We start from the raw sequence: 53,786 nt of genomic DNA, 5'->3' as shown, positions 1-53,786 counted from the left end.
CGATCGGGCGCATCCCGGCATCGGGATGGATCCGGCTGATGGCGCAGGCCGCGTAGTAGCCGACGCCGAAGGGCGGGGCGAACAGGCCGATTCCCATCGCGAGGATCACCACCATCGCGTAGTGGACCTCGTGGACGCCGACCGCCCGCGCGATCGGGAACAGGAGCGGCCCGAACAGCACGATCGCCGGGATGCCCTCCAGCACCGAGCCCAGGATGATGAAGGCGAAGGCCGAGACGAACAGGAAGCCGAGCGCGCCGCCCGGCAGGCTCTTCATTACCTCGGCGAGCGTCTGAGAGAAGCCCGACTGCGTCAGCGCCCACGCCATCCCGGTGGCCGCGCCGATGATCAGGAGGATCGCGCCGGACAGGGTCGCTGTGGTCACCAGCATCGGGTAGAGCCGCCGCCACTCGAACTGGCGGTAGATCAGCAGACCTGCCAGAGCCGCGTAGACGATGCCGATGGTCGAGACCTCGGTGGCGGTGGCGATTCCCTCGACGACAGCGAAGCGGATCACGAAGGGCAGGGCGAGCGCCGGGATCGCGACCAGGAAGGCGCGGCCGATGACGCGGCCCGACGGACGGGCCACGTGGCTCAGGTCCTCGCGGCGGTAGCGCCACCAGACCAGCGCGCACAGCGTCGCGGCCAGAACGAGGCCCGGGAGCAGGCCGCCGGTGAACAGGGCGGTGATCGAGACGCCGGTGACCGAGCCGATCGTGATCAGCACGATCGAGGGCGGGATTGTTTCGGTTTGCGCACCGGTGGTGGCGAGCAGAGCGACGAGATCGCCCTCCTTGGCGCCCCGGGCCTTCATCTCGGGGAACAGCACCGGCGCCACGGCCGCCATGTCGGCGGCCTTCGAGCCGGAGATGCCCGAGACGAGGTACATCGCCCCGACCAGAACGTAGTGCAGGCCGCCGCGCACGTGGCCCAGCAACGAGGCCAGGAACCCGACCATGGCGCGGGCCATGCCGGTCATCTCGATCAGCAGGCCGAGGAACACGAAGAGCGGCACAGCGAGCAGGATGAGGTGGCTCATGCCCTCGTCCATGCGGCCGACCACCACCATGGAGGGCGCGTCGGTGGTGAGCGCGATGTAGGCGAAGGTCGAGAGGCCGAACGCGAAGGCGATCGGCACACCGGAGAAGACCAGCGCGCCGACGCCGACGACGAAGAACAGCAGCAGGTTGAGATTGCCGAGGTTGGCGAGCCACGGCTGCAGCGCCAGCAGGCCCGCGGCAACGCCGCCGCCGAGGACCAGCGCCCCCGCGGTCAGCTTCCAGTCGGCGGTCTCGAGGAGGCGGATGAGGGCCACGATCAGCATGAGGCCGAGGCCGATCGGCAGGGCGGCGGCGCGCCAGGCGTTGTTGAGCTCCAGAGCCGGCGTCTGGACGAAGGTCTCCTCGCTGGCGAACTCGAAGGCCGGCTCCAGCAGCAGGGCCACGAAGATCAGGCCGGCGACCAGAGCAACGGTCTCCAGGAAGGCGCGCAGACGCGGGCCGCTCATGGCCACGAAGGCGGTCATGCGCATGTGCTCGGCGCGCCGGAAGGCGACCACGGCGCCCAGCATGGCGAGCCACAGGAACAGGATCGAGGCGAGTTCGTCCGACCAGATGATGGGGTCACGGAACACGTAACGGCTGACGACACCGCCGAGCAGCACCGCGATCTCGGCCAGGACGAGCAGCGCCGCCGGGATCTCCACGAGGTAGCCGAGCCCGGCATCCAGCCGGCGCAGCCAGCCCCGGGCGCGCAGTGGCGGTCCCGACAACCCAATCCCAGCCGTCGACTCGACGGCCGCAACATCGATCTGCATGGCGCCCCTCCGTCGGAGCCGCTCCCGACGCCGCTGGCGGCGGGATCGGCCCACATGCGTCTTCGCGTGTTTCTCGTGGTGCGTCTCGGCGCGCCTTCGCTCTCCGATACCGTTATCCGGTCCGCCGGCAAACACTTCCGGTCGGTCCGCGCGATCCGTCCTCAGGATGCGGGCGTGCCGCGCCGCCGTACTTCCTTCTCCAGTCCCTACGTGTGGCCGCCCCGGCGCCGCTCGGGATCGCGCCAGCGGTTCGGTGTCCGAGCCCTGCCCATGGGCGGGTCACGGCTCCGTCTCCCGGAAGCCGTCGGTCTCCTCGCGAAACGTGTCGAGCGCCGCGAGCGACCGTAAGGTCGGGTCCGGTGCGGCGCCGGGCGAAGATGCGCAGGCCGACAGGGCGAGCGCCGGCGGTAGCAGACGCTGGAGGCCGAGGCGCGTCTCGGGCGTCGGACGGCGCGTCAGGGCTTCGGTCCGCGCGAGTTCCGCCGTCGACTTCCGGCGGATCCGGGCCCGTCGTCGCATGGCCCGTGCCGCGTCAGGCCCCCGCGCCGTTGAGCAGGCGGTAGGCGCGGATCACCTGGCTGTCGTCGGCGGCGCCGTCGCCGCGCCCCGCGCTCGAGACGAAGAGCTGGTGGGCGAGCGCCGCGAGCGGCAGCGCCGCCCCGACGCCGCGGCCGGCTTCGAGCACGATGCCGAGGTCCTTGACGAAGATGTCGACCGCGCTCGTGACCCGGGGCGCGTCCTCCAGCATCCGGGGACCGCGGTCACGCAGCATCCAGCTGGCGGCCGAGGAACCCGAGAGGATCTCCAGACACACGCCGAGGTCGACGCCGACCTGCCCGGCGAGCGCCAGCGCCTCGGCGGCCGCGGCGATGTGCACGCCGCACAGGAGCTGGTTGACGGCCTTCACGGTGGCGCCCTGTCCGGGTCGCTCGCCGACGTGGAAGATCCGGTCGCCCAAGGCGTCGAGAACCGGCCTCAGCGCGGCGAGGGTCCCCGCGGGCGCCGCCGCCATGACGGTGAGGGTGCCGGCCTGCGCGCCGACGACCCCGCCCGAGACCGGCGCGTCGACGAAGCGGCGGCCGGACGCCGCGACGCGCTCGGCGAGGTGCTCCACCGATCGCGGCGGGCAGGTCGCCATCAGGACCGCGATGCCGTCCGGCGCGAGGGCTTCGAGGGCGCCCTGCGCGAACAGCACGTCCTCGGCCTGCGCGGCGTTCACCACCATGAGGAGGAGCGCGTCGGCGCCCGCGGCGGCTGCGGCCGGCGTGTCGGCCGCGGCCCCGCCGGCCGCCGCGAAGGCGCCCCGGCTCTCGGGCCGCAGGTCGTAGCCGCGGACGGCGAATCCCGCCGCGACCAGGTTGGTCGCCATCGGCAGGCCCATGGCGCCGAGGCCGACGAGGGCGATCTGGCTCAGAGCCATGCGCGGATGCTCCGTGCCATCGCGGTGGCCGAGATACCGTAGCGGTCGTGGAGCGTCGGCAGGGCGCCGGCGTCGAGGAACTCGTCCGGCAGCCCGATCTGGCGGAAGCCGCGGCCCGGTCCGACGCCCGCGCGCATGAGGAGACCGGCCACCGCCTCGCCGAGCCCGCCGATCACGCTGTGATTCTCGGCGACCACCACGAGCCGGCCGCCGCGCCCGGCCTCGTGGAGGATCGTCGCCGCGTCGAGGGGCTTGATCGTCGGCACGTGCAGCACCGCCACGTCGACCCGGTCGTCGCGCAGGGCCTCGGCGACCTCCAGGGCGCGCATGGTCATGAGGCCCGAAGAGATCACGAGGACGTCGCGGCCGTCGCGGATCGTCTTGGCCTTGCCGAGCTCGAACCGGTAGCCGTACGCGTCGAGCACGAGGGGGACGTTGCCGCGCAGGAGCCGCAGGTAGACCGGCCCCCTGTGGGCCGCCATGGCGGGGACGACCTGCTCGATCTCGTGGGCGTCGCAGGGGTCGATGATCGTGAGGTTCGGCATCCCGCGGAAGATCGCGAGATCCTCCGTCGCCTGGTGGCTCGGGCCGTAGCCCGTGGTCAGGCCGGGCAGGGCGCAGGCGATCTTGACGTCGAGATTCTCCTCCGCGATCGCGAGGCAGATGAAGTCGTAGGCGCGCCGCGCCGCGAACACCGCGTAGGTGGTGGCGAAGGGCGTGAATCCCTCCCGGGCGAGGCCCGCGGCCGCGCTCATCAGCAGCTGCTCGGCCATCCCCATCTGGTAGAAGCGCTCGGGATGGGCCTGCGCGAAGATGTGCAGGTCCGTGTATTTCGACAGGTCGGCCGAGAGGCCGACGATGTCGGGGCGCGTCTCGGCGAGTGCGACCAGGGCGTGGCCGAAGGGCGCGGCCTTCGTGCGCTGCCCGGGCGCAGCGAGTGAGGCGATCATCGCCGAGGTCGTGGCGCCGCCGGCCGCGCGGAGGGAGGGCCTCTCGTACTTGGAGCGTCTCACCGCGCTCTCCCCTCGTCCAGGATCGCCAGGGCCCGCTGCCACTCGTCCGGCTCGACCCGCAGGAAGTGGTTGCGCTCGCGCGTCTCCAGGAACGGCACGCCCTTCGCCATGCGGGTGTCGCAGATGATGATCCGGGGCCGCGGGCCGGGGTGGTCGCGGGCGGCGTCGAAGGCCCGGACCAGCGCGTCGATGTCGTTGCCGTCGACCCGCTGCACGAACCAGTTAAAGGCCTCGAATTTCGGTGCGAGCGGCTCGAAGTCGAGCACCCCGGTCGAGGCGCCGTCCGCCTGCATGCCGTTCACGTCGACGAGGCCGATCAGGTTGTCGAGCCTGAACGAGCCGGCCGACATCGCGGCCTCCCAGGTCGAGCCCTCGTTCAGCTCGCCGTCGGAGAACAGGTTGTAGACGAAGCTCCGGGAGCGCTTCCGCTTCAGCCCGAGCGCCATGCCGACCGCGATGCCGAGCCCGTGGCCCAGCGAGCCGCCGGTGATCTCCATGCCGGGCGTGTAGGCGGCCATGCCGGACATCGGCAGGCGGCTGTCGTCGCCGCCGTAGCTCGCCAGCTCGTCCTCGGGGAGGATCTCGGCCTCGATCAGGGCCGCGTAGAGGGCGATGGCGTAGTGGCCGATCGACAGCAGGAAGCGGTCGCGACCCTCCCATTCGGGATCCGCGGGCCGGTAGGTGAGGGCGTGGAAGTAGCTCACCGCCAGCACGTCGGCGATGCCGAGCGCCTGGGCGATATAGCCCTGGCCCTGAACCTCGCCCATGCGCAGGGCGTGGCGGCGGATGCGATAGGCGCGCTCGGCGAGCGGCACGTTGGAGCCGGCGCGCGGCCGCTCGGTCGGGACGTCGATCGCCACGTCGGCCTCCTCAGTGGATCAGCATGCCGCCGTTCACGTCGATCACCGCGCCGGTGATGTACGTGGACAGGTCGGAGGCGAGGAACAGGCAGGCGTTGGCGACGTCGTCCGCCACACCGAGGCGCCCGAGCGGGATGCCGCTGGCGATCTCGGCTGTCAGCTCGGGCGTGAGCTTGCCGCCCGTGATGTCGGTCTGGATCAGGCCAGGGGTCACGGAATTCACCCGCACCCCGTCGGGCCCCAACTCCCGGGCCATCGCTTTCGCCAAGCCGAGGACGCCACCTTTGGCGGCGCTGTAATGGGGCCCGCCGAAGATGCCGCCGCCCCGCTGGGCCGAGACCGACGACATGCACACGATCGCGCCTGAGCCCCGGCCGCGCATCGTCGGGATCACCGCCTGGCTCATGTAGAGCGTGCCGCGCAGATTCACGTCGGTGACCGCGTCGTAGTCCTCCGGCTCGATCTCCATGATCCTGAGAGGCTGGGTGATGCCGGCGTTGTTGACGAGCACGTCGATGCGCCCGAGGCGGCCGACGATCTCATCCGCCGCCGCAGAGCAGGCCGCCCGGTCGGTGACGTCGCAGGCCAAGCCGACATGGCCCGGCCCGATGTCGCGGGCGGCGGCCTCGGCCTGGCCGACGTCGAGATCGAGGACGGCGACGCGGGCGCCGTGGCGCGCGAAGAGCCGCGCGGTGGCCTTGCCGATGCCGCGGGCGGAGGCTGCGCCGGTGATCACGCACACCCGGTCGTTCAACAGCATGGAAGAGTCCTCCCGCCGATCCGCGACTGCGCGGGATCGAACCTGTCGTCGCGACGGGAGACACCGGGCCGTCAGCCGCGCGTCGAGTCCTGAGGCCGCGGATCGAGCACTCTGCGGCGTCGTCTTCTCGCGCCTGTCTTGTCGGGAGGAGAGTGTCGGCGCGGCGCGCCCGCGACAAACGCGGAATTTGCACCCGCAGGTGAATCCCGGTCATCTTTGTCCGCGTTCAGGCGAGGTCGGGACCCAGCGGTACCCCGAGCTCCTCGGTCAGCCATCGCGCGAAGACCCGGAGCGGCGCCCGCCGGCGCGCGTCGGCCGGACAGACGAAGTGGTGGCCGACGTAGCTGAGGTCCTGCGAGCGCCCGGACAACGGGGCGACGAGGCGCCCGGTCGCCAGTTCCCGCTCGGCGAGGCGGGTGGATTCCAGGGCGACGCCGAGGCCGTCCGCGGCGGCCGCCAGGGCCAGGAAGCTCCGGTCGAAGCGGATGCCCGCGCTCGGCTGCGTCGCGAGTCGGTTCCGCTCGAACCAGTGTGTCCAGCGCACCTGCTTGTTGTCGCTCTGGATCAGGGTCTGCGCCAGCAGATCGGACGGCTCGCGGATCCGGGCCGCCCGCGCCGGGTCGCAGAGCGGCGTGACGGTCTCCGGGCCCAGCGGCAGCCGCACCAGACCTTCGCCGCGGGGCGGTCCGTACACGATGTCGGCATCGAACTCGTCGGTGATGAACCGGGCGTAGTCCATGCCCGCGGCGAGCCGCACTTCGACGCCCGGATGGGCGCTCAGGAACCGGGCCAGCCGCGGCGCCAGCCACTGCGCGGCGAAGCTCGGCGCGCAGTGCAGCCTGAGCAATTGCGGCCCGCGATTGGCCACGAGATCGAAGCCGCGGTCCAGTTCCGCGAAGGCGCGGCCGACATGGTCGCGGAGCGCCTCCCCGGCCGGTGTCGGCGCGATGCCCTGGCCCACCCGCTCGAACAGCGCGACGCCCAGGGTCTCTTCCATCTTGCGCAGGGCATGGCTGACCGCGCTCGGGGACAGGTTGAGTTCACCGGCCGCGGCCTTGAACGACCGCCGCCGCGCGGCAGCCTCGAAGATCCGGACGGCGGAGAGGGGTACGGGCGGCCTCATCGCGGGTAGAATGGGCCGCGACCGGCGCTGCTGGCAACGGGGCCGGCCGCAACACCGGTATTGCGGCCGGCGTGCGGCGGGATCAGGCCGACCGGGGACCGCGGACCCGGACCGGTGCGGCGACCGGGACGATCTTGCCCTGTTGCGCGACTTCGCAGAGGACGGCCACCATCGCGTCGGCCTGCGCCTCGAGATCGGGCGGCCCGACATCGTCGCGGGTGTTGCGCCACGCGATGAAGATGCAGGCGAGGATGGCGGACGCGCTAGCCGCGAGGGGCGCGATGATCATTGCCGCCAGGGCGCTCACCGGCGCCAGGATCGCGGCTGTCGCGAGGCCGCTGACGATGGCTGCGGCAATCAAGACGATCATCGGAACCTCGCCCGATCTGCGTGCCGGGTCCTGCGCCCGATCACTGTCCCAGGATCACGTCACAAAAGTTTACGCTTCGTTAACGGGAAGCTTCCGGTCGATAATCTTTCGTCGAACGCCCCCCCGATTGCTGCACAATCAGCGATTCCGAGGCCGCGTGAACAGCTCGGCGGCCAGGTTTGTCCCGCCGCCGTCGGTCTTTCGGGTCGTGCGGCGCGTACCGGCCAGGCGTTGACATCCTGATCGACGCCGCGGGCGGCATCCGGATCGACAGGCGATGGTGATCCAGCAGGTCCGGTCGATCGCGGTGACTGATCCGACGCGGCTCACTGCCAGACCCGGGCGGTCGCGGGCCGCGACTACGCCGGTCGTGACGGGACCTTACCGCCCCTGATCACGTCTTCGGCTTTTGCAGAGGCGCACCCGTCGCGGTCGACGTGGAGACCACATACCCCGATCTGTTCGAACTGATACGTTCGGATCAGGTCTGGTACAGACCGATCCCTTGATGCCCCGGGTTCGGCGATGGTAGCCCGAGCGCGAGTGTCGTGTGGGAATTCCGTCTCCGATGGCCATCGATGTTCGAGCAGTCGCGCGCCTGCGCGAGATCGCAGCCGTCGTTGGCTGTCCGGTCGAGGCCTTCTACGCACCGGACGGCGACGCCTGCGAGCTGTGCATGACCTCCGAGCTGTTCCGCCTCTGGCAGGCGATACAGGAGCCCCAAGCCCGGCAGCGCATTCTGAACAGCGCGCGGCGCGAGGCTCTCGGTGAGGCCATCCACGCGGAGGCCGCGGAATAGAGGTCTTGCCGTCGCCGCTCGCTCGGCCGCGCCGAGGGGCGGGAAACGGCTCCCTGTGCCGTCAGCGCCCCTGCGCGATCCAGCCCAGAACCGTCGCGCAGCGCTCAGCCTGCTCGCGGGTCAATCCCGACGCGACGGCCGCGCCGTTGCGGTAGACCACGAAGGTCCCGTCGTCGGTCGCGCGGATCTTCACGGACGCCATCATTCGGCTCCCGACGTCAGAGCCTGAAGCTGCGAGAGGCCGGCCGCGGTGATCTGCCAGACTGCCACGGATCCATCCGGGCCATCGTGCAGGTCGATCCGCTGGAGATGCCCCGTGCTCTCGAGCGCCGTCAGCCGGCTGTGATCGCTGGGCCAGGAGGCGTCGGCTTTCTGGCGGATCGAGATCTGGTAATCCCGTGCCTCTGCAGCCTTGTTGAGAAGGCGGCGCTCGTGATTCACTCGCATCGGCACTCCGGCTCAGCTCGGATCGGTACGCAGTAACTACGGACAGGCTGGCCGATACGGTTAAGCTTTGCAACCCCGGGGCCGGAACGGCCTTTGGATCGTCCCGGCCGCGCACGCCGCCATGAGCGGATGGGAGCTCGCGCCAAGACGCCTTGCCGGGTCGGCCCTGCGCCGTGCTCCTCGCGTTCGTGCGAGCGCGACCAAAGAGAAGGGCCGACCGGGGAGACCCGGCCGGCCCGTCTCTTCGACGTGCGTGGCGCTTACCGCAGGAGCTGGAGGACGCCCTGCTGGGCGGAGTTGGCCAGCGACAGGGCCGAGATGCCCATCGACTGACGGGTCGACAGCGCCTGCGAGTTCGCCGCCTCCTGGTTCAGGTCGGCGTTCGTCAGGTTGGCCGAACCCGTCTGCAGCACGTTGATCAGCTGCTTGGAGAAGTCCTGGCGGTTCTGAACGACCGACAGGTTCGAGCCCAGGGAGCTCGCCGCGGAGGTCAGCGTGTTGCCGGCGCTGGTCAGGGTCGCCAGGGTCTTGTTGACGTCCGAGTTCAGCAGGAAGTTGCCGAGACCGTTCTGGCTCGACGAGTTGTTCGAGCTGGTGATCGACGACAGACCGAGACCGCTCGCCGTGGCGTCGACCGAGGCGACGTTGAGGGTCGAGCTGCCGGTATCGTTGAACTTGATGTTCAAGTCATTGCCCTTGCCGGCAATGAGGTTGACGCCGTTGTAGCTGGCGTCGCCGGCGAGCTGCGTGATCTGGTTGAGCAGGTTGTTGTACTGGTTCGCCAGCGAGGCGCGCTGCGTCACGCCCGAGATCGACAGGTCGCTGGAGACGACGGTGCTGGCGGCGGTGCCGTAGGTCGAGGCGGTGGTCGCCGAGGCGGTGAAGCCGAGCGCCGTCTGGCTGCCGGAGTTCTGGAATTCGACGTCCGCCTGGGCGTTCAGGACGATCTTGGTGCCGGTGCTGTCGACCGAGAAGATCGCGCCGGCGCCGAACGAGCCGCTCGACGCGGTCGAGGCCGAGCTGACCGCAGAGTTCAGGGCCGCAACGGTGGCGCTGATGCTCGAGGAGGCGGCGACCGTTGCGGAGACCGAGGTGCCGTTGATCGTCAGCAGGACCGTCTGGGAGGCGGTGCTGGCGCTGTAGGCGTTGGCGGCGGTGCCGGTGGTGGAGAGCTGGGTCGAGAGCGCCTGGTTGGCGATCGACTTGGCCTGGTCCACGAGCTTCTGGATCGAGGTGATGCCCTGGTTGGCGGCCTGGATCGACTGGATGCCGTTGGAGACGCCGTCGAGGAGCGAGTTCAGGCTCGAGGAGCGGCCGTCGAGGGCCTGAGAGGTGAAGAAGTTGGTCGGGTTGTCGAGGGCGGAGTTGACCGTCTTGCCGGTGGCGAGGCGGTTCTGCGTGGTCGCCATCAGCTGGGCGGTGTCCTGCAGCGAGAGCAGGTTCTGACGCGTGGCGGCCGACAGGGTGATCGAGGACATGGGTCTTATCTTTCTGATTTGATGCACCCGTTTCTCGGGTACGGCAGTAATCGTCCGCCAAACGTTTCGCAGGGGTTAAATCAATTGCCGACTCCAGGTGCGTCCGAAGTGATCGTTAATGAATCGATCCTTGAGAGGCTCAGTATTTATGCATCTCGGGCCGTCTTCAAGATCCATTAACCATCCGCAGCCATAAGCTGTGACGCAGACCAATTCTGTCGCGCCTGCCCGACCGGGGCCGATCCGGTTCGGCCGGCGCGGAGAGGACGGGGCGAACCTTGCAGGGAGCTCAGATGTGATCGCTCAAGCGTCCAGTGATGTTGGCGCCGCGACCCCTTCCGCGTCGCCGAAGTTACCCCATGTGGCGATCGCGATCCCCTGTGGGACCATGGTCCACGCGGACTTCGCCGTGAGCCTCGGATCGATGATGCACTCGCTCGGCGAGATGCCGATGTCGATCGTCGTCGGGAAGTCGTCGATCGTCGCCGACGCCCGCAACCTCGGCCTCGAATACGCGCAGAAGTACGGGGCGGAGTACGTCCTGTTCATCGACAGCGACATGACGTTTCCGAAGGACGCGCTACTCAAGCTCCTCGTGCGGCAAGTCGACATCATCGGCGCGACCTATTCGCGCCGCACCGCCCCGTTCCACTTCCTGGGCGACATTCTGCCGGAGCAGCCGGCCGACGCGCCGAAGGGTCTGCTGGAGATGTCCCGGATCCCGACCGGCTTTCTGCTGATCAAGGCCACGGTCTTCGACAAGCTGAGGAAGCCCTATTTCCGCTTCCGCGTCGACGAGGAAGCCGGCGTGAACATCGGCGAGGACTTCGACTTCAGCGATCGGGTCCGCGCCGCCGGCTTCCGGATCTGGTGTGATCCGTATCTCAGCAAGGAGCTCGGCCACATCGGCGAGCAGTCCTTCAAGCTCTGACAGCGACGCGTGCCGAGGCGCGCGTCGCCCGACACGGTGAGGCCTGGGAATGAGGATCGCGATCATCACGCCGTCGAGGCTCAAGCCCTCGACCCTGGCCGGAAAGGCCGGTCAGTACTTCCTGGAACACGCGATCGAGAGCGCCAACGCCCAGGAGCTCGACCGGCCGGCGACGATCCACTTCTTCGTCGGGACCGATCCGGAGACCGAGATCCCGGCGCGGCTCGCCGCGCACCCGCAGGTCACCTTCGCGCGCGGCGCGCGCAAGGGGCAGATCCCCGCGCTGAACGCGGCCATCGGCGCCGTCGACGACAGCTGGGACCTCGTCGGCTTCCTCGAGGACGACGATCACTGGCTGCCGCCCTATCTGGGCTTCGCGTTGAGGGCTCTCGAGAGCTTCGATTTCGTGTCCTCCACGCAACTGGAGACCGACGAGGCCGGCGAGGTGGTCCGGATCAACGACTTCGCGACGCCGTCGGGCTGGCTGATGCGGCGGGCCACCTTCGCGCAGGTCGGCGCGATCAGCCCGGCCTCGAAGTGGCACTACGACAACGAGTGGCTCGGCCGCCTCGCCGAGACCGGCCTGCGCCGCGCCCACCTCGTCGAGGCGACGGCGCCGGTCACGCTGCAGGACGCGATCCAAGTCCGTCCGTGGCTCGCCAACGTCCTGCGCAACGGCGGCCCCAACGTGCGGCTCGTGCGCCACAGCTTCGTCCTGCCGCTGGTGTGCCGCCTCGTGCATCCGGGCTCCGGGACCTCGGATGTCGGCCAGGGCGGCACGTCCAAGGCCGAGAGCAACGCCGAGTACCAGCGGCTGGTCGACCGCTTCGGCCGCATCCCCTGGTGAGGCGCCGGGCGGATCACTTGGCGCCGGCACCCTGATGCCCCGGAGGCGCGCGCCCTAGGCGGCCCGCCCGCGAGCGCGCCCGCGCAAGGCGTCCTGGAACGCCGCGAAGACCCGGCGCATCTGCGGCGCCTTGTAGGGAAACAGGTCCACCGGATCCATGTCGTGGACGACCATTCCGGTATCCGCCTCGAAGATCAGCAGCCGGCCGTCCGCGCTCTCGGCGCAGTCGATGACCAGGTAATCGAGACCGATCCTGCGGTGGATCTCGGCGAACGCGGCGCGGTGGCGCTCGGCGAAGTCGGTGTCGAACGCGGCCATGGCCGCGGCCTCGACCTGCCGCTTCACCGGATCCTCCAGCATGCCGGCGTTGAGGTAGTGGATCATCCAGTGATCGCGGATGGCCATGTGGCAGAGGTAAGGCACACCGTCGATCAGGACGACGCGGAGCTTCCGGAAGAGGCCGTCGGGACCGCGATAGTCGCAGTACTGCGTGACGTAGAACGCCTCGGCGGCCGTGTGCGCGAGGTAGAGTTGCAGGTCCTCCGCCCGATCGACCTTCTGGAGCTCGTTGCCGGCATGCGTGTCGAGGGGGCGCACCAGCAGCGGGTAGGTCGGGCCCTCCGTCTGGCGGGACGCGGCCGCGCTCAGAACGGACCGGCTCACGCGGACGACGTCGGGTGCCAGGATCCCCTCCGCACCGCGCAGCGCGTCCGCGATGCCGTGCCGAGAGGTCTTGAGCACGTGGCGCGGGTGATTGACGATCGGCCGCGTCCAGTGGTCGGCCGCCGCCGCGAGGGCTTCCAGCAGCGGCTCGGCGGTCCGCGCGTAGGCGATGCCGGTGACGATCACGTCGTGCGCGGGCAGATCGCGCGGCACCGGCTCACCGGGCCGAAGATAGAGGTAGGTGAGGCCGAAATCGCCGTCGTTGAGCAGGAAGTCGATCGGCGTGTTGGCCATCAGATCGCCGGCGGTCACCAGGACGAGGACGCGGACCCGCGCCTGATCCGGGTTCGAGCGCAGCGAGAAGAGCCGCTGCCCGTCCAAGACCTCGTTCTGGAGCGCGAGGCCTTCCGTGAAGCGGTGCTTCAGCAGCAGGATCGTCGCCATGTCCAGCGCCGTTCCCGCGTCGAGAGCGGAGTCGCCGCCTTCCGCGAGGATCTCGGCGGCCAGGGCGGCCATGTCGGCCCCCTCGAAGGCGGCCCGGATGAGGCGTGCCGGGCCGATCATCGGGTTCGGGTTGTCGATCCCCGCAACGTGCGCTTGCATCAGAGCCTCCGAGCCGTGGGGCCGCCGCGGCGATCCCGGAATCGCGATCAGGTGTTTGGAATCGCGCACCGCGGCACGACGCCCACACTCTGACGGCACGGAGGTTTACGAAGCGCTAACCATGTTCCCGGTCCGCGGGGCGGTCGCCGCTCAGTCGCGCCGCGGCGCCGCGCCCGCGCGCCGGAGCGCCTCGGCCAGCGCCCCGCCCGGAGCGGGATCCGGCACCGGGCTCGGTCGGCTCCGCGGCGCGTCCTGCTTCGGCTCGCCCGTCCGCCGCGCCGGCTGGCCCGGCTCGACGGGATCGTCGAGCCGCATCGACAGCGCGATGCGCTTGCGCGGGACGTCGACGTTGAGGACCAGCACCCGGACGACCTCACCGATCCGGACCACCTCGGTGGGCGAGGCGATCCGTCGCCGGGCCATCGCCGAGATGTGGACGAGGCCGTCCTGATGGACGCCGATATCCACGAAAGCCCCGAAGGCGGCGACGTTGGTGACGACACCCTCCAGCTGCATGCCGGGCTTGAGGTCGCCGATCGTCTCGACGCCTTCTTGGAAGCGCGCCGTCTTGAACTCCGGCCGCGGGTCCCGCCCCGGCTTCTCGAGCTCGGCGATGATGTCGCGCACGGTCGGCAGGCCGAAGCGCGCGTCGACGAACGGCTCCGGCACGAGGCGGCCGAGCAGGGCGGCGTTGCCGAGCAGGACGTGGATGTCGCTCTTCAACGCCTGGAGGATGCGGCGGACCACCGGATAGGCTTCCGGGTGGACTCCCGACCCGTCGAGCGGGTCGTCGCCGCCCTGGATGCGGAGGAAGCCCGCGGCCAGCTCGAAAGTCTTCGGGCCGAGCCCCGGGACCTTCTTGAGCGCCGCGCGCGTCCGGAACGGGCCCTGGGCGTCGCGATGGGCGACGATCCGCGCCGCCATCGCGCCGCCGAGACCCGAGACCTGCGCGAGGAGGGCCGGGGAGGCCGTGTTGACGTCCACCCCCACGGCGTTGACCGCGTCCTCCACCACCGCCGCGAGCGACCGCGACAGCTTCGCCTCGCTCACGTCGTGCTGGTACTGCCCGACGCCGATCGACTTGGGGTCGATCTTGACCAGTTCCGCCAGGGGATCCTGGAGACGGCGGGCGATCGACGCCGCGCCGCGATGGGACACGTCGAGGTCGGGCAATTCCTTGGCGGCGATCTCAGAGGCCGAGTAGACCGAGGCGCCGGCCTCGGAGACCATCACCTTCGCGAGCGGCAGGTCCGGGTTGGCCGCGATGATCTCCGCGGCGAGGCGCTCGGTCTCGCGGGAAGCGGTGCCGTTGCCGACGGCGAGAAGCTCCACGCCGTGCAGCCGGCACAGCCGGCCGAGCGTCGCGACGGCCTCGCGCCAGCGCCGTTGCGGCTCGTGCGGGTAGGTCGTCTCCACCGCGACGACCCGCCCGGTTCGATCCGCCACGGCGACCTTCACGCCGTTCCGGTAGCCCGGATCGAGCCCCATCGTCGCCCGCCCGCCCGCCGGGGCAGCGAGCAGCAGGTCCTTCAGGTTCCCGGCGAAGACTGTCACGGCCTCGTCCTCGGCCCGCTCGAACAGACGGCCGCGCAGGTCCTGCTTGATTCCGGTCCGGATCTTCATCCGCCACGCCGTGCGGACCGTGTCGAGGAGCCAGGCATCGCCGGGGCGCCCCCGCGACGCGATCTCGAAGCGGCGGCAGATCGCCGTCTCGAACGGCCCGGGTAGACCCGGCGGCGAATCCTCGCCCTCCGCGTCGAAGCCGACGTCGAGCACCTCTTCCCGCTCACCGCGAAAGATTGCCAGGATCCGGTGCGAGGGCATCCGCTCCAGCCGCTCGCTCCAGTCGAAGTAGTCCGAGAACTTCGCCCCCTCGCTCGCCTTGCCCTTGCGCACCCGCGAGACAAGCTGCCCGGACCGCCAGTAATCCGCCCGCAATCGTCCCACGAGGTCGGCGTCCTCAGCGAAGCGTTCGATCAGGATGGCGCGGGCGCCGTCGAGCGCGGCCTCGACGTCCGGCACGCCGCGCGCGTCCGACACGTAATCGGCCGCGACCGACGCGGGCGCGCGGTCGGGCCGGCTCAGCAGGGTCTGGGCGAGCGGTTCGAGGCCGGCTTCGCGGGCGGATTGCGCCTTCGAGCGCCGCTTGGGCCGGAAGGGCAGGTACAGGTCTTCCAGCCGCGCCTTGGTGTCGGCGGCGTCGAGGGCCGCCGCCAGGGATGGGGACATCTTGCCCTGCGCCGTGATGCTCGCGACGATCGCGGCGCGCCGCTCGTTGAGATCGCGCAGGTAGGACAGCCGCTCCTCCAGCCTGCGCAGCTGCGTGTCGTCGAGGCCGCCAGTATTCTCCTTCCGGTAGCGCGCGATGAACGGCACGGTCGAGCCGCCGTCGAGGAGCGCGACGGTGGCGGCAACCTGCGCCTCCCCGACACCGAGCTCCTCGGCGATCAGAGCGTTCACGGCTTTCATGGCTTCTCCGACTGGGGTCGCGGCGACGGACGGGCTGCCTGCGTGGAGCGCCAAGCCGCCGGAAACAAGGCACCGGTCAGGCGTGCGGCTGAGCCTCCGCCTTCTGGGCCCGGGCACAGTCCAGGATGCGGTGCCGGGCTGCTGGATCCTCGATGGAGAACCACAGGTTCAGCAGCTCTTCGGTCATCGACAAGTCGTCGTTCTGGCTCGGATCGAAGAAGACGTCGACCGAACATCCGAGTGTCTCGGCCAGATCGCCGAGGATGCGGCGCGACCGCGCGTTCGGGACTCTGCTGTGATCTGTCATCACGTCGATCCGCGTCGCAGCGCCACCGGGTGCTGGCGCCAGAATGCCCTCGACCCCGCCCGCAACGGGCCAGAGCATCGAGATCCAGACAATCCAGTCAAGTCCGCGCGCCGCAATCCTGTTGCAGTCCCGATGCAGCTTGGGGTCGGCGGAGCTGAGCCGGACCCAGCGGGACCAGCACAGATTCTCGGGATAGCTGGCCGGCCGCTGGGTTATCCTGGCACGGGATTCGCAGATGCCTGGGTCGATCAGATCACGATGGATAGCTGGCGCGATGCCGAACTATCGATGTCCCGGCGATCCGTTCACGGAAACAGAAGTCTTCGCACGGATTCCTGGACGGTCGGCACGTCTCGATGATCGAGACGCACCGTCATCGGGATGTCACCCGTCGATGCAAAACTTCCGCTTCGCATGTCCCGCAAAGGGAGGCGCTCGTGCAATTCGAGATCCGAGAGCGTAGCCGGTCGCTCTGGTCCTGGGTCCTCGTCAACGAGACTGACGAGCCCGTTGTCGAGTCGCGGCGCAGCTTCCCGTCCCGCGCCCAGGCCACGGCGGCGGCCCTGGCCTTCTCCCAGCTCGTCGCCCGCGCCGGGCGAAGCCTCGGCGGCGGCCCGCGACAGGTCGGGTTTCTCTGACGCCGCTCGCCGCGCCGGCGTCAGGTCGTCCGGATCCGGTGGCGCACGAGGCTGACCACGCTCGTGGCGGCGATAACGCAGCCCACACCCATCGCGCCGAGGCAGCTGATGGTGCGGATCGGCTCGCCGCGGGCGAGCACGATGGCGACCGCGAGCGGCAGGAGCAGGAACACGAACAGCAGGGTCATGACCGGATCCGAGTGACGATGATCGAGACTAGGATCCGAATGGTTAATCACTTGTCACGATCCAACCCTGTCCGCGGCCTCGGTGCGCCCTCCTGTCGGACCGGGACGGCACGTCTCCGTGAGCCGCTCGGAGCGATCCCGAGCTCGGCGCCCGGCGCGGGCGCGCCGTCACCCGGCAGGCTGCCGGACCGCGATCACCGTCCGCTCGCGTCGAGGCGGACGAGGCGATCGACGAGCGCGCGATCGTGCAGGAGCGCCATGCGCTCCTTCGGCGACAGCCAAGCCTGGGCCTCCGCGACGGTCTCGGCCTCGCAGATCTTGGCGGTCGCCAGCGTGTGGTCCGGGTCGATCGCGCCCCTTGGGCGGCGATGTCCCGGGGGGAGCATCTGGCCGTGGGCGCGCGCGAGGTCGGGGTCGGCGTGGACGGCCGCGAGGGCTTCCGCATCGTCGAACCCGCGCTCCGCGTTGCGCGCCGCGAGGGCGGCGGCGCGGACGGCGATCTCAGGCGGCGCCGCCTCTTCGGGAGTGGCGAGGAGCAGGCGGCGCTTGAGCGCCAGGCCGAGCCCGAGGTGGCCGCTCGCCCAGGAGATCGGGATCGCGAGCACCAGAGCCAAGATCGTCGGGCTCATCCAGAGGAACAGCGAGGTGGCGATCGCGAAGGCGGCGACGCCCGCCACCAGCCCCAGCAGCGTGTGCCACCGATGGCGGACGACGATGTCGCGCAGCGGTATCGAGCCGTCGTCCCGCCGCTGCGGATTCCAACCCGTGTCCCGTCCGAGCAGGATGCCCATCACGGAGCCCGACTGGATCACCATCGCCACCGGCGCCACGAGGGCGGACAGCAGGATCTCGACGAGGCTGGACAGGACCAGCCGCCCGGCGCCCCCGCAGGCGCGCCGCACCGGGCCGTCCAGCAGGGCCAGGATCAGGCCGAGGAGCTTGGGTGCCAGCAGGACCGCCATGGTGAGGCCGAACAGCTGGAGCGCGCGGACCGGATCGAAGCGCGGGAAGACCGGCGAGAAGCCGGCGCCGCCGAAATAGTCCGGCCGCTCCGTGGCCGTCTGCAGAACCAGCAGGATACCGACCATCAGCTGCAGCAGCCAGAGCGGCGAGGCCAGGTAGCCGGCGATGCCGGTGGCGAAGTGCTGCCGGGTGGCCGGATGCAGCCCCGCGGCGCCGATGACGCGCGCGTGCTGGAGATTGCCCTGCGCCCAGCGCCGGTCGCGCACCGCCACGTCGATCAGCGACGGCGGGCTCTCCTCGTACGAGCCCGGCAGGCGATGGAGCATGTACACCGCCCAGCCGGCGCGACGGATCAGGGCCGCCTCGACGAAGTCGTGGGACAGGATGTGTCCACCGAAGGGCGGCTTCCCGGGCAGGTCGGGCAGGCCGCAGGAATCCGCGAAGGCGCGGGTCCGGATGATCGCGTTGTGCCCCCAGTAGTTGCCGTCCCGACCGGACCACGCGGCGAGGCCGGCCGCGATCACCGGACCGTAGATCCGGGCGGCGAATTGCTGGAGGCGGGCGAACAGGGTGTTGCGGTTGATGATCAGCGGCAGCGTCTGGATGATGCCGGCATCCGGGTCCGCCTCCATGGCGGCGGCGAGCGCCACGACCGCCGATCCGCTCATCAGACTGTCGGCGTCCAGGACGAGCATGTGGTCGTAGCGGCCGCCCCAGCGGGTGACGAAATCGCCGATGTTGCCTGCTTTGCGGTGATGATTCTTCGGCCGGTGCCGGTAGTAGAGCCGGGCCTCGGGACCGAGCCGGCCGCGCAGGTCGAGATAGGCGCGCTCCTCGGCGATCCAGGCGTCGGGCTGGGTCGAATCCGACAGCACGAACCAGTCGAAATGGTCTCCGAGCCCGGTGGCCTCGACCGCCTCGCGCATGGCCTCGATCCCCGCGAAGGTGCGGGCCGTGGCCTCGTTGTAGACCGGCATCAGGACCGCGGTCCGCGTGCGCAGCGCCGTCGGGTCCGGCGTCGGCCGCGGTCGGCGCAGGAGCGTCCCGAAACCCAGCACCGCGCTGGTGAAGGCGAGCGCGATCCACGAGAAGGTCAGGCAGAACAGGACGACCAAGACGAGCTGGAGCGCGGTCGGGCTGCCGGAGACCGACACGGTCTCGACCATCTGCCAGCCGCCGTAGGCCGTCAGGGCCACGGCGCCACCGAACACCAGGAGCCGCTCCGGCCAGGGCGTCCGGGCCTGGCGCACCCATCGGTGCCCGAGCCCCGGATCCCAGCGCGCCAGGTCCTGAACCGGCATGGACAGGGGCGCCTCGGGCGGCAGGTGGCGGCCGCCGTCGGTCGCGGTGTCGCGCCCGGACCCGGCGTCCGTCGCTGGCGGCAGGGTCATCGTCTCGTCCAATCGCACGGGGTAGGCCGGTCCTCAGCTGTCGTGATGACGGGTCAAGGCGTCCAGCGAAACAGCCATGTCTCGCTCGCCCGGGCCTGACCGCGCCGGAGCGCGAGGCGCAACTCGCTCGCGCGCTCGCTCCCCGGATCGAGTTCGAACAGGATCCGCAGGGTCTTACGATCGGAATACCGAAACCGTTCCTGGCGCGTGATCGTCCCGGCCGAGGCCGCGAGGTCGACGTCGATGTCGCCGGGCTGGAACAGCGCGTCGCCCTCGAAATCCACCGCGAAGAGCCGGCGATTGCCCGAGCTGCCGCGGCCGCAGCGGCTGTCGCGCACCCGGGCGATCTCCGGCGGCAGCGGGTCCGGCCAGCCCTTCGACCAGTGCTGACGGCACTGGAATCGCATCTCCGCGCCCTTCGCCAGCTTCGCCTTGGGCCGCCAATAGGCGAAGACATTCTCGTTCAACTCGGAATCGCTCGGGATCTCCAGCAAGGTGACCGCGCCCTCGTTCCAGTCGTCGAGCGGCTCCAGCCAGAGGGACGGGCGCTGCTCCCAGTGGCGGCGGTCGTCCTCGAAATCGTCGTAGGCGCGGGCCCGCTGCATGAGGCCGAAGCCCTTGGGCCCGCGATCCACGAAGGCCGAGACCTGCAGCGCCTCGGGATTGTGAACGGGGCGCCAGATCGGCTCGCCGTAGCCGTTGTGGATCGCCAAGCCCTCCACCGAGAAGGCCGCAGCGCGCAGGTCGTCCACGCGGTTCCGGTCGAGGGCGCCGAACAGGTAGCTGCCCTGCATGCCGCCGAGCCCGATATGGTCCAGCTCGGTGCGGGCGAAGACCGTTCCGTCGATCTGCGCCGTGGAGACGTCGCGGCCCGGCGTCAGCGTGATCCTGAACGCCGCGGTCGCGGATTCCGATTCCGCGAGGGCGTGGACGACGACCGGCTGACCCGCGCGCGGCGTCTCGATGAACAGGGCCCGGAACAGCGGGAACTCCTCGCCGCGGGAATCGGCCGGACGCAGGGCGAGGGCCCGGGCGTTGATGCCGAAATCCTGGCCCTCGGCGACGAGGCGGAAGAACGAGCCGCCCTGGAACAGGGCGAAGTTCGAGAGCCCGTCGGCGCCGTCGAACCGGGCGCGCAGGCGGAAGCCCGAGAAGGCCGTGTCGGCGGCCAGGTCGGGCAGGTCGAGGCCAGGCGCCGCGATGGCGGACTTGTCGTACCCGACCGGCTGAACGAGGCCGTTCTCCACGACGAACAGCGAGACCGGCGTCTCGAAGATCGAGCCCCGCAGCAGCGGCTCCAGGACGTAGCCGGCGTTCCGGTCGGCCCAGACCGCGCGGCCCTCCGCGGGCCGGATGGCCTCGTAGGCCTCGCGGGAGAGGTTCTTGAGAACGGCCGGCACGTCGCCGGTCTTCGGCGCCGCGTAGGGGGCGGCGGCGCGGGCGCGAGCGAGGTCGGTCAGCGTGTTCGCCTCGAACGCCTCACCGCTTCCGGGCAGAGCCGGGACCTTCTCCGGGTCGGCTGCCCGCGCGGCCGCCGGGAGCAGTCCCGCGGCAGCACCGAGTGCGCCGCCCAGGACGGCGCGGCGTGTCGCGGTGGCGGAGAATCCGGAGTCGATCGTCATGCAGGCGGTGGTCTCACGTCGCGGGCTGGGGTTCGGGCGGCCCCGTCTATACGGACACGCCGGCTGAACCCAGGGTTAAGCAACTGCTTGAACCGCAAGGGGCTCCGTTGACTTAACCCGAGCCGGCTCTCTAATTCGGCCGACTGCATCAGAACGGGGGAGGCAGCATGGGATCGTTGCGGGTGACTGGCCACGGCGTGGATCTCGGCGAGAGTCTGCGCGGCCGCGTCGAGGAGCGGATGTCCGCGATCCAGGCCAAGTATCTCGACTCGCACATGCACGATTCCTGCAACGGCCACGTCACGCTCCGGCGCGACGGCACCGCCTTCCGGACGGATTGCGTGCTGCATCTCGTCTCCGGTCTGACCATCGAGGCGAACGGCTTCGCGCACGACGCGCGCTCGAGCTTCGAGCAGACCGCCGAGCGCCTGGAGACCCGACTGCGGCGCTACAAGCACAAGCTGAAGCAGCACGCGACCGGCCCGGGCGACGCCGCGGCCATCGAGGCTGCCTACGCGGTGTTCGCCGCCCCGGAGGTGGAGGAGGACGACGCCGCCGAGGGCGACGCCCACCCGCCGATCGTCGCCGAGAGCACCAAGACCCTCCAGCGCCGCACCATCGGCGAGGCGGTGACCGCCCTCGATATGACGGGATCCCCAGTGGTTGTGTTCGTCCACGCTGGCACCGGCCGCGTCAACGTCGTATACCGGCGGAGCGACGGAGCGATCGGCTGGGTGGACCCGCCGAACGCCACCGAGTGACGCTGCGGGTCGGGTGGAACGGAGCCGGAACCGGCTGGTTTCCCCGCCCATTGAATCCAGCGGGGGCGCGGCCGGAACGGTCGTCGACGCCCCTGCGACGAGGCCCGCTTCCTCGCGAGCGGGCGACGGGGCAACGGTCGTTCGATGCCAGTTCTGGAATTCCTCGACCCCGAGTCGGTCGTGCCGGCCCTGCGCGCCCGCGCCAAGAAGCAGGTGCTGCAGGATCTCGCCGCGCAGGCGGCGCGGCGCCTGCCCGCCCTCGGCGAGCGCCCCGTCTTCGACACCCTTCTCCAGCGCGAGCGGCTCGGCTCGACCGGCATCGGCGACGGGGTGGCGATCCCGCACGGCAAGCTGCCCGGCCTGGACCGTCTCTTCGGGCTGTTCGCGCGCTTCGACCGCCCGGTGGATTTCGAGGCCCTGGATGGCCAGCCCGTGGACATCGCCTTCCTGCTGCTCGCGCCCGAGGGTGCCGGCGCCGACCACCTGAAGGCCCTGGCGCAGGTGGCCCGTATCCTGCGCGAGCCGGGCATGCTCGCGCATATCCGCGCCGCCCGGGACGCCGGGGCGCTCTACGCGCTCCTGACGCGCTCGACGGCACCGCAGGCCGCCTGATGATCCCGAGCTTCCGCATCGCCGCCCTGATCCTCGCGGCCGGCGTCTCCGGCGCCGCCGCCCAGGGCGAGACCACCTGCGCCCGCGACGTCCTGGTGGCGCAGTCGATGCAGCGCCAGGCCCTCGAGCAGCTGGAGCAGGCCGACGGCGACGATGCCAAGAACTGCCGCGTCTGGCGGCGACACGTGGAGACGATGCGGCGCGTGGCGAGCGTCTACGGGCGCTGCCTGTCCGGCTCGGAGCGCAGCGAGCGCCTCGCCCAGGTCCAGGGATCGGACCGCGAGTTCTCGGCGGCGATCAAGGCCCGCTGCAAGGGGCAGTAGGGCGAGGGCGGAGGGCGCGCCGCGCCCTCAATCGACGCCGCGCAGCATCAGCGGCTCGGCCACCATCTTCACGGGCTTGCCGCGGCCGATCAGGATCGCGGCGCGGGAGCGCTCGGGATCGGCCTCGAAGCGCGTGCGCACCCAGCTGACCAGGAACTTCATGTACTCGGAGGCCAGGAGTCGCGCGGCCGGCGGGTTCTGCCACCAGCGGTCGGCGTCGAACGCCTCGGTCACGACGGGATGCGGCAGCACGCGGTCGCTGTCCTGCAGGGCGTGGTCGAGTTCCACCAGCGTCCGCGGCATGTGGTAGTTCGAGGTCACGACCGCGACCGTGCTGAACCGGTGCGCGCGCATCCAGCGGCGCGTCTCGATGGCGTTGCCGATCGTGTTGCGCGCGCGGTAGTCGAGGTCCACGCAGCAGGCGATCAGGGCGCGCTGGGTCGGGTTCAGCCGGGCGATCTCGTCGCGGCTGGTCCGCTCGTTGACGCCGGTGATGAGCAGGCGCCGGCCGTAGCCGCCCGCGAGGAGGTCGATCGCGTCACCGATCCGCTGGGCGCCGCCGGTCAGCGCGACGATCCCGTCGGCCCGGTCGGTGGGCGTCCGCTCGTGGCGGGCGAGGGCGCTCACGAATACCAGAAACCCGGCGAACAGGGCCAGCATCCCGAGTCCGGCGCCGAGGCTGCAGGTCCAGAGAGCGATCCGCCGCCGTTCGCGCGGGCGCACGACGGCGCGGCGCGGGAGACCCCACTCGTGCCAGGCCCAGCCGACGGCGTCGGTCGAGGGCGGATCCGATGCGCGCAGCATACGCGTGGTCATCCTCCGGAGAATCAGCGCCGATTGCGGCGGCTCGGAGGCCGGCGCTGTCGGCTGTTTCCACACCGCAACCATAAAGTTTCCAGATGGTAAACGTGCCGGCTAGACCCCCTATTTCCACGTCTTCGTGACGCAGCCGGGCGTTAAGCCAGGAAGCGCCGCACGGTCACGCGCGAGACGACGCCCGTGACGAGGGACGCGATCACGCCGATCAGGATCACGCTGGCGTAGCCGCGCAGGCCGATCTGGAACGCGCCGAACAGCGCTTCGACCTCCTGACCGGCCGGTCCGGAGCGCGCGGCCCGCGCGAGGACACCGGCGATCACGAAGGCGACGAGCGCCAGACCGGCCCCGATCGCGCCGCCGCGGAGACCCAGGCCGAAGAAGCGCCGCTGGAACGCCCGGGCGATGTAGTCGTCGTCGGCGCCGACGAAATGCAGCACCTCCACGACCTCGCGGTTGCTCGCCATGGCGCCACGGGTCGCGAAGGTCACGGCGAGGCCGGTGGCGATCAGGACGAGCAGCACCAGCCCGATCCCGATCCCCACGAAGGCGTTGGCGGCGGTCGAGAGCCGCTGGAGCCAGAGGGCGTGGTCGTCGAGACTGGCGACGCCCGGCAGCGCCTCGACGAGGCGTGATCGCAGACGCTTCAGGTCCGCCGCCTGGCCGCTGGAGAGCTTGAGGGCGATCAGGCGCGGCACCGGGAGGTCGGAGAGGTCGAGCCCGGTGCCGAGCCACGGCTCGAGCAGGCGCTCGGCCTCGGCCTTGCTGAACACCCGCGTCTCCGCGATCCCCGGTTCGGCCTTGGCGATGGCGTCGGCGCGGCCGACGTCGGCGTCGACGTCCCGGCCGGGTCCGGGCCGGACCTGGATCGTGACCTCGCGGGCCACGTCGCCCTGCCACTGAGCGGCGTTCGTCGCGACCATCTCGGCCGCGCCCGCGCAGAGGCCGGCGAGGAAGGTCAGGATCGCGATGACCGCGGCCAGGGAGCGGCCGGCGGCCGTGTCGGTGGGCACCAGCGGCGCGTTGCGGCGCAGGTTGGCCGGCACCGACGGGTCGGGCGGCACGGCCGGTCCACCGGCCTTCGTCCGCGGCATCGCCTGAGTGCTCATTCCTCGATCCGCAGCCGGCCTTCGCCCAGGACCATCCGGCGGGCATCGACGGCGTCCATGATGCCGAAATCGTGGGTGGCGATGATGACCGAGGTCCCGAGTTTGTTCAGCTCCAGGAACAGGCGGAGCAGCCGCCGCCCCAGGCCCGGATCGACGTTGCCGGTGGGCTCGTCCGCGAGCAGCAGGTCGGGCCGCGCGATCAGGGCGCGGGCGATGGCGGCGCGCTGCTTCTCGCCGCCCGAGAGCAGCGGGGGCAGGGCGTGCATGCGCTCGCCGAGGCCGACCCAGCGCAGCAGCTCCACCACCTCGGCCCGGTAGCTCGCCTCGGCCCGGCCCTGGACGCGCAGGGGCAGGGCGACGTTCTCGTAGGTGGTCAGGTGGTCGAGGAGCCGGAAGTCCTGGAACACCACGCCCATCCGGCGCCGGAGCCCGGTCAGCGCCTTCGCGGAGATGTCGCTCACCTCCTCGCCGAAGATCGAGACGAGCCCGCGGGTCGGCCGCACCGACAGCAGGATCAGGCGCAGCAGCGTCGTCTTCCCGGCCCCGGACGGGCCGGTCAGGAACTGGAAGGAGCGCGGCGCGATGCGGAAGCTCACGTCGGACAGCACCTCCGGCCCGAGGCCGTAGCGCATGCCGACATTCTCGAACTGCACCACCGGCCGCTCCGCGCCGGGCAGCAGGCTCTTCATGCTCGCCTGTAGGTTCAAGGCCGTGCCGTATCTCGTCTGTCCATCCCTCGGGAATCGCCGGAGCGGCGGGCGTTTTCAAGGCCTCGGGGATTTCACGGCCCCTTAACCCTGTTCGGCGACACTTCTTCAAGCAATTCACTGTCCGGCCCGGTCGCGGCCGATCGATGCGAGTATGGCGCGGATGCTGATCGCCTGCCCGAGCTGCGCGAGCGAATATCGCATCGACGCCAGCAAGGTCGGCATGGAGGGCCGCTCGGTCCGCTGTGCCGCCTGCCGCGAGACGTGGTTCATCTCGCCGGCCGACGTCCTCGCCGGCCACGAGGCCGAACTCGCCGCGCAGACCGAGACCGATCCCGTCGCGGACGCGGCCTGGGAGGAGGCGACCGCCTCGGTGCGGAACGCGACCGAGGTCCCGGCTCCCAAGGCCCGACGGTCAGCCAAGCCCAGGAAGGCCGCCGGACAGCCCCGCCGCGCGATCCCGGGCCTGACACCCTCGCTGGCGTTCGGCCTGACGCTCCTGGCGGCGATCCCGCTGGTCTGCCTCGCCCGCACCGCCGTGGTCCGGGCCGTCCCGCAGACCGCCTCCCTGTTCGCCCGCATCGGCTTGCCGGTGAACGTGCGCGGCATCGAGATCCGCGACGTCGTCGCCTTCAACAACCCGGCGGAGGACGACAGTCCCGCCGAACTCGTCATCGAGGGCGACCTGGTCGGCGTCGCCCGCACGGACGCGCCCGTGGGGCCGCTGAGCGTCGAGATCCGCGACGCCGGCGGTCGGACGATCAAGACAGTGTCGGTCCCGCCGCCCCGGACGGTCCTCGCCGCGACCGAGACCGCGCGGTTCCGCGCGAGCCTGCTCGCGCCGCCGGCCGCAGGGCGCGCCGTGATCGTGCATTTCGCCGACGCGGCCGCGACCCGCCCCGAGCCGCGGGTTGCGGCCGCGGAGCGTTGAGGCGGGGCCGCCTCAGCACTTCGTTCAGGTTGCGGCTGATGGTCGGATCTGCAACCTTCCCAACAGGCCCGCGGCGCGGATGTGAGCGGCGCCCGTCGTCGGCGCCCGGGACCGCCATGCTGTGAGTGTTCGCGAAACCGTTCCCATCCTCGTCGAGACGACCGACGCGGTCGAGCAGAAGCACGCCTTCGACTACTGGCGCAGTACGGTGCTGGCGCGCGTCCACGCGACGCCGCTGGCGCCCGACGTGCCGTTCGCGGCGGGCCGCCGCCTCGCGATCACCCGTCACGGCGCGGTCCTCCACACCCTCAGCAACCCGATCGGCGTGGAGCGCACGGCGCAGCACGTGCGGCGCGACGGGCGGGACGACATCGCGATCGTGCTCCTTCTGCAGGGCAGCGGCTACGTCGAGCAGGGCAATGGCGGTGCCTTACTGAGCGCCGGCGACGTCACCGTCCACGCCATGGACCAGCCCTTCGCGATCGGGAGCCGCGACTCCTACGAGGAGATCCGCCTCCAGGTGCCGCGCGCCGCCTTCCTGAGCCAGGTCGGCAGCGTGCAGGCCTTCGCCGGGCGCAGGCTCCGCGCGACGCCGCTCAGCGGCCTGTTCGCGACCTATCTCCGCTCCTTCTCCGAGACGATCGGCGGCCTGTCGGAGGCGGAGGCCGGCATCGCTCTCGAGGGCGTCCTGCATCTGCTGCGGGCTCTCGCGGACGGGCAGGGCGAGAAGGCCGGCGATGACCTGTCCGGCGACGCCGTGCGGGCCCTGGCGCTCGCCCATATCGAGCGCCGGCTGCACGATCCCGCCTTCGGGCCGGAATCGCTGCCGGCCGCCCTGCGGGTCTCGCGGAGCCGGCTCTACGCGGCCTTCACGGGCGACGAGGGGGTGGCGGCGAAGATCCGCGACGCCCGGCTCGACCGGGCCTACCGGCGGCTCCGCGGCGGTACCCGCATCGCGTCGGTGATGACCAGCTGCGGATTCACCGACGCGGCCACCTTCAGCCGCGCCTTCCGCCGCCGGTTCGGCGTGGCGCCCCGGGACGTGCTGGAACGCCGCCCCTGACGAGATCAGACCCGGCTGCCGCGCGGGTCGGTGACCGGCCGCTCGGGCGCGGCCGCACCCGCGATCCGCTGCGCCGCGCCGGCGAGCCCCAGGCCGAGGCGGATCGCGACCACGCCTACTCGCGCGATCCGGATCTGCGCCGGGAGCTGGCGCGGGCCGATCGGGCGGTAGGCCAGGCGCGGGCTGGCGCGCTCCGCCTCCGCGATGGCCTGCCCGAGGGGGAGGGCCGCGATGCGCCGCGCCTCCGTCGGGGCGATCCCGATCGCCCGCGCCCAACCGTCGCCCCGCGCGAGCGCCCCGCGCCCGTGCATCTGGCGGAAGCGCCGGCGCCAGAGGTAGCGCCGCACGGCGCGCGGGAAGGTCTCCATGCGGGCGTCGCAGAGCGCGTCGGGCTCCTCGCAGCGAGAGCGGATCGTGTCGGCCACGCCGCCCGGAGCGCGCCCGGCGAGGCGGGCCGAGATGGTCACGCACACGTCGGTGGCGTGCCGGACCCGCAGACCGTGCTCCAGCAGCCGCGCGACGAAGGCGCCGTCCTCGCCCAGCGGGATCTCGGGCATGCCGCCGACCGCGAGGTAGGCGCGGCGGGTTACCGCGAGGGTCGCGCCGATCGCGGTCCGGTGGCAGGGCCAGGGGTCGTTCGGATCGGGGTCGATCCGCGCCTCGGCCTCGGTGATCAGGGCGTCGTAAGCGTCCTCCAGACGGCCACGGGCGGGGAGCGAGGGCGGCAGCAGCGCCGCCTCGGCCGCGTCGAGCTCGACCCGGCCGGCCACCGCGTCGGCGCCCGCCTCGATCGCCGCGCGGTTGCGCGCCACCCAGTCGGGCGGGACGCGGCTGTCGGCGTCGGTCGACAGGATGATCCCCGCATTCCCCGCATCACCCAGCCACGCAGCGGCGGCGTCCATCGCCCGCCGGCGGGCCCATCCGGCATGGGCGCCGGAGAAATTCTCGACCAGCACGCGGACCGGGATCGACAGCGTCGGCACCAGCGCGGCCACGAGCGCCTCGGTGCCGTCCGTGCAGTTGTTCAGGAACAGCACGAGCCCGACCCGCCCCGGTTCGGCACCGGCCTGGGCGTCGATCGCCCGCAGGCAGGCGGCGATCCGCTCCTCCTCGTTGCGCACGGGTACGGCCACGATCGCGTCGGGACCCGGGACGTCTGACAAAGGGGTGCTCGACACCGGTGACATTCTCCGCCGGACCCGTCGCGCGGGCCTGGTCCGGGCTTATGCCGGAGCTTCCCTGAACGGGACCGGACAGGGGGTACGGGCGAAGCGCCCCCGGTCAGAGCGTCTTCTCGACGAGCCCCTCGATCCATTCCGGCTGCGTCTCACCGACCGACCGGCCGACCTCGGTCGCGCCCTTGTAGGCGATCAGCGTGCTCTGCATCCGCACGTTCAGGCGCCGCAGCAGGTCCTTCTGGCTGTCGAAATCGATATCGAAGATCTGGAGGTCCTTGAAGCGCGGCTCGGCCGAGAGCCTCGCGAGGATCGGCTTCTGCGTCCGGCAAATCGGGCACCAGGGTGCGCTGACCGCGATCAGCACGGGCTTCCCGCTCCTCTGCGCGGCCTCGAAGGCGGCGTCCGAGAACGGTCTGGTCTCGCCCGCCCGGGCAGAAGCCCCGAGCAGGCTCGAACCGGCGAGGGCGAGGCCGACGAGCGCGAGGACGTGGCGGCGGCTCTTCATGGCGTGCGTTCCTCCCGCGACCCCGTCCGAGCGGGGCGCGCTGCTGTTGGAGGGATGCTACGTCGCGCGCGCGGGCCCGTCCCTGTGACCTGAGCGCCGCGGAGACCGATTGCCCCCGCGCGGGATCACATTGTTGAGACGTCGCCCGGCCGCGCTTCGGATGACCGGTCTTCCGCCACGACCGCCGCGATGTCGTCGGGGTCGACGGCGTCGATCGGGCGCCTGATTCGCAGGGCTCGCGTGGGCGCGCCGGCGCGCATCACCAGCACGATGGTCTCCATGTCGGGGCAGCCCGGATCGGCGCAGGCGATCTCGTTGACCGCCAGCGTGTCGGCCTCGCCGAGGCCGAGGGCCGCCCGCAGGTCCTGCTTCAGGCGCGCCGCGATCGCGGCGCGCTCCGCCGAGCGGGCCCGCCACGCCTTGAGGCTCACGAAGGCCATGCGCGATGCTCGTCGTCCTGCGATGGAAGCCCCAGCGGCCCGCGTGTAATAGTGTTACGCCGGCCCGGGGGCGGTCAAGCGTCGCCCCATGCGCCCGAAACAACCGTCGTCTTCGGCTGTCATGTAGAGGCCGACCTCGAAAATCCGCGGTCGTTGGTCTTCGGACTCGACAGCGGTGCAGAGGTTCGGTGAGGTGTAATAGGCGCGTGAAGGATATGAGATCTTGCGACCCTGGCGGGACGGGCCGGACGACCGGCGGAGCTACCATCACGGCAATCTGAAGGAGGCCCTCCTGGAGGCCGCGCGCCGGTTCATCGCCGAGCGCGGGATCGGCGGCTTCACCCTTGTCGACGCTGCGCGCCTCGTGGGCGTGACGCCGGCCGCGCTGTACCGCCATTTCCGGGGCCGCGAGGCGCTTCTCGAGGAACTCGCCGGGCGCGGCTTCGCCGAGCTCGCCGCGCGCCTGGCGCGGGCCCTGACGTCGCGCGGGACGCCCCTGGAGCGGTTCACCCGGATGGGTGAGACCTACCTCGCCTTCGCCGAGGAGGAGCCGGCCTACTACGCGGCGATCTTCGAGACCCGCGGTGCGCCCGCGGGCGGGGCCGAACCGGATACGCCCGCCGGAGCCGCCGGCGCGGAGGCGCGGCCGAGCCCCTTCGATCTCCTGGTGGAAGCACTGCAGTCGACCTTCGCGGACGGATTCGGTGGCGTGGCGCCGCGCTTCATCGCCCTGGAAGTCTGGGCCCTGGCCCACGGCCTCGCGACCCTCTCGGCCGCCGGACATCTACCGCGCGGCCCCGGCTTCCCCGACAAGTACGAGCTCCTGCGGGCCGGAGTGCTCGCCCTCGTCCACGGGGCTGGGCGCCCCGGCGAGCGCGACGACGGCGCCGGGCGGCCTTGAAAGGCCCGCGCCGCACCCGCATGTTAACCGCGTTCACATGAACAGCGGAGCACAGCCGTGACCTCTCAATCCTCCTCTCCCTGGGCGACCGGCAGGCTCTGCCGGTCCGGCCCGTTCCCGCGTCGGTCGCTCGAGATCGGCGCGATCGTGGTCGGCTTCATCTACTGGTGGCCGATCGGCCTCGCGCTGGTCGCCTGGAAGTTCGCCGGCTACCCGGCCTTCGCCGAGCTGCGGGACGCCGCGCGCCGGACGGTCTCCGAGTTCGACGGTGGGCGTCCCGCGTCCCGCTTCGCCCGCGCCTTCGAGGCCGCCAACCGCCGCGGCGGCACCGGGAACGCCGCGTTCGACGAGTATCGCCGGGCCGAGCTCGACCGCCTGGAAGCGCAGCGCCGCGCTCTCGAGGAAGAGAGCCGCGCCTTCTCGGACTTCGTCGAGGAGCTGAAGCGCGCCCGGGATCGCGAGCAGTTCGACGCGTTCATGGCCAAGCGCCGGAACGAGGGCGGCAGCCGCTCGGTCTAGGTCCTCAAGACGACGGCGTCCGGGCGGATCGGCCCGGACGCCGTCGGGAGCGCGTCGGGGGCCCGCGTCAGGCCGCGCGAACCCGGTCCAGGAAGCGCGCCACTTCGGCGTTCAGGTGCTCGGACTGCTCCGAGAGCCGCGACGCCTCGGCCAGAACCAGCCCGGCGGCGCCCCCGGTCTTCTCGGCGGCGCTCGCGACGCTGACGATGTTGCTGGTGACCTCGCCGGTGCCGGCCGCCGCCTGCCCGACGTTGCGGACGATCTCGTGGGTGGCCGCGCCCTGCTGCTCGACCGCCGCCGCGATGGAGGTCGCGACGCCGTCGATGTCGCGGATCCGCGCCGTGATCGTCCCGATCGCCGCCACGGCCTGACCGGTCGAGGCCTGGACCCGCCCGATCTGGCCGGCGATCTCCTCGGTCGCCCGGGCGGTCTGCTCGGCCAGCGCCTTCACCTCGGTGGCCACGACGGCGAAACCGCGACCGGCCGCACCGGCACGCGCGGCCTCGATCGTGGCGTTGAGCGCCAGCAGGTTGGTCTGGCCCGCGATGGTCGAGATCAGCCCGACCACGTCGCCGATCCGCGTCACCGCCTCGCTCAGCTCCTGGACCAGCGCGCCGGTCTGATCGGCCTCGGCGACGGCCGCGCGCGCGAGGCTGGCCGAGCCGTCGACCTGCCGGCCGATCTCCTGGACCGAGGTGCCGAGCTCCTCGGCCGCCGCCGCCACGGTGCCGACATTGCTGGCCGCCTGCTCGGCCGCGGCCGCGACGGTGCTCGACTGCTCGGCGGTCTGCGCGGCGGTCTCGGTCATGCTCCGGGCCGTCGCCTGCAGGCCGGTCGCCGCGGCCGAGACCTGCGCGACGATCCCGCCGACGGTGTCGGCGAACCGGTCGGCGATCTGCCGCATGACGAGGCTGCGCTGGCGCTCCGCGTCCTGCCGGGCCGCCTCGGCCTCGGCCTCGAGCTGCCGGCTGCGGATCAGGTTGTCCTTGAACACCTGCACGGCCGCCGCCATGGCGCCGATCTCGTCGCGGCGATGCTGGAACGGGATCTCGGTTGCCGCCTCGCCCCGCGCCAGCCGCGTCATCGCGCCGGTCATCGCGGAGATCGGCCGCGAGATGTAGACCAGGCCGAAGATCGCCGCGGCCAGTGCCGACACCAGCGAGAGACCGATGCCGGTGATGGCTGCGGCGGACGCGGTGTCGATCCGCGTCATCGCCCTGTCGGCATCCTGTGCCGCAGCCTTCTCGTCGTGGTCTACCAAGCGGGCCAGGGCGGCACGGGCATTGTCGTAGAGCGCGACGACCTCGGGCTTGATCAGCAGCTTGGCCGCCTCCGCCTGCTGACCTGCCTCCATCAGGCGCCGCACGTCCCGATCCGCCTGCTCGAACCGGCTCCACGCCGCGTCGAAGACGTCGTAGTGTTGCCGTTCGTCGGCGGTGCTGATCAGCGGCTCATAGGCGCGGCGCGCGTCGCGCAGCTGCGCGTGCGTCTTCGCGAGGGCTGCCTCGTTGATCACCCGATGCTCCGGCGTGTCCGACAGGAGGATGAGCCGGTACTGCTTGATGCGCACCTCGGACGCCGCAACTTCGATCGCGCCGACCTTCTCGAGGGAGGGGACCCAGTCCTTGGCCAGCGCCGTCGCCACCTCGCCGATCGCGGCCAACTGATGGAGCGATAGGCTGCCCTGCGCGGCTGAAATCAGGGCAAGTCCTGAAAAGAGGAGTGCCAATATTACTTTGAGCGGAAGGGACACGCGCATGTAGATGATCGGCCAGATCCGAGGCTGAGACGGTCGCATCGATCGGATCGATGCCGAAGATCGCATTTAGAGCCTTTGATTTCACGCGCAAGTCGGTCCTTCATGGCATCTATCGTCGATATGTGTGGTATAATGACCGCCTATATGTCCGATCTGTTTTCAAATAATGCATACGCATTACCGGCGCAGATGTTTTATACCGCGATTAACACTATCGTTTCAGAATCAAATTTTTCTCATCGGAATGAAAGCGTTCTTTAGAAACGATGATTGATGGCTGTGCCGGGCCTCCGCGCGTCGATCCGCTCGGCTGCAGCCGTCCGGCGATGCCGGGGTGATCCCGGGACGGCCGGAACGCCTGCCTCGGATCGCGCGGCCGCGTCGGCCCCGTCTCCCCGCGCTGTCCGAGAGGACGAGTTGCGCCCCGGCTCCCGCTCCGGCATTGGTCCTCAACCGCGAGGAGAGGTGTTGGGCATGTCGACGGGTCGGGTCACCGTGGTCGATCACCCGCTGGTGCAGCACAAGCTCACCTATCTGCGGGACAAGAACCGCTCGACCAAGGGTTTCCGGCAGATCCTCAACGAGATCGGGATGCTCCTCGCCTACGAGGTGACCCGGGATCTGCCGCTGGAACCGGTGACGATCGAGACGCCGCTCCAGCCGATGCAGGGGCAGCAGATCCAGGGCAAGAAGCTGGTCCTGGCGCCGATCCTCCGCGCCGGGGTCGGCTTCCTCGACGGCATGCTGTCGCTGGTCCCGTCGGCCCGCGTGGCGCATATCGGGCTCTACCGGGATCCCGAGACGCTGGAGGCCGTGGAGTACTACTTCAAGGCGCCCTCCGATCTGGCTGATCGGACGGTGCTGGTGCTGGATCCGATGCTCGCGACCGCCAACTCGGCCATCGCGGCCCTGGACCGCCTCAAGGCCAGGGGCGCCTCGGACCTCCGCTTCGTCTGCCTGCTGGCGGCGCCGGAGGGCCTCGCCAAGTTCCAGGCCGCCCATCCCGACGTGCCGGTCTGGACCGCGGCGATCGACAGCCACCTGAACGACCACGGCTACATCGTCCCCGGCCTCGGCGATGCCGGGGACCGGATGTACGGCACCCGCTAGGAGTCCGCCTCAGCGCCGGCCGCGCCTGGCTCCGGCACGGCCCTTGCCGACGACGTTGCGGAGGGTCTGCGACAGCTGATCCACCGAGTAGGGCTTCTGGATCAGGTCGAAGCCGTGGACGCCCTCCTGGGCCAGAACGTGGCTGTACCCGGAGGTGAGGACCACCGGCAGATCGGGCAGGCGCCGCTTCAGCTCGCGGGCCATCGCGATGCCGCCCATGCCGGGCATCACCACGTCGGAGAACACGGCGTCGAAACGGAAGGGGATCCTCTCGATCTCGACGAGAGCCTCCTCGGCATTGGTCGCCCAGACGGTCTTGTGACCGAGATCCTCCAGGATCTGCGTGGCGAAGCGGCCGACCTCGATGTTGTCCTCGACCACGAGCACGCAGAGGCTGGCACCGTCGAGCCCGGTCTCCTCGCTGCGCGGGGCGGCGGACAGGTCCGGCGCATCTTCCGCCTGCGGCAGGTAGAGGGTGAAGGTCGTGCCGCGGCCGGGGCTGCTGGACACGTCGACGTCGCCCCCGGACTGCTTGGCGAAGCCGAAGACCTGGGACAGCCCGAGCCCGGTTCCCTTGCCGATCTCCTTGGTGGTGAAGAACGGCTCGAAGATGCGCGGCAGCACGTCGGGCGGGATCCCGATGCCGGTGTCGGACAGCGACACGGCCGCGAAGGTGCTGCGCGATCCCGCGTGCCCGCGGATCGCCGGCATGGGCCGGTCGCCCGAGAGCGTCAGGGTCAGGGTGCCCTCGCCGCCCATCGCGTCGCGCGCGTTCACCGCCATGTTGATCAGCGCGGTCTCGAACTGGCTGAGATCGGCGCGGATGTAGCAGGGCGCGGCGGGAATCTCGGCCACCACGCTGATGCGCGCGCCGGTCACCGAATCGAGCATCTCCGCCACGGCCCGCAGTGACGCGCCCACCTCGAACACCTCGGGCTTCAGCGCTTGGCGGCGCGCGAAGGCCAGGAGCTGGCCGGTCAGCTTGGCGGCGCGGTCGACCGTGTCGGAGATCGCCTCGACGTAGCGGCGGCGGCGCTCCTCCGGCAGCGCCGGCCGCTTGAGCAGGTCGGTGGAGGATTTGATCACCGTCAGGAGGTTGTTGAAGTCGTGCGCGACGCCGCCGGTCAGCTGGCCCACCGCCTCAAGCTTCTGCGACTGACGCAGCGCCTCCTCCACCCGCTCGCGCTCGGCGCTCTCGGACTGGAGGCGGGCATGGGCCTCCGCGAGGGCCAGCATGTTGCGTCTCTGCTCAGTCAGATCCGTCAGGACCCCGCACAGGAGCGGCTGGCCGCCCTGGCAGGCGAAGCGGCTCAGCGACAGGAAGGTGGCGCTCTCCGAGCCCGCCGCGTGCAGCGCGATCTCCTCGCGGACGGGATTGTCCATCGCCCGGCGGAACAGGCGGTCGATGTCGACATCCGCCTGCACGAAATCCTGGAGCGGGCGGCCGGTCAGGCGCTCCTGCGGCTCGCCGAGCATCTCGGCCAGCCGCCGGTTGCAGTAGAGCAGCGTCCCGTCCAGCGCCAGCGTGAAGGCGCCCTCCTGCATCTGCTCGATCAGCGCCCGGTAAGGCCGGTCCGCGTTCTCGAGCGTGTAGACGAGGCGCTCGTGGTTCGGCCCCTCCACCACGACGGCGTCGAAATCGCCCCGACGGATGGCCGCGAGGGTCTCCTCGCTCTCCTCGAGCCGCGCCTCCAGTTCGCGGATATGGGCGCGGTAGGCGTCGAGCCCGGGCTCGTCGCCGGGCAGCAGGGCATCCACACCCATCAGAACGGCTCCGCGACGGACGCGATCTCGAGGCCGCGGAGCACGCGGCCCTCGTCGAGGAGATCGCCCGAGAGGCGCCGTTCCGGCCCCGGCGCCAGTTTCAGGAGTGTGGGGGCGGCGAGGATCCCGTCGCGCTCGGCAAGCTCGGGCTGCTGATAGATATCGACAATCTCGAGCTCGTAGCGGCCCGGGATGTGGGCCTCGCAGACGCGGCGCAGGACCTCGACCGCGCGCAGCGAGCGCGGCGCGGTTCCGGCCACGAACAGCCGCAACCGGACACGCTCGGCGTCCGCCAACGGGGTCATGGCCGCGTTCAAGGCCGGTCGGCCTTGGGACGGATGTCGAGGCCGACCAGCACCTTCTCGGTATTCGACAGGTCGCCGATGATCCGCTTCAGCGGCGACGGCAGCCGACGCACGAGGGTCGGGATCGCCAGGATCTGATCGCCGGCGGCGAGCTGCGGGTTCTTCATGAGGTCGATGACCTCGATGTCGTAGTGGCCGGAGAGATGCTCCTCGCAGAACCGCTTCAGGTTGGTCAGCGCGGCGAGCGACTTGGCCGTCTGCCCGGCAACGTAGAGGCGCAGGTGGTAGTGGCCGGACTCCCGGTCCGGATCCGTCTCGGGTGCCTGGTCGTCCGATGTCGCATCGCTCATTCCGCGGCACTCCGTCGTGCGATCAACGCCTGCTGCTCCGCCTCGCGCGTGACGCCGCGCGCCGACTCCTCGGCACGCAGGCTCTCCTCCTCGTCCACGGCCGCCTCGAGACCGGCCTTGAGCTCCTCGATCTGGCGCTCCAGGGCGGAGCGCCGGCGCGCCATGTCCCGGAGCCTGCGCTCAGCCGCGTCCCGGTGCTGCTGCGCGGCGGCGCGCTCCTGCGCCTCCTGGACCAGGCGCGCCGTGCCGGTGAGGACACCTGAAGGACCAATATAGGCATCGACCAGCTGGATCCCGCCCGACGACATCAGAAATTCGCGGATCTGATTGGAGTGGCTCATGCCCCGCGCCTTGATGACGTAGAGCGTCCGCGTCCGCTCGCCGTTCGCCTCCATGTTCTGGAGCTTGATCCAGGCGTCCATCAGCGAGGACACGCCGAGGTCGTTGTCCTCGATCGAGGCGTCGTCGCCGCGCAGGGTGGTGAAGATCGCCGTGATGCCGCGGACCTTGATCAGGTCGATCATGCGCAGGAGCGTCGCCTGCAGCTCGCCCGACGGCCCGCGCAGGGCGGAGATCGGATCGAGCACCACCACGTCCGGCCGGAACTGGTCGAGGTCGCGGTGCATCCGCGCGAGATGCGTCTCCAGCCCGAACAGGCTCGGCCGCGCGGCCTCGAAGCGGAGCCGGCCGCTCGCCACGTGCGCGGCGAGGTCGAGCCCGATCGAGCGCGCGTTGCGGATGATCTGAGCGCCGCTCTCCTCGAACACGAAGGCCAGGCAGTGCTCGCCGCGCCGGCAGGCCGCGTCGAGGATCGAGGCGGCGAGCATGCTCTTGCCCGTTCCCGCCTCGCCGGAGATCAGGATTCCGGAGCCGCGATGGAAGCCCCGCGGCCCCAGCATGGCGTCGAGCCCCGCGATCCCCGTGGAGAGGATGCCGTCGGGCACCGCGTAGTCGAGCTCCGCCGAGGTCACCGGAAGGACGCTGATCCCCGCGTGATCGATCAGGAACGGGTACTCGTTGGTGCCGTGGGCCGAGCCGCGATACTTCACGACGCGCAGCCGCCGCGTGGTGACTTGGTCCTCGACGCGGTTGTCGAGCAGGACGACGCAGTCGGAGACGTACTCCTCCAGGCCCTGGCGGGTCAGCGGCCCGTCGCCGCGCTCGCCCGTGATGATCGCGGTCAGGCCGCGATCCTTGATCCAGCCGAACAGGCGGCGCAGCTCGGCGCGGAGCAGCGCCGGATCGGTGAAGCTCGCGAACAGGGTCTCGATCGTGTCGAGGACGACGCGCTTGGCCCCGATCGAGTCCACCGCGAAGCCGAGGCGGATGAACAGGCCTTCGAGATCGTACTCTCCGGTCTCCTCGATCTCGCTCCGCTCGACGCGCACGTGGTCGATGGCGAGATGACCGGCGGCAACGAGGCCGTCGAGGTCGTAGCCGAGCGACGCGACGTTCGCCGCCAGATCCTCGGCCCGCTCCTCGAAGCTCATGAACACGCCGGGCTCGCCGTAGAGGGTCGCGCCGTTGACCAGGAAGGTCGTGGCGAACAGCGTCTTGCCGCAGCCCGCCGCACCGCAGATGAGCGTCGGCCGCCCGGCCGGCAGGCCGCCATAGGTCAGGTCGTCGAAACCGGTGATGCCCGTCGCGACCTTGGGCAGTGTCGGGGCGGCTTGCGGAGCGGGCACGATGGGCGAAATCCTGGACGTCTCGGATGCGGGCTGGTCCGGAAGCGCGGCAGCGCTCGCCCCCGTGCCGGGCCGACCGGCCCGATCCGCAGATGCGGACGCGGACGACGGCTCGAACGGCGCGTTGTACGGGCGGAACACCGCTGGGATGCGGTATGGCAACGGGTCAGCCCGCGCAATACGGGTGCGTGACGCGTCCGGCCGGCATCCCGCCGACGGACTGCGCAGACCGACGGAGGGCAACCATGCTCGGCTGGGAGGCTGATGTGAACGACGCCCTGACGGCGCCGGCGGTCGCGCGCAACCGCGACGCGATCCTGGCCGTCCTGCGCGAGGTCCTGCCCGCAAGCGGCACCGTTCTGGAGATCGCCAGCGGTTCCGGCGAGCACGCGGTCCACGTCGCTGCGGCCCTGCCGGGCGTGGACTGGCTGCCGAGCGATCCCGAGCCCGCCGCCCGGCGCAGCATCGCCGCGCACGCGCTGCGCGCGGGGCTCGGCAACATCCGGCCGCCGCTCGCCCTCGACGCCGCGGCCGCGGCCTGGCCCGTCGCGCGGGTCGACGGGATCGTCTGCATCAACATGATCCACATCGCGCCCTGGGCCGCCACCGCGGGGCTGATGGCCGGAGCCGGCCGTGTCCTGAGCGAGCGCGGCATCCTGTTCCTGTACGGCCCGTTCCGCGAGGCCGACCGGCCCTTCGCGGAGAGCAACGCCGCCTTCGACGCCTCCCTGCGCGGCCGGGATCCGGCCTGGGGCGTGCGGGACCTCGACGCCGTCGCGGCGGAAGCGGCCCGGCACGGGCTGGACCTGATCCGGCGCGTAGCGATGCCGGCGAACAATCTCAGCGTGATCTTCGAACGTTCGAACAGGTGAGCCGTCGTCTGTCACGGCTTTCCGTATCTGCACACTGTATTCAAGCTGCCGCGTGATGCACAATCCGGTCCTGGACCCGATGCGGCGGCAAAAGCCGCAGGGGCCGCAGGAGGAAGCCCATGCCGATGGAACGCAGCGTTTCGAGTCGGGCCCTGGCCCTGCTCGCAGTGGCCGGATTGTTGGGATCGACGCAGGCGCGGGCCGCCGATCCGATCAAGATCGGGGTGATCGCCGAGGCCCAGTCGGTGGTCGGGGCCTCGATCCCGCAGGCCGTCCAGCTCGCCGCCGACGAGATCAACGCCCAGGGCGGCGTCGACGGCCGCCAGATCCAGGTCGTCACCTACGACGACAAGTCCTCCGCCTCCGACGCGGTCCGCGCCTTCCAGCGGGCGGTCTCCGAGGACAAGGTCAACCTCGTCATCGCCAGCTACATCTCGGAGGTCGTGCTGGCGCTGATGCCCTGGGCGGCCCGGCTCAAGACGCCGATGATCACGCCGGGCGCGGCCTCGAACGAGATCAGTCTCGCGGTCCACAAGGACTACGCCCGCAACAAGTACACCTTCCACGGCTACCTGACCTCGGCGGCCCTGGCCCAGTCGATCTGCGACTCGACCAAGGACATGCTGATCGACCTGATGAAGGTGAAGACCGCCGCGATCATGAGCGAGGACGCCGCCTGGACCCGGCCGCTCGACGTCGGCTACGAGAAGTGCCTGCCGGAGATCGGCGTGAAGGTGGTCGATCACATCCGCTTCTCGCCGGACACGGGCGACTTCACGCCGATCTACAACAAGATCGAGGCGGCCAAGCCCGACCTGATCGTCACCGGCATCTCGCATGTCGGCGTGCAGCCGACCGTGCAGTGGCAGAATCAGCGGGTGCCGCTCGCCATGACCGGCATGAACTCGCAGGCGACCTCCTCGACCTTCTGGGCCAACACCAACGGCGCCACGCAGGGCGTGATCTTCCAGAGCATCGCGGTGCCGGGTGCCGCGATCACCGACAAGTCGCTCGCCTTCAGTGCCGCCTTCAAGAAGCGCTTCGGCAGCGACCCGTCCTACGCCGGGTACATGGCGTACGATCAGGTCTACTACACGGCCGACGCGGTGAAGCGGGCCGGCACCACGGAGGCCGACAAGCTCGTCGACGCCCTGGAGAAGACCGACTGGGTCGGCACCGTCGGCCGCACGCAGTTCTACGGCAAGGACGACCCGTTCACCCACTCGATCAAGTACGGGGCGGGCTTCGTCACCGGCCTGATGGCGCAGTGGCAGGACGGCAAGCAGGTCGCGGTCTGGCCGAAGAGCCTCGCGCAGGGCGCGATCGTACTGCCGGCCGCCGTGAAGGCGGCGGCCCGCTAGCGGCACACCGGACCGGTGACGCGCGCGCGGCTTGCCAAGCGCGCCCGTTGCCGCAAGTAGAGCCGGACCGCGACACCGTGAGCGCGGCCGACACGACGTGCGCGCGGAGGACAATCGCTGATGGCCACCACCGACCTGCCCGGGAGCATGCGCCAGATCCGCTACGCGGGGTCCGGTGGACCGGAGGTGATCAGCCTGGAGACCGCGCCGGTGCCGAGCCCCGGGCCCGGTCAGGTCCTGATCGAGGTGGTGGCCGCCGGTGTGAACCGGCCCGACGTGGCGCAGCGGTCGGGGGTGTACCCGCCGCCGCCCGGCGCCACCGAGATTCCCGGCCTCGAGGTCGCCGGCCGCGTGGTCGCGCTCGGCAGCGGGGTCGAGAATCTGACGGAAGGGGACGAGGTCTGCGCCCTGGTGATCAGCGGCGGCTACGCCGAGTACGCTGTGGCCGAGGCGGCCCACTGCCTGCCGCGGCCGAAGGCCGTCGCGCTGGTCGACGCCGGCGGCCTGCCGGAGACGTTCTTCACGGTCTACTCCAACGTCGTGCAGCGCGGTCGCCTCGCGCGCGGCGAGAGTTTCCTCGTGCATGGCGGGTCGAGCGGCATCGGCGCCACGGCCATCCAGATCGCCAAGCACGTCGGCGCCCGGGTCTTCGCCACCGCCGGCTCGGCCGAGAAGTGCCGGTTCTGCGAGGATCTCGGCGCTGACGCCGCGATCGACTACAAGCAGGCGGATTTCGCCGAGGAGGTGAAGCGCCTCACCGAAGGGCGCGGCGTCGACGTCATCCTCGACATGATCGGCGCGAGCTATCTCGCCCGGAACCTCAAGTCGCTGGCACCGGACGGCCGGCTGGTGATGATCGCCCTGATGGGCGGCTACAAGGTGGACGGGCTGAACATCACGCCGATCATGCGCAACCGGCTGACCTTCACCGGCTCGACGCTGCGGCCGCGCGCGAAGGCCGACAAGGCCGCGATCGCCGACGGCCTGCGCCGGGACATCTGGCCGGAGCTGGAGGCCGGACGCATCCGGTCCGTCACCCACGCCACGTTCCCGCTGGAGCGGGCGCGGGAGGCGCACGAGCTGATGGAATCGAGCGCCCATCTCGGCAAGATCCTGCTGACGACCGGGCGCTAGCGCCGGCCCCGTCAGGAACCCGCCTCGGCGGCCCCGCGTTGGCGGCCGGTAACGAGATCGTGTCGCACAGCGCCCGTTCCGGCGTGTGGCGTCCCGCCGAGGAAGGTTTTGCACATGGCCGAGAGAATGAACCCCAACGAGAGCCGTCAGGGCGAGCGCGGCAAGCCCGTGCTCTGGGTCCTGGTGGCGAGCCTCGTCCTGCTGGCGATCGCCACCGTGGGTCTGCTCACGTGGAACGGCGCCAATTCGCCGAAGGACTACGCCAGCCAGAGCCAGGACGCGTCGCGCAAGGAGGTGACCGGATCGGTCAACGGCCAGTCGAGCGGCGCGTCGCCGTCGAACAGCACCGGCGTCCCGGGCGGCAACCCGTCCTACCCGCAGCCGGCCCAGCCGGGCGCGAACGGCGGCGCGGCGAAGTGAGCGCTCGCGGGACGGCCACGGGCCGTCCCGCGTTTGGCGCGCTCAACGCGTCGGGATCGGCGTCGGGCCGCGATAATCGTAGAAGCCGCGCTTGGCCTTCCGGCCGAGCCAGCCGGCCTCGACATACTTCACGAGAAGCGGGCAGGGCCGGTACTTCGAATCGGCCAGACCTTCGTACAGCACCTGCATGACCGACAGGCAGGTGTCGAGGCCGATGAAATCGGCCAGCTGCAGCGGGCCCATCGGGTGGTTGGCGCCGAGCTTCATCGCGGTGTCGATCGACTCGACCGATCCGACGCCCTCGTAGAGGGTGTAGATCGCCTCGTTGATCATCGGCAGCAGGATCCGGTTGACGATGAAGGCCGGGAAATCCTCCGACATCGTCGACGTCTTGCCGAGCTTCGCGATGAACGCCTTGGCCGACTCGTAGGTCGTGTCCTCGGTGGCGATGCCGCGGATCAGCTCGACGAGCTGCATCACCGGCACCGGGTTCATGAAGTGGATGCCGATGAACTTCTCCGGCCGGTCAGTCGCGGCCGCCAGACGGGTAATGGAGATCGACGACGTGTTCGTCGCCACCAGGGTCTCCGGCCGCAGCGATCCGCAGAGCGTGCTGAAGATCTCCCGCTTGGTCGCCTCGTTCTCGGTCGCCGCCTCGATCACCAGATCGCACGGTTCCAGGGCGGCGAAATCGCGGGCGGGGACGATGCGCGCGCGGGCCTCGCCGCTGTCGCCTTCCGTCAGCGTACCCTTCGAGACGAGGCGCGCGAGGCTGCCCTCGATCACCGTCAGGCCGTTCTCGAGCCGGGCGGGGTCGCGATCGTTCAGCAGGACATCGAGGCCGGCGGTGGCGCAGACCTGCGCGATGCCGCTGCCCATCTGGCCCGCGCCGACGATGCCGACCCGCTTGATCTCCATATGCATGTGCCGACCTGTGCCCCCAATGCGAATGCCGCGACACGGCCGCGCCGCCCACGGGGCGGCACGAACGCGACGGCACCGCGCGAAGTCTCGCCGTTGCAGCCTTCTAGACCAATCCTCGATCCGGAAGGAACCCGTGATGCCGCGTTCTGCGACAATGCTCGCGGATTGCCGGAACCGGTTCCGTTACTGGCCCTTGGCTTTCCCGATCTCGGATTGCAGCTCAGGCACGACCTGGAAGAGGTCGCCGACGAGCCCGTAATCGGCCACCTGGAAGATCGGCGCGTCCTCGTCCTTGTTGATGGCGACGATGACCTTCGAGTCCTTCATGCCGGCGAGGTGCTGGATCGCGCCCGAGATGCCCACCGCGACGTAGAGGTCCGGCGCCACAACCTTGCCGGTCTGCCCCACCTGCCAGTCGTTCGGCGCGTATCCGGCGTCGACGGCGGCGCGCGAGGCGCCGACGGCGGCGCCGAGCGTGTCGGCCAGCGGCTCGATCAGCTCGTGGAACTTGTCCGACGAGCCCAGCGAGCGGCCGCCCGACACGATGATCCGCGCCGAGGCCAGCTCCGGCCGGTCGGACTTGGCGATCTCCTCGCCCTTGAAGCTCGAGCCGCCCGCTTCGGGCGCGGCCGCCGACACGGCCTCCACCGGCGCCGCGGCGCCACCCTCTTCCGCGGCCTTGAACGCCGCCGTGCGCACCGTGATCACCTTCTTGCCGGCGGGCGCCTGCACGGTCTGGATCGCGTTGCCGGCGTAGATCGGACGCTCGAACGTGTCGGGCGCGACGACCTTGATGATGTCGGAGACCTGCGCGACGTCGAGCAGGGCGGCCACGCGCGGCAGCACGTTCTTGCCCGTGGTCGAGGCCGAGGCGATGATCGTGTCGTAGGGTTCAGCGATGGCGGCGATCAGGGCCGCGACGGGCTCGGCGAGGTCGTGGTCGTAGACGCCGTCCTCGGCGTTCAGGACCTTCTCGACGCCGTCGAGCTTCCCGGCGGCCTCGGCCACGGCCTTCGAGCCCGTGCCCAGCACCAGGGCGTGGATCGGGCCGCCGATCTCCTTGGCGGCGGCGAGCGCCTTCAGCGTGCTGTCCTTGATCTGGCCGTTGCCGTGCTCGACGAAGAGGAGTGTCGTCATGGTCTGGGGGTGCCCTCGAGGGTGGTGGTGCGGGGCTCGACCGTCGACCGGGAGCCCCGCCTGCGGATCAGATGACGCCGGCTTCGACCTTGAGCTTCTGAACGAGCTCGGCCGCGGAAGCGACCTTCACGCCGGCCGAGCGGCCCGGCGGCTCGGCAGTCTTCAGCACGGTGAGCCGCGGGGTCACGTCGACGCCCAGCGCGTCGGGTGCCAGCTCCTCCAGGGGCTTCTTCTTGGCCTTCATGATGTTGGGCAGCGACGCGTAGCGCGGCTCGTTGAGGCGCAGGTCCGTCGTCACGATCGCCGGCAGCCTGAGGCTCACGGTCTGGAGGCCGCCGTCCACCTCGCGGGTGACGTCGAGGCTGCCCTCGCCGGGCTCGATCTTGTACGCGAAGGTGCCCTGCGGCCAGCCGAGCAGGGCGCCGAGCATCTGGCCGGTCTGGTTCGAGTCGTCGTCGATCGCCTGCTTGCCGAGGATGACGAGCTCCGGGCTCTCCTTCTCGACGACGGCCTTCAGGAGCTTCGCGACGGCGAGCGGCTCGCAGTTCACGTCGGTCTTGACCAGGATCGCGCGGTCGGCACCCATGGCGAGCGCGGTGCGCAGCGTCTCCTGCGCCTGCTGCGGGCCGATCGACACGGCCACGATCTCGGTGACCTTGCCCTTCTCCTTCAGGCGGATCGCCTCCTCGACGGCGATCTCGTCGAAGGGGTTCATGGACATCTTGACGTTGGCGAGCTCGACGCCGGAGCCGTCGGCCTTCACGCGAATCTTGACGTTGTAGTCCACCACCCGCTTGACGGGCACCAGCACCTTCATGGCGGTCACGATCCTTCCCCGGAGGATTCTTGTCGTCGTGCAGGCCACTCCCACGGGCGCTCGGAGGCGCAGCGTGGCCGGGGCACGCAAGGCGCCGGACCGTAACGGCCACATTTCCGCCTTGTCAACGCGGCGCCGTGGCGGCCCCGCGAAAACCCGCGATGCCGGCTCAGCGATTGGCGCCGGGCACCCAGAGCACGTCGTCGGCGCCATCGGCGTTCGCCGCCCGGCTCGCCACGAACAGGAAGTCCGACAGGCGGTTGAGGTAGCGCAGCGCCTCCGGCGAGACCGTCTCGCCCTCCCGCGCCGCGAGGCTGACCGCCAGCCGCTCGGCGCGCCGGCAGACGGTCCGGGCCAGGTGCAGGGCCGCCGCCGCGGGCGAGCCGCCAGGCAGCACGAAGGATTTCAGCGGCGGGATCGCTGCGTTGAGGGCGTCGATGTCGCGCTCCAGCCGGTCGACCTGGCTCGCCACGATGCGCAGCGGCTCGTAGGGGAGGGGCTCCGGGGTCGGCGGCGTCGCGAGGTCGGCGCCGAGGTCGAACAGGTCGTTCTGGATCGCCCCGAGCATCCCGTCGAGGGGGCCCTGGGTGTGCAGCCGCGCCATGCCGATACAGGCGTTGGTCTCGTCGACGGTGCCGTAGGTCTCGACCCGCAGGTCCGCCTTCGAGCGCCGCTGCCCGTCCGCCAGCGCGGTCGTCCCCTTGTCGCCGGTCCTCGTGTAGATGCGGTTGAGCTTGACCAAGGGGGGGAATGCCTCAGAACGTGTAGCCGATCTTGCCGCCGTAATTGGTCAGGCCGCGGTTGTTGGCGCAGAGCCCGGCATTCGACATGTGCTCGACCGTCGCCATGATGCTCCAGTGCTCCGTCAGGCGGAAGCCCAGGGCGGCCGCCTCGCGGAACATCGGCGAGCAGCCGAGGGTGTTGAAGCCGTAGGGCGTCTCGGCCTTCGGGCCGGTCCAGCCGTTATGCGCCACGCCGCCGAAGAACCCGTCGAGGAACACGCGGCGGTTGAAGGTCTCGGGGAAGATCTCGAGGGTCCAGGTCGCGCCGAGATAGGCGTAGCTGGTCCGGCCGCCGGTGTTGTAGCTGCCGCCGACCGTCGGGCGCGGCACGAAGGCCTGCCAGAACGGGTCGTCGCTGATGCGCGGCTTGGCGAACAGGATCTCGCCGTTGACGTTCGCCTTGCTGAAACCGGGGAGCTTGCCCTCGGCGCTGCCGGGATCCTGCACCGCGCCGCCGATGCGGATCTCCGACACGATGCTGAGCGGCTGAACGGGCGCCGCGTAGGCAGCGGGCGGGGGCGGCGACGCGAGGTCCGCGGCCGCCGCCGGCAGGATCGCCGCCGCGGTCAGAAAGCCGAACACACAGAGGCGGGAAGGGGCAGTCATGCGGGCTCGGCCGTTCAGGCGCAGCGATTTGCTTCTACCGAGCGTAGCAGAGGCCCGCCGAGCGCGGCGGGCAATTCATCCTTTACCCAATCGAAAGGTGTTGGGTGCGGCGGCGCGGTCACACCCCCCCCGGCCGCCCTCAGGCGGACCGCCACCAGACCACGCCCATGATGATCACGATCGCCACGAACTGCAGGAGCACGCGCAGGCGCATCAGCTTCTGCGAGAGGTTGACGCTGCCGCCGCGCATCATGTTGGCGAGGCCCAGGACGAGGACGGCCGCGACGGCCAGGCAGGCGATCAGGACGAGGGTGTTGGACGACATGCGGTCGAAGATCCGGGTGGGGCGGGAGCCGCGATCCGGCTCCGCGCGTCGTGTTGTGGCGGGCGCTCAGTTGCGGCGGAGCAGGCGCTCGAAATAGTCCAGCTCCTCGCGGGGACGGCTCGGGTCGCCCAGCTTGCGCCGCAGCTCCTCCATGATGCGCCGGGCGCGCTGGACCGCCGATTCGTCGGCCGTGGGGACGCGGACCCGCCCGTCGCTCATGTCGCGGCCGCGGGTCGGCCGCCCGAGGGGATCGTCGTCGCGCGCCCCGGCCTGACCCTGCTGGCCCGGCTGCTGGCCGCCCTCCTGCTGACCCTCGCCCTGGCCCTCAGCCATCTCCTGCATCTGCTGGGCCATGCCGTCGGCGCCGCGTTTGAGGCCGTCGAGGGCGCGCCCCTGCGCGTCGACCGCCCCGTCCGAATCGCCGTCCTTCAGGGCGTTCTCGGCCTCGCGCATGGCCTCCTCGGCGTCGGAGAGACCCTGCTCGCCGCGCATGCCGTTCTCCTTCATGCGCTTCTGGAGGTCCTCGAGCCGCTGCCGGAGCGCCTGCTGGCGCTCGCCGACGCCGCCCTGCTGGCCCTCGCCCTGCTGCCCTTGGCCTTGCTGCCCCTGGCCCTGCTGGCCCTGCCCTTGCTGCCCCTTCTGACCCTGCTGGCGCTGGCCCTGCTGCCCCTGGCCCTGCTGGCCGCGCTGGCCCTGCTGCGGCTGGCCGCGATTCTGCGGGCGCTGGCCGCCGCGCTGCTCCTCGCCGTCCTTGAAGGTCTCGTCGCGCAGGCCCTGCTGCTCCCGCGACATCGCGTCGAGGTCGCGCATCTGCTTCTGCATCTCGCGGGACGCCTGATCGGAGCGGCCACCGCGCTCGGCGGTCTGGAGATTCTCCAGGATGTTGCGCAGCTGCTCCATCAGGCGCTGCGCCTCGGCGGTGTCGCCGCGCTTCATCGCCTCCGCCATGTCCTGGATCATCTTGTCGAGATCCTCCGGCGTGACGGTCTTGGTCTGTCCGTTGTTCTGGCCGCGCTCGCTCTGCTCGCGGGGCTCGCGGCCCTGCTTCTGCGCCATCTCGGACAGGAACTTGTCGAGCGCCTGCTTCAGGTCCTGCGTCAACCGCTTGATCTCGTCGTCGGGCGCGTTGCGCTCGATCGCCTCCTTCAGCCGGTCCTGGGCCTGACGGAGCTGCTTCTCGGCGTCCGAGAGGTCGCCGTCCTCGATCTTGAGGGCCATCTCCCACAGGAGGTCGGCCACCGCGACGAGGTCGGAATCCGTGCGCGCGCGGCGCAGCCGCTCGGTCGCCGTGCGCAGGCCGAGGAAGATCGCGGGCTGCGGCGTGAAGGTGTCGGGCGCGACCAGCAGGGCGTCCAGCGCCCCCTGGACCCAGCGGCGATCCGTGTCGGGCGCGGTGACGAGGCGGCGCCGCTGCTCGGCGAGCGCCCGCGCCAGCGGCTCGCGGAACGGCCGCGCCGGCAGGACGATCTCGGTGTCCGGCGTGCGCCCCTCCTGGCCGGCCTCGTCCTTGACGACGATGCGGTAGCGGACCTTCGCGCCGGACCACGGACTGTCCGTGAGGTCCACGAGGGTCTTGGTATCGGTGTCGCCGCTCGCGTCGCCGGGCAGCGCGAGGTTGATCTGCGGGACCGGGACCAGGGCGCGGGCGGATTTCAGCGGCTCGATCACCGCCTCGGCCGAGCTGATCCCGTAATCGTCCTTCGCCCGGTAGGTGAGGTTGAAGGTGCCGCGCCCGTTCACCTCGGGACCGCCGACGGCGGTCACCTCCGGCGGCCGGTCGGGGATCGCGTCGACGGTCAGGCGCTGCTTGCCCGCCGGGGTCACGATCGTCAGCGCGGCGCCCCCGACGATGCGGTAGCGCTCCTCGCGCAGATCGGGGCGCGCCTCCTGGCCCGGGACCGGGACCAGGCCGGCATTGGGCGTGAGGGTCGTCTCGGACGCGGCCTTGCCCTGGCCGGCGATCCGCACGATCAGCTGGGCATTGACGGGCGCGCGCAGGTGCTGGTCGCTCCCGTCCATCGCGATCAGCAGCGGCGGGAGCCGCGTGTAGAGCGGCGGGTCGATCCAGCCGTCCACCCGGAAGTTGGGACCCGGCGCCGCCGGCTCCTGCCAGTCGAAGGCGGCACCGATCCTCTGGCGCCACTCGGGACCGGCCACGAACAGGCTCGCGACCGCCGCGACCACGAGGCCGGCGCGCAGCGCGAAGGGATCGTGCCGGGTCATGCCCGGCCGCGGCAGGCCGACCCGCAGGGCCGAGATCGCCTGCGCGGCCCGGCGCTGGTGGAGATCCCACAGCAGCCGGCTCCCCGGATCGGCGGCACCGACGGCGAGGCTGTCCTCGGCCGCCGAGGCCGGCCCGTGGCGCAGCTTCGGGTCGCGGGACGCGGCCTCGCGGTCGAGCCGCGCCAGGGCCAGGCGCCGGTCCGGCCGTCCGACGTGGATCAGCGGCAGGAGCGCGGCCACGAGGAGGGCGCCGAGGGCGCCGAGGCCGATCTGGCGCCAGAGCGGCGTGAGGTCGAGCCACACGCCCGCCCAGGAGACGACCAGGAAGAGCAGACCGACGCCGATCCCGCGCCAGAGCACCGGCCACGCCTGCTCCCACAGGGCGGCCGCCCGCGCCTGCGCCACGAGCCGGTCGAGCCGCGTGGACGCCGCGTCCGCTCCGCCCGCGCTGGTCTTGCTCTCGGTGCCGTTCCTGCCGATCACGCCGACCGTTCCGCCTCACGCCGAAGGAGTGGCCCACAGAGCCGCGCTCGGCGGGCCCCGTCACACGTGCCTAGCATGGTGGGCCGCGCAGGTCGGCGGGTCAAATCGGCGCGACGCGCCCGACCGGCCCGGTCAGTTGTGCGCCTGGATGAAGTTGCGCACCTGCGGGTAGATCTGCGTCTCCCAGCGCCGACCGGCGAAGACGCCGTAATGGCCGACGCCGGCCTGGAGGTGGTGGGTGCGCATGTACGGGGCGAGGTCCGAGCACAGGTCGTGGGCCGCCATGGTCTGCCCGACCGCGCAGATGTCGTCCCGCTCGCCCTCGACCGTCATCAGCGCCGTGCGGCGGATCGCGCGCAGGTCGATCGGCTCGCCCCGGTACGACACCGCGTTCCGGGCCAGGGCGTGGTCCTGGAACACGGTCTTGACCGTCTCTAGGTAGAAATCGGCCGCGAGGTCGAGCACGGCGAAGTACTCGTCGTAGAAGGTCTCGATCGCCTCGGCCTTGTCGTGCTCGCCGTTGGCCATGTGCCAGAACAGGTCGGCGTGGCCCTGGATGTGGCGCTTGGCGTTCATCGCCATGAAGGCCGAGACCTGGACGAATCCCGGATAGACCTTGCGGCCGGCGCCCTTGTGGCGCGACGGCACCGTCGCGATCAGGTTCTTCTCGAACCACTCGATCGGCTTGGAGGTCGCGAGCTCGTTCACGCCCGTCGGGTTGATCCGGCAATCCACCGGACCGGCCATCAGGGTCATGCTGCGCGGTGCGGCCGGATCCTTCGCCTGCGCCATCGCGGCGGCGGCCACGAGGGCCTGCACGGCGGGCTGGCACACCGCCACCATGTGGGCGCCTTCGCCCATCGTCCGCAGGAAGCGGATGAGGTGGCTCACGTAGTCGTCGAAGCCGAACGTCCCCTCGGCGAGCGGCACGTCGCGGGCGTTGTGCCAGTCGGTGATGTAGACGTCGTGGTCCGGCAGCATCGTGCGCACGGTGGCGCGGAGCAGCGTGGCGAAGTGGCCCGACATCGGCGCCACCATCAGCACCTTGGGCTGCTCGGTGTGGATGTCCTTCTTGAAGTGGAGCAGCGTGGCGAAGGGCGTGACCTCGACCGCCTCCTCGGAGACCGGGACGCTCCGGTTCCCGACGGTCACCGAGTCGATGCCGTAGGGCGGCCGCGCGAAGGTCAGGCCGGCGCGCATCATCATGCGGGCGCCGGCGGACATCCAGGTCGCCGGCTCGCCCCACCCGACCCAGGGCGACCAGATGTCGTTCAGCAGCCGGCCCCACGCCCGGGTCTGGGCGGCGATGTCGGTCTGCAGGTCGAACGCGTCGTACAGCATCGGGCAGGCACTCGCTTGAGCCCTGCCCGGCACGCGGGCTATCGGGGCGGCGACGTTGGCGGATGCCGGAGTGGGGGTTGCATCAGCGTGGCCGTGCAGGATGGGTCCCGTTCCCGGGGGCGGCAACTGTCCGTTGGGCGGATGCGAACAAGAATCGTCGCGACGTGACTTTGATGCACCAGACGCCGCGCCGGTCACGCTGGTGCGCGCCGAATCGCCCGGCGCAGCCCTGGCCTCACGAGGCGCGGCGGATCGCGGGACGCGGCTCGGCCTCGCTCCGGCGATGCTCGCAGGCGACCTTGAGGTAGCGGTCGCTGCCCCCCGGCAACCCGGCCTGGGCGGCCATCGTCTGGGCGTGCATCAGGCATTCCATCGGCGTGTGCGCCGGCGCGATGATGACGTCGAGGGCGGTGTCCCGGGAGCAGTCCTGGGCCAGCAGCGTGCCGGCACAGACGAGGGCAACAGAGAGCAATTCCGACATGACGGACCTCAGCTTCGAGTGATCGAAAGGTCCGCGGGGTGCTCCGGCGTGCGAGCCACCGCGTTGTCGTTGCCTGGGGGCTTCCTCCGGTTGCTGGAGACTTCGAAGCACGTCACGTGCCAGCGCGGCGCGGGGCCTCGGAGGCCGGGGACGTGGCGATCGGGCCGGGCTCAGTCGCGGGCGGGAAGCCAGTGCGTCTCCGGCTCGTCCGCCGGCAGGAGCGCCGCGACCGCGTCGAGATCGACCACGTACTGGTCTGTGAGCCGTTGCCACATCTCGATCGGCGAGGCGACCTGCGGCCGGAGCCCGTCGAGGGCGCGGGCGAGCAGGGCGGCGTTGACGAGCTTCGGGCGCTGCACGAGCGGATCAGCGTTCAGCATCGATGACGATCCCATTCGGATGCCGCCATCCTCGGTCGATCGTGGTTAACGCCGGGTTACGGCCGCGGTCGTGACCTTGGGCTGTTCTTGCGAGCACCGCCGGGCGGATCTCTAATCTGGATCCGCTGCCGGGTTGGACGCCCCGATGCGCCGCCGAACCTGACCGGTGCTGCCGGCGCGCGTGCCGGGCGGTCAGGGATCGCGCGCTCGAGGCGGCGCGCGCCCGCGCCAACGGCCCGGCCCGCTCGAGTTCACAAGCCGGACCCCTTCCCTTATCAGGCTGGCGCATCGAGCCTGTCCCGGCCGACGAAGTGCCGCCGCGCAGGGCGCGCACGGCTCCGGTCGCGCGGCTCCGGTCGATTGTGCGAACGGGACATCATGGACGCCAAACCTGAAGCGATCGGCGCGACGCCGGAGCCGACAGCGCGACTCGTGCTCGCCTCCGCTTCGCCGCGCCGTCTCGCGCTCCTCCAGCAGATCGGGATCGAGCCGGCGGCGCTCCTGCCGGCCGAGATCGACGAGACGCCGCGCAAGGCCGAGCCGCCGCGCGAGCTGGCGCGCCGCCTCGCGCGGACGAAGCTCGCCACCGCCGAGGCGGCGCTTCACCTGGAGGACACCGCGACACCCACCTGGCTCCTGTCGGCCGACACGGTGGTGGCGGTCGGGCGGCGCGTCCTGCCGAAGGCCGAGGTTCCCGACGAGGCCGCGGATTGCCTGCGCCTGCTCTCGGGGCGGCAGCACCGGGTCTACACGGCGGTCTGCGTCCTCTCGCCCCGCGGGCGCCGCGAGCGGATCGTCGAGAGCCGCGTCCGGTTCAAGCGCCTCTCGGGCCGCGACATCCAGGGCTACGTGGCCTCGGGCGAGTGGCGCGGCAAAGCCGGCGGCTACGCGATCCAGGGACTGGCCGGAGCCTTCGTGGTGAAGCTGGTCGGCTCGTACAGCGGCGTGGTCGGCCTGCCGCTCTACGAGACCCTCAGTCTGCTCGACGGCGAGGGCTATCCCGTCCGGGCCGGGTGGGGCGCCCTGGCATGAGCCGCGAACGCCGGCCGCCGCCCTGTCCGATCTGCCGACAGCCGTCCGTGCCGGATTTCCGGCCGTTCTGCTCCCAGCGCTGCGCCGACGTCGATCTCGGGCGCTGGCTCAACGAGCGCTACGCGATACCCGAGGAGCGCGATCCGGACGCGCCGCCGCCCTCGCCGGATCCGGAGGACTGAATTTTTCGGCCTTCCGGTCACGTCGGCGTCACGCGAGGCTGGACAGGCCGCCAAGCACTCACTATACCCCGCGACGTCCGAGGCCGACACCGGCGCGGACGACGCCCAGGTAGCTCAGTTGGTAGAGCATGCGACTGAAAATCGCAGTGTCGGCGGTTCGACTCCGTCCCTGGGCACCATCAGCTCGCTGAGCGCCCGATCCTCGGATCGATAGAGCCGGCGACCGAGAACACGCCTCCTTCTAGACGATGAGCGGTCTCAGCGCGCGCGTGCCCGTCAGCGCGTCTCCGCATCGCGCAGGTGCAGGTAGGTCGGGTCGAACTCCGCCGCCTCCTGCAGCCCGGCCCAGTCGTTGACGGTGAGGCGGCGACCCCGCAGCGCGATGAGGCCGGCGGCTCGCAGATCGCGAACCGTGCGGTTGACGTGGACCGACGTGATGCCGAGGGCGTCCGCGAGTTCCGGCTGCGTCATCGGCAAGTCGCAGGTCAGGTCGGGCGCCAGCCCGACCGCGCCGAGCCGCGTCACCAGCTCGCAGAACAGGTGGGCCATCCGGGCATAGGCTTCGCGGCGCCCGGTGTTGAGCATCCACTCCCGGACCATGGCGGCGTCGATCAGCGTCGCGCGCCAGAACACCTCGTTGAGCCGCGGGTGCGCCCGCAGCATGGCCCGGACCGCGTCGTGCTGGACGAAGCCGAGGCGGCAGGCGCTCACCGTGGCGATGTTGATGTCGAGCACCTCCAGGAACAGGCTCTGGAAATCAGGCACGTCCCCGGGGACATGGTAGCTCATCACCTGCCGCTTGCCCGCACGGGTCGACTTGTAGGTGCAGGCGATCCCGCTGAGCAGCGCGAAGCTCCGGGACGGGCGGTCGCCCTCCCGGATGATGTCCTGATTGGGCTCGAACTGGGCGACCTGCATGGGGATCGTGGCGAGCGCGGCGCGCTCCGCGTCGGTCAGCCGGAACAGGGCCACCGTCTCGATCCGGCGCAGGAACGGGTCTCTGCCCGACGGTTGGGGTGTCTCGTACATCGCGCCTCGGCCGTCCGGGAGACGCGTTCGGCGCCGTGCGTCCGGTCATCCATCGTCGTTGGTCCCCGCGTAAGTGTAGGGTTCCGGGCGGGCCCGACCAGGGCGAGGGCGGGCGCCGCGCGCCCTCGCGGGGGCCAGGACTGGAATTTCCCGGCCCGTCCGCGCACAGAGGTCCGACGGCGCGGTCGCCGTTCAGCCTGACGGAAAGCCCGATGAACACGGCAGATCTCGCCCCGCACGCGCATCAGGTCCTGCGCGACGCGACCCTGCCCGAGTTGCCCCGGCACTACCGCGGCAAGGTTCGGGACAATTACGACCTCCCTGACGGCCGGCGCATCCTCATCACCTCGGACCGGATCAGCGCCTTCGACCGGGCGCTCGCGGCCATCCCGTTCAAGGGCCAGGTCCTGACCCAGACCGCCCGCTACTGGTTCGAGCAGACCGCCGACCTCTGCCCGAACCACGTCATCGCCTATCCCGACCCGAACGTGGTGGTCGGCCGGCGCCTCGAGATCCTACCCGTGGAGGTGGTGGTGCGCGGCTACCTCGCGGGCACCACATCGACGTCGATCCTGACGCGCTACCGCGCCGGCGAGCGGGACATGTACGGCCACCGCTTCCCCGACGAGATGCGGCCGAACCAGCGGCTGCCGGAGGCGATCATCACGCCGACCACCAAGGCGTTCGACGGCGGCCACGACGAGCCGCTCA

General features: G+C 70.9%; 58 protein-coding genes and 1 tRNA gene (2 of these 59 running past the window's edge). 20 read left to right on the top strand and 39 right to left on the bottom strand.

Annotated features, from left to right (window positions below; translation table 11 throughout):
* From BKE41_RS15960 to BKE41_RS15925, 8 genes are all read right to left on the bottom strand, one after another.
* Positions 1 to 1,816: the 5' portion of a TRAP transporter large permease subunit gene (locus BKE41_RS15960; protein WP_012319957.1), read on the bottom strand. Its footprint begins 77 nt before the window's first position; the window shows 1,816 of its 1,893 coding nt (coding positions 1-1,816); the start codon lies at positions 1,814 to 1,816; the stop codon falls past the left edge of the window.
* Positions 1,817 to 2,095: 279 nt separating this feature from the next.
* Complete coding sequence (locus BKE41_RS15955; protein ID WP_012319956.1) at positions 2,096 to 2,335, bottom strand: hypothetical protein; 240 nt, start codon at positions 2,333 to 2,335, stop codon at positions 2,096 to 2,098.
* 13 nt (positions 2,336 to 2,348) lie between these two features.
* Positions 2,349 to 3,236 (bottom strand): NAD(P)-dependent oxidoreductase, encoded by an 888-nt coding sequence (locus tag BKE41_RS15950; RefSeq protein ID WP_070999810.1) that lies wholly within the window; start codon positions 3,234 to 3,236, stop codon positions 2,349 to 2,351.
* Positions 3,227 to 4,249, bottom strand: a complete 1,023-nt coding sequence (locus tag BKE41_RS15945; protein ID WP_070999809.1) for a transketolase family protein — start codon at positions 4,247 to 4,249, stop codon at positions 3,227 to 3,229. Before BKE41_RS15945 ends, BKE41_RS15950 begins: the two co-directional genes overlap by 10 nt.
* A complete protein-coding gene (locus tag BKE41_RS15940; protein ID WP_029360996.1) occupies positions 4,246 to 5,109 on the bottom strand; it encodes a transketolase in 864 nt (287 codons plus the stop codon). Before BKE41_RS15940 ends, BKE41_RS15945 begins: the two co-directional genes overlap by 4 nt.
* A gap of 10 nt (positions 5,110 to 5,119) precedes the next feature.
* Positions 5,120 to 5,869 (bottom strand): SDR family NAD(P)-dependent oxidoreductase, encoded by a 750-nt coding sequence (locus tag BKE41_RS15935; RefSeq protein WP_012319952.1) that lies wholly within the window; start codon positions 5,867 to 5,869, stop codon positions 5,120 to 5,122.
* A 226-nt stretch (positions 5,870 to 6,095) separates the two neighbouring features.
* The gene (locus tag BKE41_RS15930; protein WP_012319951.1) at positions 6,096 to 6,992 is read right to left on the bottom strand and encodes a LysR substrate-binding domain-containing protein; all 897 of its coding nucleotides are present in this window, start codon (positions 6,990 to 6,992) and stop codon (positions 6,096 to 6,098) included.
* 82 nt (positions 6,993 to 7,074) lie between these two features.
* Complete coding sequence (locus BKE41_RS15925) at positions 7,075 to 7,362, bottom strand: hypothetical protein (RefSeq protein ID WP_012319950.1); 288 nt, start codon at positions 7,360 to 7,362, stop codon at positions 7,075 to 7,077.
* A gap of 568 nt (positions 7,363 to 7,930) precedes the next feature.
* On the opposite strand from BKE41_RS15925, the gene BKE41_RS15920 reads away from it, so the two are divergent.
* Positions 7,931 to 8,161: a hypothetical protein gene (locus BKE41_RS15920; protein ID WP_012319949.1), complete on the top strand. Its 231-nt coding sequence runs from the start codon at positions 7,931 to 7,933 to the stop codon at positions 8,159 to 8,161.
* Positions 8,162 to 8,222: 61 nt separating this feature from the next.
* On the opposite strand, the gene BKE41_RS31675 is transcribed toward BKE41_RS15920, so the two are convergent.
* The 3 genes from BKE41_RS31675 to BKE41_RS15910 form a co-directional block, all read right to left on the bottom strand.
* Entirely contained in the window at positions 8,223 to 8,363 is a 141-nt protein-coding gene (locus BKE41_RS31675; RefSeq protein ID WP_012319948.1) for a hypothetical protein, read from the bottom strand.
* On the bottom strand, positions 8,363 to 8,608 hold the full coding sequence (locus BKE41_RS15915) for a hypothetical protein (protein ID WP_012319947.1): 246 nt from the start codon (positions 8,606 to 8,608) through the stop codon (positions 8,363 to 8,365). Before BKE41_RS15915 ends, BKE41_RS31675 begins: the two co-directional genes overlap by 1 nt.
* 260 nt (positions 8,609 to 8,868) lie before the next feature.
* Positions 8,869 to 10,086 carry a flagellin gene (locus BKE41_RS15910; RefSeq protein ID WP_012319946.1) on the bottom strand — a complete coding sequence of 406 codons (1,218 nt, stop codon included), beginning with the start codon at positions 10,084 to 10,086 and terminating at the stop codon, positions 8,869 to 8,871.
* A 199-nt stretch (positions 10,087 to 10,285) separates the two neighbouring features.
* On the opposite strand from BKE41_RS15910, the gene BKE41_RS15905 reads away from it, so the two are divergent.
* Both BKE41_RS15905 and BKE41_RS15900 read left to right on the top strand, forming a co-directional pair.
* On the top strand, positions 10,286 to 11,017 hold the full coding sequence (locus BKE41_RS15905; protein ID WP_245295789.1) for a hypothetical protein: 732 nt from the start codon (positions 10,286 to 10,288) through the stop codon (positions 11,015 to 11,017).
* Positions 11,018 to 11,066: 49 nt separating this feature from the next.
* A complete protein-coding gene (locus BKE41_RS15900; RefSeq protein WP_070999808.1) occupies positions 11,067 to 11,864 on the top strand; it encodes a glycosyltransferase family 2 protein in 798 nt (265 codons plus the stop codon).
* Between the two features lie 54 nt (positions 11,865 to 11,918).
* On the opposite strand, the gene BKE41_RS15895 is transcribed toward BKE41_RS15900, so the two are convergent.
* The 3 genes from BKE41_RS15895 to BKE41_RS15885 form a co-directional block, all read right to left on the bottom strand.
* Positions 11,919 to 13,130 (bottom strand): hypothetical protein, encoded by a 1,212-nt coding sequence (locus BKE41_RS15895; RefSeq protein WP_059409773.1) that lies wholly within the window; start codon positions 13,128 to 13,130, stop codon positions 11,919 to 11,921.
* Positions 13,131 to 13,280: 150 nt separating this feature from the next.
* Entirely contained in the window at positions 13,281 to 15,599 is a 2,319-nt protein-coding gene (locus BKE41_RS15890) for a Tex family protein (RefSeq protein ID WP_024829600.1), read from the bottom strand.
* 76 nt (positions 15,600 to 15,675) lie between these two features.
* Positions 15,676 to 15,984, bottom strand: a complete 309-nt coding sequence (locus BKE41_RS15885; RefSeq protein WP_012319941.1) for a hypothetical protein — start codon at positions 15,982 to 15,984, stop codon at positions 15,676 to 15,678.
* A gap of 359 nt (positions 15,985 to 16,343) precedes the next feature.
* Here BKE41_RS15885 and BKE41_RS15880 point away from each other — a divergent pair, with 359 nt between their 5' ends.
* Entirely contained in the window at positions 16,344 to 16,544 is a 201-nt protein-coding gene (locus BKE41_RS15880; RefSeq protein ID WP_012319940.1) for a hypothetical protein, read from the top strand.
* 20 nt (positions 16,545 to 16,564) lie between these two features.
* Here the strand turns inward: BKE41_RS15880 and BKE41_RS31670 are convergent, their stop codons facing one another.
* From BKE41_RS31670 to BKE41_RS15870, 3 genes are all read right to left on the bottom strand, one after another.
* Entirely contained in the window at positions 16,565 to 16,732 is a 168-nt protein-coding gene (locus BKE41_RS31670; RefSeq protein WP_012319939.1) for a hypothetical protein, read from the bottom strand.
* Positions 16,733 to 16,926: 194 nt separating this feature from the next.
* Positions 16,927 to 19,086 (bottom strand): glucans biosynthesis glucosyltransferase MdoH, encoded by a 2,160-nt coding sequence (gene mdoH, locus BKE41_RS15875; RefSeq protein WP_245295788.1) that lies wholly within the window; start codon positions 19,084 to 19,086, stop codon positions 16,927 to 16,929.
* A gap of 53 nt (positions 19,087 to 19,139) precedes the next feature.
* On the bottom strand, positions 19,140 to 20,708 hold the full coding sequence (locus BKE41_RS15870) for a glucan biosynthesis protein D (protein ID WP_059409775.1): 1,569 nt from the start codon (positions 20,706 to 20,708) through the stop codon (positions 19,140 to 19,142).
* A gap of 167 nt (positions 20,709 to 20,875) precedes the next feature.
* Here BKE41_RS15870 and BKE41_RS15865 point away from each other — a divergent pair, with 167 nt between their 5' ends.
* The 3 genes from BKE41_RS15865 (at position 20,876) to BKE41_RS15855 (ending at position 22,404) form a co-directional block, all read left to right on the top strand.
* The gene (locus BKE41_RS15865) at positions 20,876 to 21,469 is read left to right on the top strand and encodes an HPF/RaiA family ribosome-associated protein (RefSeq protein WP_012319936.1); all 594 of its coding nucleotides are present in this window, start codon (positions 20,876 to 20,878) and stop codon (positions 21,467 to 21,469) included.
* A 144-nt stretch (positions 21,470 to 21,613) separates the two neighbouring features.
* Positions 21,614 to 22,081 (top strand): PTS IIA-like nitrogen regulatory protein PtsN, encoded by a 468-nt coding sequence (ptsN, locus tag BKE41_RS15860; RefSeq protein ID WP_012319935.1) that lies wholly within the window; start codon positions 21,614 to 21,616, stop codon positions 22,079 to 22,081.
* A complete protein-coding gene (locus BKE41_RS15855; protein ID WP_012319934.1) occupies positions 22,081 to 22,404 on the top strand; it encodes a hypothetical protein in 324 nt (107 codons plus the stop codon). The genes ptsN and BKE41_RS15855 overlap by 1 nt, the downstream gene beginning before the upstream one ends.
* Positions 22,405 to 22,431: 27 nt before the next feature.
* Here BKE41_RS15855 and BKE41_RS15850 read toward each other — a convergent pair whose 3' ends face one another.
* The 3 genes from BKE41_RS15850 to ftsE form a co-directional block, all read right to left on the bottom strand.
* Entirely contained in the window at positions 22,432 to 23,208 is a 777-nt protein-coding gene (locus BKE41_RS15850) for a YdcF family protein (protein ID WP_012319933.1), read from the bottom strand.
* 152 nt (positions 23,209 to 23,360) lie between these two features.
* Positions 23,361 to 24,329, bottom strand: a complete 969-nt coding sequence (locus BKE41_RS15845; RefSeq protein ID WP_012319932.1) for an ABC transporter permease — start codon at positions 24,327 to 24,329, stop codon at positions 23,361 to 23,363.
* Positions 24,326 to 25,018, bottom strand: coding sequence for a cell division ATP-binding protein FtsE (ftsE, locus tag BKE41_RS15840; RefSeq protein WP_020093599.1), 693 nt, complete (start codon positions 25,016 to 25,018; stop codon positions 24,326 to 24,328). Before ftsE ends, BKE41_RS15845 begins: the two co-directional genes overlap by 4 nt.
* Before the next feature lie 181 nt (positions 25,019 to 25,199).
* Here ftsE and BKE41_RS15835 point away from each other — a divergent pair, with 181 nt between their 5' ends.
* Positions 25,200 to 25,967: a zinc-ribbon domain-containing protein gene (locus BKE41_RS15835; RefSeq protein WP_071000695.1), complete on the top strand. Its 768-nt coding sequence runs from the start codon at positions 25,200 to 25,202 to the stop codon at positions 25,965 to 25,967.
* Positions 25,968 to 26,088: 121 nt separating this feature from the next.
* Positions 26,089 to 27,030: a helix-turn-helix domain-containing protein gene (locus BKE41_RS15830; protein ID WP_024829605.1), complete on the top strand. Its 942-nt coding sequence runs from the start codon at positions 26,089 to 26,091 to the stop codon at positions 27,028 to 27,030.
* 5 nt (positions 27,031 to 27,035) lie between these two features.
* On the opposite strand, the gene BKE41_RS15825 is transcribed toward BKE41_RS15830, so the two are convergent.
* From BKE41_RS15825 to BKE41_RS15815, 3 genes are all read right to left on the bottom strand, one after another.
* Positions 27,036 to 28,217 carry a glycosyltransferase family 2 protein gene (locus BKE41_RS15825; RefSeq protein WP_024829606.1) on the bottom strand — a complete coding sequence of 394 codons (1,182 nt, stop codon included), beginning with the start codon at positions 28,215 to 28,217 and terminating at the stop codon, positions 27,036 to 27,038.
* A 94-nt stretch (positions 28,218 to 28,311) separates the two neighbouring features.
* A complete protein-coding gene (locus tag BKE41_RS15820; protein WP_024829607.1) occupies positions 28,312 to 28,713 on the bottom strand; it encodes a thioredoxin family protein in 402 nt (133 codons plus the stop codon).
* 125 nt (positions 28,714 to 28,838) lie between these two features.
* Positions 28,839 to 29,153, bottom strand: coding sequence for a hypothetical protein (locus tag BKE41_RS15815; protein WP_012319926.1), 315 nt, complete (start codon positions 29,151 to 29,153; stop codon positions 28,839 to 28,841).
* 223 nt (positions 29,154 to 29,376) lie between these two features.
* Between BKE41_RS15815 and BKE41_RS15810 the strand changes: the two genes are divergently transcribed.
* Together BKE41_RS15810 and BKE41_RS15805 are read left to right on the top strand one after the other, a co-directional pair.
* Positions 29,377 to 30,054: a TetR/AcrR family transcriptional regulator gene (locus BKE41_RS15810; RefSeq protein ID WP_024829608.1), complete on the top strand. Its 678-nt coding sequence runs from the start codon at positions 29,377 to 29,379 to the stop codon at positions 30,052 to 30,054.
* Positions 30,055 to 30,111: 57 nt separating this feature from the next.
* Positions 30,112 to 30,573, top strand: coding sequence for a DUF2852 domain-containing protein (locus BKE41_RS15805; RefSeq protein ID WP_012319924.1), 462 nt, complete (start codon positions 30,112 to 30,114; stop codon positions 30,571 to 30,573).
* A gap of 67 nt (positions 30,574 to 30,640) precedes the next feature.
* On the opposite strand, the gene BKE41_RS15800 is transcribed toward BKE41_RS15805, so the two are convergent.
* A complete protein-coding gene (locus tag BKE41_RS15800; RefSeq protein WP_070999807.1) occupies positions 30,641 to 32,332 on the bottom strand; it encodes a methyl-accepting chemotaxis protein in 1,692 nt (563 codons plus the stop codon).
* Positions 32,333 to 32,806: 474 nt separating this feature from the next.
* On the opposite strand from BKE41_RS15800, the gene upp reads away from it, so the two are divergent.
* Positions 32,807 to 33,442 (top strand): uracil phosphoribosyltransferase, encoded by a 636-nt coding sequence (gene upp, locus BKE41_RS15795; protein WP_012319922.1) that lies wholly within the window; start codon positions 32,807 to 32,809, stop codon positions 33,440 to 33,442.
* A gap of 9 nt (positions 33,443 to 33,451) precedes the next feature.
* Here the strand turns inward: upp and BKE41_RS15790 are convergent, their stop codons facing one another.
* The 4 genes from BKE41_RS15790 to kaiC are packed head-to-tail and all read right to left on the bottom strand — an operon-like array spanning position 33,452 to position 37,546.
* Positions 33,452 to 35,206: a PAS domain-containing sensor histidine kinase gene (locus tag BKE41_RS15790; RefSeq protein ID WP_012319921.1), complete on the bottom strand. Its 1,755-nt coding sequence runs from the start codon at positions 35,204 to 35,206 to the stop codon at positions 33,452 to 33,454.
* Entirely contained in the window at positions 35,206 to 35,511 is a 306-nt protein-coding gene (locus tag BKE41_RS15785; protein WP_029359961.1) for a circadian clock KaiB family protein, read from the bottom strand. Before BKE41_RS15785 ends, BKE41_RS15790 begins: the two co-directional genes overlap by 1 nt.
* Positions 35,512 to 35,519: 8 nt before the next feature.
* Positions 35,520 to 35,861 carry a circadian clock KaiB family protein gene (locus tag BKE41_RS15780; protein ID WP_012319919.1) on the bottom strand — a complete coding sequence of 114 codons (342 nt, stop codon included), beginning with the start codon at positions 35,859 to 35,861 and terminating at the stop codon, positions 35,520 to 35,522.
* Positions 35,858 to 37,546: a circadian clock protein KaiC gene (gene kaiC / locus BKE41_RS15775; protein WP_070999806.1), complete on the bottom strand. Its 1,689-nt coding sequence runs from the start codon at positions 37,544 to 37,546 to the stop codon at positions 35,858 to 35,860. The genes BKE41_RS15780 and kaiC overlap by 4 nt, the downstream gene beginning before the upstream one ends.
* A gap of 245 nt (positions 37,547 to 37,791) precedes the next feature.
* Here kaiC and BKE41_RS15770 point away from each other — a divergent pair, with 245 nt between their 5' ends.
* From BKE41_RS15770 to BKE41_RS15755, 4 genes are all read left to right on the top strand, one after another.
* Positions 37,792 to 38,418: a DUF938 domain-containing protein gene (locus BKE41_RS15770; protein ID WP_024829613.1), complete on the top strand. Its 627-nt coding sequence runs from the start codon at positions 37,792 to 37,794 to the stop codon at positions 38,416 to 38,418.
* 119 nt (positions 38,419 to 38,537) lie between these two features.
* Positions 38,538 to 39,779: an ABC transporter substrate-binding protein gene (locus BKE41_RS15765; RefSeq protein ID WP_012319916.1), complete on the top strand. Its 1,242-nt coding sequence runs from the start codon at positions 38,538 to 38,540 to the stop codon at positions 39,777 to 39,779.
* Between the two features lie 120 nt (positions 39,780 to 39,899).
* Positions 39,900 to 40,913: an NAD(P)H-quinone oxidoreductase gene (locus BKE41_RS15760; protein ID WP_053620912.1), complete on the top strand. Its 1,014-nt coding sequence runs from the start codon at positions 39,900 to 39,902 to the stop codon at positions 40,911 to 40,913.
* Between the two features lie 114 nt (positions 40,914 to 41,027).
* A complete protein-coding gene (locus BKE41_RS15755; RefSeq protein WP_012319914.1) occupies positions 41,028 to 41,333 on the top strand; it encodes a hypothetical protein in 306 nt (101 codons plus the stop codon).
* Positions 41,334 to 41,375: 42 nt separating this feature from the next.
* Here BKE41_RS15755 and BKE41_RS15750 read toward each other — a convergent pair whose 3' ends face one another.
* The 10 genes from BKE41_RS15750 to BKE41_RS15705 form a co-directional block, all read right to left on the bottom strand.
* Positions 41,376 to 42,257 carry a 3-hydroxybutyryl-CoA dehydrogenase gene (locus tag BKE41_RS15750; RefSeq protein ID WP_012319913.1) on the bottom strand — a complete coding sequence of 294 codons (882 nt, stop codon included), beginning with the start codon at positions 42,255 to 42,257 and terminating at the stop codon, positions 41,376 to 41,378.
* Between the two features lie 183 nt (positions 42,258 to 42,440).
* Positions 42,441 to 43,394 (bottom strand): FAD-binding protein, encoded by a 954-nt coding sequence (locus tag BKE41_RS15745; protein ID WP_012319912.1) that lies wholly within the window; start codon positions 43,392 to 43,394, stop codon positions 42,441 to 42,443.
* Positions 43,395 to 43,461: 67 nt separating this feature from the next.
* Complete coding sequence (locus BKE41_RS15740; RefSeq protein ID WP_012319911.1) at positions 43,462 to 44,211, bottom strand: electron transfer flavoprotein subunit beta/FixA family protein; 750 nt, start codon at positions 44,209 to 44,211, stop codon at positions 43,462 to 43,464.
* A gap of 169 nt (positions 44,212 to 44,380) precedes the next feature.
* Positions 44,381 to 44,953 carry a cob(I)yrinic acid a,c-diamide adenosyltransferase gene (locus BKE41_RS15735; protein WP_012319910.1) on the bottom strand — a complete coding sequence of 191 codons (573 nt, stop codon included), beginning with the start codon at positions 44,951 to 44,953 and terminating at the stop codon, positions 44,381 to 44,383.
* A gap of 13 nt (positions 44,954 to 44,966) precedes the next feature.
* A complete protein-coding gene (locus BKE41_RS15730) occupies positions 44,967 to 45,599 on the bottom strand; it encodes an acyloxyacyl hydrolase (RefSeq protein ID WP_012319909.1) in 633 nt (210 codons plus the stop codon).
* A 139-nt stretch (positions 45,600 to 45,738) separates the two neighbouring features.
* A complete protein-coding gene (locus tag BKE41_RS15725; protein ID WP_012319908.1) occupies positions 45,739 to 45,924 on the bottom strand; it encodes a twin transmembrane helix small protein in 186 nt (61 codons plus the stop codon).
* A 66-nt stretch (positions 45,925 to 45,990) separates the two neighbouring features.
* Positions 45,991 to 48,630: a TIGR02302 family protein gene (locus BKE41_RS15720; protein ID WP_012319907.1), complete on the bottom strand. Its 2,640-nt coding sequence runs from the start codon at positions 48,628 to 48,630 to the stop codon at positions 45,991 to 45,993.
* Positions 48,631 to 48,762: 132 nt separating this feature from the next.
* Positions 48,763 to 49,971: a polyhydroxyalkanoate depolymerase gene (phaZ, locus tag BKE41_RS15715; RefSeq protein WP_012319906.1), complete on the bottom strand. Its 1,209-nt coding sequence runs from the start codon at positions 49,969 to 49,971 to the stop codon at positions 48,763 to 48,765.
* 235 nt (positions 49,972 to 50,206) lie between these two features.
* Positions 50,207 to 50,452: a hypothetical protein gene (locus BKE41_RS15710; RefSeq protein WP_012319905.1), complete on the bottom strand. Its 246-nt coding sequence runs from the start codon at positions 50,450 to 50,452 to the stop codon at positions 50,207 to 50,209.
* A 170-nt stretch (positions 50,453 to 50,622) separates the two neighbouring features.
* The gene (locus BKE41_RS15705) at positions 50,623 to 50,832 is read right to left on the bottom strand and encodes a hypothetical protein (protein WP_024829618.1); all 210 of its coding nucleotides are present in this window, start codon (positions 50,830 to 50,832) and stop codon (positions 50,623 to 50,625) included.
* Positions 50,833 to 51,210: 378 nt separating this feature from the next.
* Between BKE41_RS15705 and BKE41_RS15700 the strand changes: the two genes are divergently transcribed.
* The 3 genes from BKE41_RS15700 (at position 51,211) to BKE41_RS15690 (ending at position 52,225) form a co-directional block, all read left to right on the top strand.
* Positions 51,211 to 51,864, top strand: coding sequence for a Maf-like protein (locus BKE41_RS15700; protein ID WP_012319903.1), 654 nt, complete (start codon positions 51,211 to 51,213; stop codon positions 51,862 to 51,864).
* Positions 51,861 to 52,046 carry a DNA gyrase inhibitor YacG gene (yacG, locus tag BKE41_RS15695; RefSeq protein ID WP_012319902.1) on the top strand — a complete coding sequence of 62 codons (186 nt, stop codon included), beginning with the start codon at positions 51,861 to 51,863 and terminating at the stop codon, positions 52,044 to 52,046. Before BKE41_RS15700 ends, yacG begins: the two co-directional genes overlap by 4 nt.
* A gap of 103 nt (positions 52,047 to 52,149) precedes the next feature.
* A tRNA-Phe gene (locus BKE41_RS15690) sits at positions 52,150 to 52,225 on the top strand.
* Positions 52,226 to 52,322: 97 nt separating this feature from the next.
* Here BKE41_RS15690 and BKE41_RS15685 read toward each other — a convergent pair.
* Positions 52,323 to 53,075 (bottom strand): Crp/Fnr family transcriptional regulator, encoded by a 753-nt coding sequence (locus BKE41_RS15685; RefSeq protein WP_012319901.1) that lies wholly within the window; start codon positions 53,073 to 53,075, stop codon positions 52,323 to 52,325.
* A 212-nt stretch (positions 53,076 to 53,287) separates the two neighbouring features.
* On the opposite strand from BKE41_RS15685, the gene BKE41_RS15680 reads away from it, so the two are divergent.
* A protein-coding gene (locus BKE41_RS15680; RefSeq protein WP_012319900.1) for a phosphoribosylaminoimidazolesuccinocarboxamide synthase crosses the window boundary here: on the top strand, positions 53,288 to 53,786 show its 5' portion. 479 nt of this gene lie beyond the right edge of the window; the window shows 499 of its 978 coding nt (coding positions 1-499); its start codon is at positions 53,288 to 53,290; its stop codon lies off the right edge, out of view.

Origin of the sequence: Methylobacterium sp. C1 (assembly GCF_001854385.1) — a bacterium.
Taxonomy (GTDB): Bacteria; Pseudomonadota; Alphaproteobacteria; order Rhizobiales; family Beijerinckiaceae; genus Methylobacterium; species Methylobacterium radiotolerans.
Note: the sequence above shows the minus strand (reverse complement) of the source record. Positions and strands in the feature narration are given on the sequence as shown.

What these genes read in the sequence shown, in the direction of transcription:
- BKE41_RS15955 (WP_012319956.1), bottom strand. Translation starts at nt 2,335, where the DNA reads ATGCGACGACGGGCCCGGATCCGCCGGAAGTCGACGGCGGAACTCGCG.
- BKE41_RS15950 (WP_070999810.1), bottom strand. Translation starts at nt 3,236, where the DNA reads ATGGCTCTGAGCCAGATCGCCCTCGTCGGCCTCGGCGCCATGGGCCTG.
- BKE41_RS15935 (WP_012319952.1), bottom strand. Translation starts at nt 5,869, where the DNA reads ATGCTGTTGAACGACCGGGTGTGCGTGATCACCGGCGCAGCCTCCGCC.
- BKE41_RS15930 (WP_012319951.1), bottom strand. Translation starts at nt 6,992, where the DNA reads ATGAGGCCGCCCGTACCCCTCTCCGCCGTCCGGATCTTCGAGGCTGCC.
- BKE41_RS15925 (WP_012319950.1), bottom strand. Translation starts at nt 7,362, where the DNA reads ATGATCGTCTTGATTGCCGCAGCCATCGTCAGCGGCCTCGCGACAGCC.
- BKE41_RS15920 (WP_012319949.1), top strand. Translation starts at nt 7,931, where the DNA reads ATGGCCATCGATGTTCGAGCAGTCGCGCGCCTGCGCGAGATCGCAGCC.
- BKE41_RS31675 (WP_012319948.1), bottom strand. Translation starts at nt 8,363, where the DNA reads ATGGCGTCCGTGAAGATCCGCGCGACCGACGACGGGACCTTCGTGGTC.
- BKE41_RS15915 (WP_012319947.1), bottom strand. Translation starts at nt 8,608, where the DNA reads ATGCGAGTGAATCACGAGCGCCGCCTTCTCAACAAGGCTGCAGAGGCA.
- BKE41_RS15910 (WP_012319946.1), bottom strand. Translation starts at nt 10,086, where the DNA reads ATGTCCTCGATCACCCTGTCGGCCGCCACGCGTCAGAACCTGCTCTCG.
- BKE41_RS15900 (WP_070999808.1), top strand. Translation starts at nt 11,067, where the DNA reads ATGAGGATCGCGATCATCACGCCGTCGAGGCTCAAGCCCTCGACCCTG.
- BKE41_RS15895 (WP_059409773.1), bottom strand. Translation starts at nt 13,130, where the DNA reads ATGCAAGCGCACGTTGCGGGGATCGACAACCCGAACCCGATGATCGGC.
- BKE41_RS15890 (WP_024829600.1), bottom strand. Translation starts at nt 15,599, where the DNA reads ATGAAAGCCGTGAACGCTCTGATCGCCGAGGAGCTCGGTGTCGGGGAG.
- BKE41_RS15885 (WP_012319941.1), bottom strand. Translation starts at nt 15,984, where the DNA reads ATGCTCTGGCCCGTTGCGGGCGGGGTCGAGGGCATTCTGGCGCCAGCA.
- BKE41_RS31670 (WP_012319939.1), bottom strand. Translation starts at nt 16,732, where the DNA reads ATGACCCTGCTGTTCGTGTTCCTGCTCCTGCCGCTCGCGGTCGCCATC.
- mdoH (WP_245295788.1), bottom strand. Translation starts at nt 19,086, where the DNA reads ATGACCCTGCCGCCAGCGACGGACGCCGGGTCCGGGCGCGACACCGCG.
- BKE41_RS15870 (WP_059409775.1), bottom strand. Translation starts at nt 20,708, where the DNA reads ATGACGATCGACTCCGGATTCTCCGCCACCGCGACACGCCGCGCCGTC.
- BKE41_RS15865 (WP_012319936.1), top strand. Translation starts at nt 20,876, where the DNA reads ATGGGATCGTTGCGGGTGACTGGCCACGGCGTGGATCTCGGCGAGAGT.
- ptsN (WP_012319935.1), top strand. Translation starts at nt 21,614, where the DNA reads ATGCCAGTTCTGGAATTCCTCGACCCCGAGTCGGTCGTGCCGGCCCTG.
- BKE41_RS15855 (WP_012319934.1), top strand. Translation starts at nt 22,081, where the DNA reads ATGATCCCGAGCTTCCGCATCGCCGCCCTGATCCTCGCGGCCGGCGTC.
- BKE41_RS15850 (WP_012319933.1), bottom strand. Translation starts at nt 23,208, where the DNA reads ATGCTGCGCGCATCGGATCCGCCCTCGACCGACGCCGTCGGCTGGGCC.
- BKE41_RS15845 (WP_012319932.1), bottom strand. Translation starts at nt 24,329, where the DNA reads ATGAGCACTCAGGCGATGCCGCGGACGAAGGCCGGTGGACCGGCCGTG.
- ftsE (WP_020093599.1), bottom strand. Translation starts at nt 25,018, where the DNA reads ATGAAGAGCCTGCTGCCCGGCGCGGAGCGGCCGGTGGTGCAGTTCGAG.
- BKE41_RS15835 (WP_071000695.1), top strand. Translation starts at nt 25,200, where the DNA reads ATGCTGATCGCCTGCCCGAGCTGCGCGAGCGAATATCGCATCGACGCC.
- BKE41_RS15825 (WP_024829606.1), bottom strand. Translation starts at nt 28,217, where the DNA reads ATGTCACCGGTGTCGAGCACCCCTTTGTCAGACGTCCCGGGTCCCGAC.
- BKE41_RS15820 (WP_024829607.1), bottom strand. Translation starts at nt 28,713, where the DNA reads ATGAAGAGCCGCCGCCACGTCCTCGCGCTCGTCGGCCTCGCCCTCGCC.
- BKE41_RS15815 (WP_012319926.1), bottom strand. Translation starts at nt 29,153, where the DNA reads ATGGCCTTCGTGAGCCTCAAGGCGTGGCGGGCCCGCTCGGCGGAGCGC.
- BKE41_RS15800 (WP_070999807.1), bottom strand. Translation starts at nt 32,332, where the DNA reads ATGCGCGTGTCCCTTCCGCTCAAAGTAATATTGGCACTCCTCTTTTCA.
- upp (WP_012319922.1), top strand. Translation starts at nt 32,807, where the DNA reads ATGTCGACGGGTCGGGTCACCGTGGTCGATCACCCGCTGGTGCAGCAC.
- BKE41_RS15790 (WP_012319921.1), bottom strand. Translation starts at nt 35,206, where the DNA reads ATGGGTGTGGATGCCCTGCTGCCCGGCGACGAGCCCGGGCTCGACGCC.
- BKE41_RS15785 (WP_029359961.1), bottom strand. Translation starts at nt 35,511, where the DNA reads ATGACCCCGTTGGCGGACGCCGAGCGTGTCCGGTTGCGGCTGTTCGTG.
- BKE41_RS15780 (WP_012319919.1), bottom strand. Translation starts at nt 35,861, where the DNA reads ATGAGCGATGCGACATCGGACGACCAGGCACCCGAGACGGATCCGGAC.
- BKE41_RS15770 (WP_024829613.1), top strand. Translation starts at nt 37,792, where the DNA reads ATGCTCGGCTGGGAGGCTGATGTGAACGACGCCCTGACGGCGCCGGCG.
- BKE41_RS15765 (WP_012319916.1), top strand. Translation starts at nt 38,538, where the DNA reads ATGCCGATGGAACGCAGCGTTTCGAGTCGGGCCCTGGCCCTGCTCGCA.
- BKE41_RS15760 (WP_053620912.1), top strand. Translation starts at nt 39,900, where the DNA reads ATGGCCACCACCGACCTGCCCGGGAGCATGCGCCAGATCCGCTACGCG.
- BKE41_RS15755 (WP_012319914.1), top strand. Translation starts at nt 41,028, where the DNA reads ATGGCCGAGAGAATGAACCCCAACGAGAGCCGTCAGGGCGAGCGCGGC.
- BKE41_RS15750 (WP_012319913.1), bottom strand. Translation starts at nt 42,257, where the DNA reads ATGCATATGGAGATCAAGCGGGTCGGCATCGTCGGCGCGGGCCAGATG.
- BKE41_RS15745 (WP_012319912.1), bottom strand. Translation starts at nt 43,394, where the DNA reads ATGACGACACTCCTCTTCGTCGAGCACGGCAACGGCCAGATCAAGGAC.
- BKE41_RS15740 (WP_012319911.1), bottom strand. Translation starts at nt 44,211, where the DNA reads ATGAAGGTGCTGGTGCCCGTCAAGCGGGTGGTGGACTACAACGTCAAG.
- BKE41_RS15730 (WP_012319909.1), bottom strand. Translation starts at nt 45,599, where the DNA reads ATGACTGCCCCTTCCCGCCTCTGTGTGTTCGGCTTTCTGACCGCGGCG.
- BKE41_RS15725 (WP_012319908.1), bottom strand. Translation starts at nt 45,924, where the DNA reads ATGTCGTCCAACACCCTCGTCCTGATCGCCTGCCTGGCCGTCGCGGCC.
- phaZ (WP_012319906.1), bottom strand. Translation starts at nt 49,971, where the DNA reads ATGCTGTACGACGCGTTCGACCTGCAGACCGACATCGCCGCCCAGACC.
- BKE41_RS15710 (WP_012319905.1), bottom strand. Translation starts at nt 50,452, where the DNA reads ATGTCGGAATTGCTCTCTGTTGCCCTCGTCTGTGCCGGCACGCTGCTG.
- BKE41_RS15705 (WP_024829618.1), bottom strand. Translation starts at nt 50,832, where the DNA reads ATGCTGAACGCTGATCCGCTCGTGCAGCGCCCGAAGCTCGTCAACGCC.
- BKE41_RS15700 (WP_012319903.1), top strand. Translation starts at nt 51,211, where the DNA reads ATGGACGCCAAACCTGAAGCGATCGGCGCGACGCCGGAGCCGACAGCG.
- yacG (WP_012319902.1), top strand. Translation starts at nt 51,861, where the DNA reads ATGAGCCGCGAACGCCGGCCGCCGCCCTGTCCGATCTGCCGACAGCCG.
- BKE41_RS15685 (WP_012319901.1), bottom strand. Translation starts at nt 53,075, where the DNA reads ATGTACGAGACACCCCAACCGTCGGGCAGAGACCCGTTCCTGCGCCGG.